We start from the raw sequence: 52,472 nt of genomic DNA, 5'->3' as shown, positions 1-52,472 counted from the left end.
GGAGGCCGAGCAGCCGCCGCCCGAAGCGGCCCCCGACGTCAAACGCGTCGTGCGCGAGCAGATCGAATTCGTCTTCCTCAGCACGGCCTATCCGCGTGAGGTGCATGTCGCCTCACCCCATCGTGAGGTGCGGGGACCGGGCTGGACAGCTTGCGTCCGCGCCCAGCTCACCTCGGCGACCGGATCGCCGCTCGGGCCACAGACCTACATCGTGACCATATCGGGCGGAAAGGTGGTCGATCGCCGCCGCGCCGAAGCGGACGACATCTGCGGGTCGGAAAGCTACGAGCCGATCTAGGAAGCAGATCAAGCCGACATCCGATCCGGTTCCGGGAAAAACCTGTAATTTTGCCGGAACGATCATGGCCTCCCCTTCTTGTTACCGCCGAGGGCAGTTTCGAGGAGGACATGATGAGGACATTCACGATTGCATTGCTGGCTGGTGTCGGAGCCTTGGCAGCGGTGAGCGGCGCGAAGGCCGCCGACGTCTATACGACCAGCGAATACACCAGCCCCGATCTCGTCCAGCAAGTGCGGCTGGTCTGCGACGATTCCGGCAATTGCTATCGCACCCGCGGCGGCTCGCGCGTGATCGTGCGCGACTCCTATGCGACCATGCCGCGCGACCGCTACTATGAGCGCCGCACCTATCGCGACTGGGACGATGGTCCGCGCGGCGGCGTCGGTATCCGCGCGCCCGGCGTCAGTGTTGGCGTCGGTGTCGGCGGGGACCGCTGGTAATCAATGATGACATGACAGGCGGGACCGAACGAGACAACTCGTCCGGTCCCGCCCATGCGATTCGTGTCGCAGACGTCAGGCAGCAACTGTCTGCTGCTGGAACTGCTCGTAGGCCGCGATCGCATCCGCGGCATACATCAGCGACGGCCCGCCGCCCATGTAGACGGCCATGCCGAGCGTCTCCTCGACCTCCTCGCGCGTTGCACCGAGCTTGACCAGGGCTTCGGTATGGAAGCCGATGCAGCCATCGCAATGCGCGGCAACGCCGAGCGCGAGCGCAATCATTTCCTTGGTCTTCTTGTCCAGCGCGCCGTCGCGCGTGGCGGCCTGTGCAAGTGCGGAAAATCCCTTCATGGTGTCGGGAATGTCGCTGCGCAGCTTGCGCATGTTGGCGGAGATTTGGCGGGTGATCTCGGGGTAATTCTTGTCCATGACTTACTCTCTGCGTTTACTCTAGGTGTCGAACGGATCGGCCGGCGTGACGAAGCGCGTCAATGACGGCAGGTGAGCGACGAAGCGGGCGAGCGCCATGCCGGCACTCATCGCAACGACGAAGATGACGGCAGACACGGAGCCAAATCCGAGAGCGGTCAGCGCCGGCCCCGGACAGAAGCCCGCCAGTCCCCAACCCACACCGAAGATCGCGGGGCCTGCGATGATCCTGGGATCGATGTCGTTGCGCCTCGGAAGATAAAATCGTTCGGCGAAGTAGGGCCGCGCGAGCTTCAGGACACGTTTGAAGCCGGTGAAAGTCACGGCCACCGCGCCGGCCATCACGAAGGCAAGGCTCGCATCCCACGTCCCCGCCGGGATGCCGCCGACGTCGAGGAAGTTCAGGACCTTCGCCGGATTCGCCATGCCCGAGACGATCAGGCCCAGGCCGAAAATCACGCCGATCAAGAATTGAACCGGTATAGCCATCGCCATCAGTTCCAGTGCCGCATCACGAGGACCGTCGCCATGCCGGTCGCCATAAAGGTCATGGTCGCGACCAGCGAGCGCGCCGAGAGCCGCGACAGGCCGCAGACGCCGTGGCCGGAGGTGCAGCCACTGCCCCAGACCGAACCGAAGCCCGTAAGCAAGCCGCCGACAATCAAAACGACCGGATTCGCCTCGATTGTCTGCGCCGGCAGGCTTCCGGTGACGAGCAGCACGAGCACGGGCGCGGCGACGAGGCCTGCGATGAAGGCAAGCCGGCCAGGAAATTGGCGGTCCTGGTAAGGGGGAAACAGCCGCGCCGCGATGCCGCTGACGCCGGCGATCCGCCCCGTCGCCCACATCAGCAGAACGGCAGACAAGCCGATCAGCGCACCGCCAACAAGGGAGGCGATTGGCGTAAATGATGTCGAGACCATGCGACCTCCGGATCGAGCACGCCCGGCGCGGGCGGATACCTTTACTTTAGTTCTTTCGTATTTTCGAATATACTAATATATGTCGGCCATGAAACGCAAGCTCCGCAATCAAGAGTTGGTCGCGCTTGAGGAGAAGGCCGAGGAGGCTTCCCGCCTCCTCACGGCCATGGGCAATCCGAAGCGACTGCTGGTCCTCTGCAACATGCTGGACGGCGAGAAGTCGGTCGGCGAACTCGCCGACATCGCGGGCCTGTCGTCGGCCGCACTATCTCAGCATCTCGGCAAGATGCGCGCATTGAGCCTGGTCAAACCCAGAAGGGATGGTCAGACGATATACTACAGTATCGCGAGCCAGGAAGTCCGCGCGTTGCTGGAGACGCTGTACCGCCTCTTCTGCACTCCCGGATAGGCCTCTCGCTTGCGCTAGACGCGAGGAGCGCAGGATGACCGACGACACCATCATCGAGGGACCGCTCTACGAGAAGCGGAAGAAGGTCTACCCGCAATCGGTCCACGGGCCGTTCCGTCGCATCAAATGGGCGATCCTCTGCGTCACGCTCGGGACCTATTATCTGCTGCCCTTCATTCGCTGGAACCGCGGACCCGGCCTGCCGAACCAGGCTGTCCTGGTCGACTTGCCGCATCGCCGGTTCTATTTCTTCTTCATCGAACTGTGGCCGCAGGAGGTCTATTACTTCACGGGCCTGCTCATCATTGCCGCCATGGTGCTGTTCCTGATGAACGCGGTGGCCGGTCGTATCTGGTGCGGCTACATGTGCCCACAGACGTTATGGACCGATTTGTTCTATGCAGTGGAACGCTGGGTCGAGGGCGACCGGCGCGAGCGCATGCTGGGCGACAAGCGCTACTGGACCTTTGGTCACATCCGGAAGGTCGCAACCAAGCACTTTCTCTGGATCATGATCGCCTGGTGGACCGGCGGCGCCTGGGTGCTCTATTTCGCCGACGCGCCGACGCTGGTGAAGGAGCTCGCCACCGTCCAGGCGCCGTTCATCGCCTATCTCTGGATTGGCATCCTGACCGCAACGACCTACGCCTTTGCAGGTCACGCCCGCGAGCAGATGTGCATCTACATGTGTCCCTGGCCGCGCATCCAGGCGGCGCTGACCGACGAATGGGCGCTCAACGTCACGTATCGCCGCGACCGTGGCGAGCCACGCATGTCGGTGAAGAAGGCGCAGGTCGCCCGCACCCATGGCGACATCGCGGGCGACTGCATCGACTGCCACCAGTGCATCAATGTCTGCCCGACCGGCGTCGACATCCGGCACGGCATCCAGCTCGGCTGCATCCAATGCGGCCTGTGCATCGACGCCTGCGACAACGTGATGCGGGAGATCGGCCGGCCCGCCGGCCTGATCGGCTACGATACCGACATCAACATGCAGCGCCGGAGCGAGGGCAAGGCGCCGATTTACCGCATCATCCGCGCGCGCACCCTGATCTATACCGCGGCCATTGCCATCGCTGGCGGCATCATGCTCTACGCGCTCGCCACGCGTGCGACGATGGACGTCAACGTGCTACACGAGCGCAATCCACTCTTCGTTCAGCTCGCCGGTGGCGGCGTCCGCAACGACTACACCCTGCGCATCCTCAACAAGGGCGAGCAGCGGTCGTTTGCGCTCGAGGTCTCCGGCCTGCCGGGCGCGACAATTCGCGTCGCCGGCATCGAGGTTGCAGCTGACGGCAAGCCCGTCGTCGAGGTCGGGCAGGATCAGACCCGCGAGGTCCGGCTGTCGGTGCAGGTCGGCCCGACGCAGCTGCCGCAGACCTCGCGCGACATCGACATCGGGATCACCGACACTGCCGGCGGCGGACGAGCAAGCGCGCGCGACCATTTCGTGCCGGGTGACCGATAGCCAGCTGTCTCCCGCTGCATGCCAGGCCTATCGCAGCTGAAAGATGCGGCGGAAAGCTTGCTTGCGGCCATCCTTCGAGACGCCCGCCTGGGGCGGGCCCTCAGGATGAGGTCGCGGTTTGCGACGAGATTTCAGACCCTCATGGTGAGGAGCCCGCCCAAGCGGGCGTCTCGAACCATGCAGGCCGAGGTCGTCCGGCAGCCTTCTGCCACCCTATGCAATCGCCATGCGGCGGCTCGTGGCCGCATGCTCAACGGGACGTTAATATTACCACTCGAATTGAAGCGGCGTCCCAACGGTATTTTCCAATCTTTGCGCTAAGCATGGCCTCCTGAACGGGGACGACGGGACGTGGTCGATATCGCGCACCAGGCTGCGATCAATCCGGCATCGGCAAAGCATGCCGCGGCGGCGCGCGCGCGTGTCCCGCTTACGGCGATCGAACCCAGCCAGTGGCGCGCACTCGCTCAGCGCGCGATCGAGCCGAACGGATATTACCTGCCGGGCTGGGAGCTCGCTGTCAGCGCAACCGCGCGCGGCCGCACCGATGCCTCGGCGCTTTCCGCATGCGATGGATCGCGGCTGATCGGGCTGATGCCGGTGATCTCGCTCTGGCGGGCATGGAAGATCCCCCTGCCCGCGCTGGTGAGCGCGCATCCCTATGGTACGCTGTGCAGCCCGCTGATCGACCGCGATGCCCGGATCGAGGCAGCGGCGCGCCTGTTGCAGCAGGCCCGCGCGGCCGGAGCGCATGCGCTCGTGCTGAACGATGTCGCGCTCGATGGGGCGGCAATGACCGCCCTCAACCAGGTTCTGAATCGCGACGGCCTGAAGCCGCGCCTCCTCAACTCCTACATCCGCGCCAGCCTCGACGCGACCCAGGACGGTGAGACGCTGCTTCGCGACGCGCTCGGCACCAAAAAGCTCAAGGAGCTACGCCGCCAACGCCATCGTCTCGAAGAACACGGCGCGGCCGTGTTCGACGTCGCGCGCAGCCCCGACGAGATCAGGCCGGCGCTCGAGACATTTTTGCAGCTCGAAGCTAGTGGCTGGAAGGGCAAGCGCGGAACCGCGCTGGTCCAGCATGCCGGCGATGCAACCTTCATCCGCCGCGCCGTTCCCGCGCTGGCAGAAACCGCGCAATGCGAGATCGTCACCCTTCGCGCCGGCGCGATGCCGGTGGCCGCCGGCATCGTACTGCGCCATCAGGACCGCGCCTTCTTCTTCAAGCTCGGCATCGACGAGCGCTTCGCAAGATATTCGCCGGGCGTGCAGCTTACGCTCGAGCTCACCCGCCGCCTCTGCGCCGATCCGGCCATTGCCAGCGCGGATTCCACCGCGAGCGCCGATCACCCCATGATCAACCCGATCTGGCGCGGGCGTTTCGCCGTCGGCGACGTGCTGATACCGTTGCTGCGGAACGACCCCATCGTCGCGCTCGTTCACGGAGCGCTCGCGGCGCACGGCATCGCCTACGCGGCGGCGCGCCGCGCAGTTCGCCTGCTTCGTAAATAGGATAGCTCCTACTCAGCCGCCTGGGCGTTGATCTCCGCCGAGACCTCGCGGATGGCGCGCGCGAGCATGTTGGGATCCTGCGCACCGGAGACGGCGTATTTTTGCGCGAACACGTAGGTCGGCACGCCGGAGATGCCCTTCTCGGCGGCTTCCTGCGCGTCCGCCGATACGCGCGCGACGTCCTCGTCGGTGGCGAGGCGCTTGCGCACGTCGTCGGGATCGAGGCCGACATCGGCAGCCGCCTGCACAAGCACGTTCACATCGGTGAGGTCGCCGCCGTCGCGGAAGTAGAGCTCCATCAGGCGCTGCTTCATCTCGGGCGCCTTGCCGATCGCCTCGGCCCAGAGGATCAGGCGGTGGCAGTCGGTGGTGTTGGGCTGACGCGCGACCAGCTCTGGCCGATAGACGAGCCCCTCTTCGCCCGCGGCCGCAACGACGCGTCCCGCAATGCCCTTATAGGCCTCGACCGAGCCGAACTTCTTGGTGAGATACTCCTCCCGGCTGATGCCCTCGGACGGCACCCAGGGATTGAGGAAGAAGGGACGGAAATTGAGCTTGACCGGAACGTCGGGCACCAGCGCCAGCGCGCTCTCGATCCGGTGCTTGCCGATATAGCACCAGGGGCATACCACGTCGGAGACGACGTCAATCTGGAGCGGCTTTAGGGTGCTCATGAGCGCCTCCTTCGGGCGTTGCGGGTTGTGCCCAAAGATAAGCCGAACCCATTCCGAGGCAAGGCCGCTAGCTCATGGCTGCTGCCATTTGTCGGAGCCGCTCGGCAGTGCGCTCGTCGGCCGGGAAGAAGGTTTCCAGAGCCAGCTCCGATAGCGTGATGTCGACCGGCGTACCGAACACCATGGTGGTGGAGAAGAAACTTAGTATCTCCCCGTCGTGGCGCAGCTTGAAGGGGATCGCGACATTGTCGCTCGACAGCGGCGCCGCACGCGCCGGGATCGGATAGCTCTTCAGGTCGTTGTACAGCTTGATCAGCTCGGGATCGGCGGTCGCCTCGCATTGCCGGTGCAACCGCTCCAGGAGATGCCCGCACCATTCCGCGAGATTGACCGTGCGCGGTGCCAGAGCCTCGGGATGGAAGGCAAGCCTCAGCACGTTGAAGGGCTGACCGAGCAGTCGCTGCGGAATGCCGGCGAGCAGCGGCGCCAGCATGCGGTTGGCGGAGACCAGATTCCAGTGGCGGTCATAAGCCAGCGCCGGATTGGGCTCATGCGCCCTAAGGACGAGGTCGATCGCCTGGCGGGCTGATTTCAAGGCGGGATCCTCCAGCGGGCGCTGCGGAAAGGCCGGGGCATAGCCGGCGGCGACCAGCAGCACGTTGCGTTCGCGCAAGGGCACGTCGAGGCGCTCGGCGAGTCTGAGCACCATGTCGCGAGAGGGTGCGGCACGGCCAGTCTCGACGAAGCTCAAATGCCGCGCCGAGATTTCGGCCTCGCCGGCGAGATCGAGCTGGCTCATGCGGCGGCGCTGCCGCCATTCGCGCAGATGGTCGCCGATATGGACCGGCTGGCTGCGTTCGGCCTGTGCCGTGGATGCATGTGCGGTCATGGTCGAAAACCTAGCACGCAGATTTCGGCCCTTCCATTACGTCGGAGGTAATCGAATTGGGCCTCGGGCCGGCGCATCTTGGGTCGCAACAGGAGACGACCATGATCGCACTGCTGCTCTACCGGACCGTCGCAGACCACCTTGTTCCCTGGGCCATGGCACTCGCAACCCGGATGCTGGCGCGCGGCCTCAACATGCCGGAGCCGCTGGTGCATTCGACCGGCGACTATGTCGTCGCGCAGGTCACAGCCTTCGAGCACGGCGTCGGCAGGAGCCTTTGCCCGTTCCGCCTCGCCCGCCTGCTCCGCGCCTGGTGGCGCGGATTGCACTGACTTTCACCTCGAGCCCAACCCAACCATGGAGACCACGATGATTGACGCATCCACCTTGCTTCGCCGCGCGCTTCTTGCCGACGCGATCTTCAGCGGCGTCGCCGCTCTCGGTTTCACTTTCGGCGCCAGCACGTTCGCGTCGCTGTTCAACCTGCCCGAAGCGCTGCTGCGCGAGACCGGCCTGTTCCTGATCGCCTACACCGCGCTCGTCGGTTGGCTCGCCTCGCGCGGCTCCGTGGCAAAGCCGCTGGTGCTGCTAGTCGTGGTCGGCAACGCGGCCTGGACGGTCGGCAGCATCGCGCTGCTGCTCTCGGGCGCGGTGTCGCCGAATCTTGCCGGCGAGCTCATGGTCGTGGCGCAGGCGATCGCGACCGGCGTGTTTGCCGAGCTGCAATATGTGGGATTGCGCAGGAGCGGGAGTATGCTGGCTGCGTGAGGCCGCATCACTCGCTGTCGTCGCCCGGCTTGACCGGGCGACCCAGTATTCCAGAGGCAGTCGTCGCATACGAAAAGGCCGCGGCGTACTGGATGCCCCGCTTTCGCGGAGCATGACAGTTGTGCCAGAAGCTCGAAATCAGGCTACGCCCGCGCGCGCCCGTTGGCTTTGCCAACAGCGACGCCGTTGAGCTTCTTCTTTCTGACGGGCTTCGCCCCCGCCTTCTGCGCTTTACGCTCCGCGCGCGCCTTCACCTTGGCGCGTTCGGCCCGCGCTTCCGCGCGCAGCTTCTTGCGCTTCTTCTCGCAAGATTCGCACTTGCAGCCGATCGGCTTCAGGTAGGCTTTGAAATAATCGGTGCCGTAGTCGTAATTGATCTCGTCGCCCGGCTCGATGTTCTTGATGGCGCGGATGAAGACCTTGCGCTCGCGCGGCCGGACGTCGGATTCGGCGTTGGGCCGGCACGAATGGTTGATGTAGCGCGCGAGGTTCTTGCGCACCGAGCCGTCAATGGTCCAGCGGCCGTTGAGCTCGAACAAATATTTGTTCTCGATGTCGTCGTGCTCGGGAATCCGGGAGTCCAGGATCGGTCCGTAATAACGGATGATCCGGGTGCCCTTCTTGATCGGCTTGGTGGCGAAGAGGCCGAGCCCGGTCTTCGAGCGGCCGACGCGATAAGGTTTGTTGGACGAGGTGGCTGGCATGATCACGAAAAACGAGGACGCGAACAAGGCTGAAAGAGCCCAAGCGAAGCCGCTCTTCTAGAACGATTCCGCGCCCCTGTCAGGTGTCTGTCGACACTGTTTGAACCTTGCCCACAATCAAGACGTCTGATGGTACGGAGTTCCCGCTCGACTAAAGGCGTCGTCATGTTCCGCATCACCACCGCAACCTTGGCCATATTGCTCCTGGCCATGTTGCTGATGTGCAGCGGTCTCGGCCGCGCCGACGCCCAATCCGTGGGCAGCCAATATAGCTCGACGGCCTCGAAGGATTGCCGCCAGATCGGCAAGCCCAGCGAGCTCGACGGCAGCACCACGCGGGTCTGCAAGGGCAAGGATGGCCTCGTGGTCCTGATCGCCGAGGACGATCTTCGCGAAATCGTCTCGGTCGGCCGCAATCGCAAGGCCGCGGCCGAGGAACCGGCGGCAAAAGTCTGGTTCGCTCCGTTCAACTCGTCCGAGACCACGGTCGAATGGCGCACCGCGGGGGCCAAGCCGTTTGCGATGATCCAGCGCTGGCACATCGCCGATGGCACAGATCCCGACAAGCAGGGGCGGCCGAACACCAAGGCCATGCTGATCGTGACCCGGCTGCCACCCGGCCCCGTCTGCCACGTCGCCTATGTCGACGCGATCGCCAACCCGAACGCCAATGAGCTCGCGCGCAAGGCCGCGGACGAGTTCGCCCGCAGTTTTACCTGCGGCAAGGACGAGGTGAAGATCGTCGGCGCGCGCGGCCGAGCCGTCGAGCTCGCGACGATGCGCTAGGCGCTCGCGGCAAGCCATCAAGGGCCCGGCGGCTTCCCCGTCACGGGCGACATCAGCATCGCCTCGAGCAGTCGTTCGGGAGTCGTGCCCTCGGGCAGGCGCCCCAGAATATCCTCCAGCCGCCCATCGAGCAGCAGCATGGTAAAACCATGTACCATCGACCACGCGCGCGCGATCGCGGCGCCCTGATGGAGCGTCAGCGCGTCGCCGCTGATCTGCTCCTGCCGCATCATGCCGACGGCATTGGCGAGCCCGGCAAAGGACGCCTCGGCGGCCTCGTGCAGCGACGGCCTGGAATAGTCGAGGCGCTCGGTGCGGAACATGATGCCGTACATGCCGGGATGAGCCTGGGCATAGGCAACATAGGCTTTCGGCCGCGCCAGCGCGCGCTCGAGCGGGGTGGTGGCGGAGTCGGAGGACGACGCCATCGCCGCATTGAACTGGCGGAAGCCAACCGCCGCGAGCTCACTGAGAAGTCCGGTGAGGTCGCCGAAATGATGGGTGGGCGCGGCATGCGAGACGCCCGCCTCGCGCGCCACGGCGCGCAATGTCAGGCCGGCGAGCCCGTCACGCTCCAGCACCCGTTCGGCGGCCTGGAGCAGCGCCTCGCGCAGCGCGCCGTGGTGATAGGGCGCCTCGGCCTTGACGCTCGCCGTCCGTCGCGCGAGGCGCGCCGGGGCGCTCGCCTTCTTTGGGGTGCGCGCACCGCGCGCGGTTGCTGTCCTGATTTCGCTCTTGCCCATAGGCCAGCTATAAGACGCAATATTTACAGTGTAAAGATTTCACTTGACCAGAACTCCTCGTACGACTATTTGATCTTTACGATGTAAAGATGAGGGAGGATACGCCGTGCAGCAGGACGCCGTTGCCGAACGCCGCCACAATCTCGGTCCGATTCCGTTCGAGGCCGACGCGCCCTTCCTGAAAATCATCGGTGAATTGCCGCGCGAGCTGAACGGCACGCTCTATCGCAACGGCCCCGATCCGCAGTTCGAGTCGCCCGGCGCGCACTGGTTCGTCGGCGACGGCATGCTGCACGCCTTTCATCTCGAGAACGGGCGCGCCAGCCATCGCAACCGCTGGATCCGCACGTCGAAATGGCTGGCCGAGCACGATGCCGGCCGCGCGTTGTTCGGCGGCTTTGGCCGCAAGCTGCCGGATGCCCCGGCGAACCTGACCGACGGCGGCGTTGCGAATACCAACATCATCTTCCATGCCGGCAAGCTGCTTGCGCTGGAGGAGTTGCATCTGCCGACTGAGATCGAGCCCGGTACGCTCGCGACGCGCGGCTATCACAATTATCAAGGCCGCATCGCCGGCACCTTCACCGCGCACCCGAAGATCGATCCCGTCACCGGCGAGCTGGTGTTCTTCGGCTACAATGCGGCGGGACCGCTGACGCCTGCCCTCTCCTACGGGTCGATCGATGCGTCCGGTAAGGCGACGCGCTTCGAACGTTTCGAGGCGCCCTATGCCAGCATGGTGCACGACTTCATCGTCACGGAAAACCACCTGCTGTTTCCGATCCTGCCCCTCACCGGCAGCATGGAGCGCGCGATGAGCGGGCGGCCGCCCTATGCCTGGGAGCCGGACAAGGGCGCCTATGTCGGCGTGATCAAGCGCAAGGGCAGCGCGAAGGACATCGTCTGGTTTCGCGCTGAGGCCTGCTACGTCTTCCACGTCATGAATGCATGGGAGGAAGGTGACCGCATCATCGCCGACGTCATGCAGTTCGAGGAAGCACCACTGTTCACGCATCCCGACGGCACGCCCACCAATCCCGAGAAATCCTTCGCCCGCCATTGCCGCTGGACGTTTGATCTTGCCGGGAATACCGACCGCTTCCAGCAGACCTATCTCGACGATCTCACCGGCGAATTCCCGCGCATCGACGACCGCCGCGCCGGATTGAAGAGCGGTCACGGCTGGTACGCCTGCGCCAATCCGACGCTGCCGATGTTCGGCGCGTTGTCCGGCGTCGTCCATGTCGATGGCAAGGGCAAGCGCCTCGGCCATTATCTGCTGCCGGCCGGCGACACCATTTCTGAACCGGTCTTCGTCGAGCGGTCGAAAGATGCGGCAGAAGGCGATGGCTGGCTGCTGGCGGTGGTCTGGCGCGCGCGGGAGAACCGGAGCGACCTCGCCGTGTTCAACGCCAGGGATGTCGAGGCCGGCCCGGTCGCGTTGGTGCAGCTCGGCCACCGCGTGCCCGACGGTTTTCACGGCAATTGGGTCGGCGCGCAGTAGCTGTTCCTCGTCATCGCGGATGCCACCAAAGAGGTCTCTGATGCACATGCCATCGATCACTGCGGACTATCTCGTCGTCCTGGTCCTGATCTGCGCCGCCCTCACACTTCAGATGATCCAGCCGCGGCGGAGCGGCCAAACCGTCTTCAACGGCGGTATCTTGCTCGCCCTCGTCCTCTTGGTCACCTGTGCGTTACCTGCGCTGTCCTACCTGCCCTGGGCCGGATTCATCGACGAAATGGCCGACCAAGCCGTTGCAGCAATTCAATTTTTGGAAGTCGCTTACGTCATTTTGACACTGTAAAGATTTTGCTTGACCCCGCTCCGCCCGTGACTTATTGATCTTTACATCGTAAAGATAAGGCCTGACCGAGGCGGACCATGGCGATTTTCCTGATCCTCGCGCCCTACGGCGCCTTCACCTTCCTGATGCTGATGACATCGGCCACGATCAGCGTATTCGTGGCCTCGGCAATCTGTCTCGCCACCGTCGCGATCGATGTCGTGCGCGGTCGATCGGTGAAGATCCTGGCGATGAGCTCGGCGCTGCTATTCGCCGCAATCGGCATCCACCTCGCGCTGTTCGATCCGGCGCTCGGCACACTCGGTGTCAAGCTGTCGGTCGACATCGGCATCTTCGTCATCTCGCTCGGCTCGATGCTGGTCCGCCGTCCATTCACGCTGCAATACGCGCTGGAGGCCGTGCCGGCCGAGACCGCGGCAATGCCCGGCTTTCTCTATGCCAATTACGTCATCACCGGCGCATGGACTGCGGCTGCGCTGCTGATGGCGGCCGCCAATCTCGTGCTGCTCTATGTCCCCGGCCTGCCGCTCTGGTCGAGCCTTGCGGTCGCCTTCGCCGCCCGCAACAGCGCGATGTACTTCACAAAATGGTATCCCGAATATCGGCAGATCACGTACGGTGCGCCGGCCAGCGCACTGCCCCACACTCGCTGAACAGGATCGACGATGAAGGACGTATTCGCCCGCCTCGCCTCCGACCTCTTCTCCGCCATCGTCTTCCTGGTCATCTACCTCGTGACCGACAACGTCGTCCTGGCAACGTCGGTGGCGATTGCCGGAGCGATCGCGCAGGTGATCTACGCGCGCGTCAAGGGGCAGCAGGTCAATTACATGACCTATGCGAGCGTCGCGCTCGTCGTCGTGCTCGGCACGATCACGCTGCTGACCAACGATCCCCGCTTCATGCTCGCAAAGCCCTCGATCGCGCATTTCGCGATCGGCGCCATCATGCTCAAGCGCGGCTGGATGCTGCGCTACATGCCGGCGATCGTCGTAGAGACCGTTCCGGAATATGTGACGGCTGCAGGTTATGCCTGGGCTGCGCTGATGTTCGTGATCGGCGCCGGCATGATCGCCGTCGCCTCCACAGGCGATCTGAAGCTGTGGGCGTTCTACATCACGGTGGTCGCGGGCGGCGCCAAGATCCTCGCCTTCGCCGTGCAATATGTCGTGCTCCGTCTCATCGTCACCAGCCGACGGCGCGCCGCCGCCCGCGCCTAAATGCCTCCGACGGAGCGTTAGGCGCGGGCGACGAGTTGCGCTATACGCTCGGCCGGGACTGGCCCGCGGATCGTCGCGGTCCGCCGGGATCTTGGGAGACGCGAATGGCCGTCGACGGCAACTGGACTCTGACCCTGACAACCCCCATGGGCGAGCGCAAGGCGACGCTGAGCCTGACGGCTGCCGGCGGCACGCTCACAGGGACGCAGGGTGCGGAAGGCGATACAGCCGAGATATTCGACGGCACCGTCAGCGGCGATGCCGTCAACTGGAAGGTCTCGATCACCAATCCGATGCCGTTGACGCTCGAATTCATCGGAACCGTCTCGGGCGACAGCATGAGCGGTGAGATGGGCATCGGCCCGATGGGCAGCTTCCCGTTCACCGGCACGCGCGCCTAAGCCGCGCGGCAACCGTGCGCGCGCTCGGTCTCATCGCGGCGACGATCCTGTGTGTCGCGACACAAGCGGCGCGCGCGGACGACGCCGAACCGGCGTGGCGGGCAAGCGCGCTCGCCATGCTACCGGCAGGCTATGTTGCCGGCACGGCCTATCGAACCGAAGGTTCGACGGGCTACCTCGCCGTCTATCCGATCTCGTCGAACGATCCGAAGTCGCCTGCAAGCGTTTTCGGCGCGCGCCAGGCTCTTGTGGTCGCGCTGACGTCGGATGCGACGCGCGCAGTCTCGGCCGCATTGAAGCCGCGTAGCGGGCCGGATCCTGACAACGACGACACCGAATTCGCAAAGCTGCACGCCGATCTCGCCGCCAAGCGCTCGACGCTTCCCGACGGCACCGAGCCGTGCGATCTCGGCGCCTGGTCCGTCGACAAGGATCCTGATGGCCTCAACGTGCGTGCCGAACCATCGACCAAGGCGCGTGTGCTCGGCACGCTTCCGCCGCCCTACCTGCTCAAGCTCGGCGGCAGCGAGAACACGCCCGATGGCGGCTGGCTCACCGAATTCCGCATCATCGGCTTCAAGAACGGCTGGTTTCTGATCGAAGGCGCCAAGCCGCCGGGCAAGGACTACGAGGACGACAAGAAATATCCGCGCAGCGCGCCAAAGCCCTATGCCGGACGCGGCTGGGTCGCCTCCAACAAGGTCGGCGCGGCCTACGCCAATGGCGCGACCCGCATGGGCGGCCTGTTCCAGGCGCCCTTCGTCGATGCGAAATGGATGCCGGCCCAGCGCGAGCTCGGCGGTCCGATCGACACCGATGGCGGGCCGAAGCACATCTTTGCTTGCAGCGGCCTCTGGGGCCTCGTCGAGAGCCAGGACGGCGTCCGCGGCTGGTGGCGCGGGCTGTGCTCCAACCAGGTCACGAATTGCAGTTAGCCTGCGGCCCATCCTTCGAGACGCCCGCCTCCGGCGGGCCCTCAGGATGAGGTCATGTTTCGCGGCGAGATATCAGACCCTCATGGTGAGGAGCCCGCCAAAGCGGGCGTCTCGAACCATGCAGGCCGAGCTCTTCCGGCACTCCGGAGCGAGGCGAAGAGCTAGCCCAGATTCAGCTCCTTGAAGAAGTCGTTGCCCTTATCGTCGATGATGATGAACGCCGGGAAGTCGACGACCTCGATGCGCCAGATCGCTTCCATGCCGAGCTCGGGATATTCGAGCACCTCGACTTTCTTGATGCAGTGCTCGGCAAGATTCGCCGCGGCACCGCCGATAGAGCCGAGATAGAAGCCGCCATATTTCTTGCAGGCCTCGCGCACGGCCGGCGCCCGGTTGCCCTTGGCGACCATCACCATCGAGCCGCCGGCGGCCTGAAACTGATCGACGAAGGAATCCATGCGGCCAGCGGTGGTGGGGCCGAACGCACCGGAGGCGTAGCCCTCGGGCGTCTTGGCGGGGCCGGCGTAATAGACGGGATGGTTCTTGAAATAGTCCGGCAGCGGCTCGCCCTTGTCGAGCCGCTCGCGCAGCTTGGCATGCGCGGAATCGCGCGCGACGATCATGGTGCCGGTCATCGAGACCCGCGTCTTGGTCGGGTACTTCGAGAAGGTGGCCAGGATATCCTTCATCGGCTGGTTGAGATCGATCTTGACGACCTCGCCGCCCAGCGACTGCTCGACCTCAGGCAAATACTGCGCCGGGTTGTGCTCGAGCTCTTCGAGATAGACGCCGTCCTTGGTGATCTTGCCGAGCACCTGGCGATCGGCCGAGCATGACACGCCCAGCCCGATCGGCAGCGAGGCACCGTGACGCGGCATGCGGATCACGCGCACGTCGTGGCAGAAATATTTTCCGCCGAACTGCGCGCCGACGCCGAGCGACTGCGTCATCTTCAGGATTTCCTGCTCCATCTCGAGATCGCGAAACGCGTTGCCGTCGGGCGAGCCGTGGGTCGGCAGCGCGTCGAGATAGCGAGCCGACGCCAGCTTCACCGTCTTCATGCAGAGCTCGGCCGAGGTGCCGCCGATCACGATGGCGAGGTGATAAGGCGGGCACGCCGCAGTGCCCAGCGTCAACACTTTCTCCTTGAGGAAGGCGAGCAGCCGGTCCTTGGTCAGCACCGAGGGCGTGGCCTGGAACAGAAAGCTCTTATTGGCGGAGCCGCCGCCCTTCGCCATGAACATGAACTTGTAGGCGTCATCGCCTTCGGCATAGATCTCGCACTGCGCCGGCATGTTGTTGGCGGTGTTCTTCTCCTCGTACATCGACAAGGGCGCGACCTGCGAGTAGCGCAGATTGCGGCGCAGGTAAGCATCGCGCGCGCCCTCCGACAGTGCCGCCTCGTCGTCACCGTCCGTGATGACGTTGCAGCCCTTCTTGCCCATGATGATCGCGGTGCCGGTGTCCTGGCACATCGGCAGCACGCCGCCGGCGGCGATGTTGGCGTTCTTGAGAAAGTCCAGCGCGACGAACTTGTCGTTCGGGCTCGCCTCGCCATCCTCGAGGATCGCGCGGAGCTGCTTCAGATGACCCGGCCGCAAATAGTGGTTGATGTCGCCAAAGGCGGCTTCCGACAGTGCCCGCAGCGCCTCGCGCGACACCACCAGCATGTCTTTCCCCAGCACCTTCTCGACCCGCACGCCCTCGGCTGTGATCTTCTTGTAGGGCGTCTCGTCCTTGCCCAGCGGAAACAGCGGCGTGTGCCTGTAAGGCGGAACGGGCTTTGCGGGGTCGGGGAAGGCGGTGGGAGCGTTCATGGGCTGGAATCTCGGGGTTTTGGAGCCCTCGCGTGGGCCCCTTTCATAGAAGCGTTCTAAGCTTTTTTGCCGCAAAGGGAAGGCGCTCTGGTGCGGTCGGGGCATCCCGATTCGGCGCATGGCGAGCTATTTTCGGCGGCTGTCGGCGGACACCAGGCCCTCATGACGCCAGTGAAGACCCTGATGCACCCCTTGCGCTACGCGCGGGACGACGGTTGAATGCGCCCGCTAAGGGGCTTTTCATCATGACATTGAACTTGCACGTCCGCGGCGCGATCCTGGTCGCCGCCGCCATCACCGGCCTTGTGACCCTCGCCGCACCCGCGCGCGCGGACCGCTGCGATGACAGCGCCAAGGAGCTGGCGAACCAGGTCGATCGCCTCAAGGTGAATTTCCGCGCCGCGAATGTCGTCTACCTGACGCATCCCGCGGCCAAGGAATTGTCCGTGGCTTGCCGTGGCGACAAATATTCGATCGAGCTCTATGCCAAGGGCGATCGCAAGCCGAAACCGGAGTTCTTTGCGCTGGTGGGGTCGATGGCGGCGATCGTCTTCACCGTGACCAAGGACGATACGACGACGGGCGCGACACGCTGCCTGAAGCGGATGGGGCTCTTGCGCGGCGACAAGATCAGCATGCGTTATCGGCGTCTCAACATGGAATGCACCCGCACCAAGACGGATGCGTCCATCGCGATCACGCGCGGCAAAGACGAATAGGCGGCTCCCGCGCGGTGTGCGTCTGACAGCACACCGCCCACTACAGACTCCGTCATTGCGAGCGCAGCGAAGCAATCCAGAATCCCTCCGCGGAGACAGACTGGATTGCTTCGCTGCGCTCGCAATGACGAGGAGAGGTCCGAGAGCACATCCCACCGCACCAGATCCCTCGCATTTTAACGATTGGCTTGAAGGAAATTTCGCTCCTCGCGGCGCAGTGTCAATGTTTCCATGTGCGAGGATTTCTGGATGAGCGTTTCCACCGTTTCGCCGCCGCCGATCGCGATCGTGGTGCCGAGCTACGACTCGACCAAGCAGCAGGACGATCAGATCAAGACCAAGGACAACGACCCGACCTATAAGCCGCCGCCGCCTGCACCGCTGCCGCCGGGTCAGGGTACGCGGATCGATCAGCTCGCCTGATCAACCGCGAAGATGAAATGCCCGATCCGGTCGATCGGGCTTTTCGCGTGTCCGGCCGCATCTTCGCCGGATAGCAGGACCAATATCGTGCGCGGCTACCTGAGACCTGCGCATGATCGCAAGACTGCTGTTACAGAGCACGATCACCACCGCCGCCATGGGCGCGCTGCTGTTCGTGTCCGCCGGAACCCTGCATTGGCCGTCGGCCTGGGTGTTCCTCGCGACCTCCGCCCTGCTCGGCCCGCTCGGCGGCTGGTGGCTTTACCGGGTCGACCCCGCACTGCTCGCCGAACGTCTGCGGCCGGTCCTGCAAAAGGACCAGCCCGCTGCCGACAAGGTGTTCATGACCGTCTTCGTCGTCGCGATGCTGGTCTGGCTGGCGGCGATGGGGCTCGACCGGCGTACGCTGTCCTCCGACATGCCGATGGCGCTGCAGATGCTCGGCCTCGCCCTGTTCCTGCTTTCGACGCTGTTCATCCTCTGGGTCTTCCGCGAGAACTCGTTCGCGGCGCCCGTGGTGAAGCTGCAAGCCGAGCGCGCGCAGCGCGTGATCTCGACGGGGCCTTATGCCCATGTGCGTCATCCCATGTACAGCGGCATGATCCTGTTCTTCGCCGGCGTGCCGCTGCTTCTGGGTTCATGGTGGGGACTTCTGATGGCGCCGCTGTTCATCGCATTATTTGCGGTCCGCATTCGCATCGAGGAGCGCACGCTACGCGAGGGCCTGCCGGGGTATGCCGACTATGTGACGCGCGTGCGCTATCGGCTGCTGCCTGGCGTGTGGTGAGCGCGCGCGTCACTCCGCTGTGCTTTAACCATCCAATTCGCGGTAGCGGCGGAAGATGCCCTGCTCGTTGAAGGGAATGCGGCGCTCGCTATCGAGATAAGCCTTGATGTTCGGCCGCGCGGCGACGCGGTCGTGCAGGCCGACGAGGGCCGGTATCTCTGTCTCGAACGCCTCCATCCGCTTCGGAAACGCATAGCGCAGCCCCGCGACGAGCTGGAACAGCGAGAGATCGACATAGGTCAGCTTGCGGCCGGTGACATAGGCGGCGCCATTGTCCTCGAGGAGCTGCTCGAAATAGCCGAGATATTTCGGCACGCGCTCGCCCCAGAAGTCGGCGGTGCGCTTCTTTGCCGGCGGTTTCTGATCTTCGTAGTAGAGCGAGGGCCCGAGCGGGTGATGGGTGTCGTGAATCTCGACCACGAAATCGGTGATCGTCAGCTGGAGCTGATGCACCCAGAGTTGCCCCGCCTCCGACTTCGGGGCGAGCGCGTGGCGGGCGCCGATATAGAGCAGGATGTTCGCGGTCTGGCCGATGACGAGCTTGCCGGCTTTGAGGAACGGCGGCGCAAAGGGCGGCGTGCCCTTGTGCGCCTCCATCATCTTCATCATCGCAGCTGTGCCGCGTGGGCCACGCGCCGCGTCGACGTATGCCGCGCCCGCCTCCTCCAGCGCCAGCCGCACATATTCACCGCGGCCCTGGATCTCGGGCCAATAATAGAGCTCGTATTTCATGGAAGGGGTCCGTGAGCGTGGAAGCGACAGGACCAATTTATCACGCGCGACAAGGTTCCGTAAGGATGAGGCTGAACGGCGGCACCACACGCTCCGTCATTGCGAGCGCAGCGAAGCAATCCAGACTGTCACCCTGGAGCGACTCTGGATTGCTTCGTCGCTGCGCTCCTCGCAATGACGGCAGCCTCAATTCGATGCGAAGCAATACAGCAGCCCGTCGCCGCCGGTGCTCTTCAGATCGGCCTGCGAGCAGCCGCCGTCGGGACCGCGCGAGGGATGCGAGCTGTTCCACGATTTCGACGGCTCGTCATCGCGCAGGCCTTGACGGTCGGCGTGGCCGACGACCGCCGCGCCTTGCGTGCTCGACGTCCAGTTCTTGCAGGTCTTGTCGTCACCCGCGGGAAATGCGCTGCCGTCGGCTTGCGATCCCGTGAGGATGTCGTGCCGGTTCGGCGTGTCGCCGCGGCCGTTGATGACCTCGCCCTTCTCGCTGAGCGCGGTCTGCTTGGTGAGGTTGTTGGCCGCCCCGTGCAGGTCGGCAACGTCCTTGGCGATTGCAGCGCCCTTGGCGTTCTGCCACGGTCCCTTGCCGATGCGGTCGCGCGCGTTGACGGCCGGCTTGCCGTCGGCGGCCTGCGTGGAGAGATAGGCGCGCCAGGTCTTACTGCCGGCGCCGCCGGCCTGGCCCAGCTTCTGGCACTGCGCATCGGCCCCCTCCAGGCCGCCGAGATCGGCGCCTCTGCCAGGACCATTGGACGTCACGAAGAACGTCATGTCGGCCGACTGCGCTCGCGCCGATGGCGCCGCAAGCAAGGCCGCAGCGAGCGCGAGGCCTGTAATCGTCGCGGATCTCTCGATACGGATCATCCTGTCCTCCCTTTGTGTTTTTGTTGGCCGCCAGATTTCAACCCGACGCCGGCCCGCTTATTCCAATGCCGCGATGCGAGACGCCCTGGTTTTTCATGTCGTCTGCGATCAGTTGGTCAGCGGGATCGCCGACGATTCCCAGCCGCTTCCCGACTGCCATGTCGATTAATTGCTTCCCGGGACAAGGGTGCCGGGCGAGCATACCAAATGGGCCGATCCTCAAGTGATCGTCCAGGGGAGGACGCGGGGGACTGTGGCGGGACCGTTCAGGGCGGTATCCGCGATCACATCGGGGCTGCGCAGGGCGCGGCGCAAGGGGGAGATCGTCATGCACCGGACCACCATCCGCCCAATCACGACAATTGCCGGCCGTGCCACCCTTTGCTGCCTTGCCATCGGTCTTGCCATCGGTCCGAACTGCGCCTTGGCCGCGGAACTGCTCAAAGCCCGACTTGCGCAAAACCTCGGACCGATCTCCGGCATTGCGATCGTCGCCAAATCGAAGGGAATCTTCGAAAAGAACGGACTGGACATCACAGTCTCGAACTTCACGTCCGGCAAGCAGTGCCTGGACACGGTGATCGGGGGCGGCGCCGACATCGCGACGACGGCCGAGGCGCCGGTCACCGCTTCGGCGATGGCAAACCAGCCCATCGCGTTCGTCGCCGGCATGGAATATTCCGATCTCAAGACGCTGGTCGCGGCCAAGGCCGGCATCAAGACCAAGGAAGATCTTCGCGGCAAGCGAATCGCCTTTACTGCCGGCACCGGCAGCGAGGTTTACACGGCGACCTTGCTGAAGTCGGTGGGATTGACGCCCAAGGATGTCACCCTCGTCAATCTGCGGCCGCAGGAGATGCTGCCGGCACTTGCAGCCGGAAGCATCGACGCGTTCGACACCTGGGAGCCCCACGTCGCCAACGCGAAGAAGGCCCTGGGCGAAGCCGTCACTGAGGTCGATACAAAGGGCACCTACTCCGAGACGTTCAATATCGTCGTCATGAAGTCCTATCTGGACGCCAACCCCGTGCTGGTCGAGAAGTTCATCGCCGCACTGATCGATGCCGAGGTCTGGATGAAGGAACACCCGGATGAAGCGATCACGACAGTGGCGGACGCGGTTGGAATGAAGCGGGACGAACTCGCGCCCATCTGGGCCGACTATGTTTACCGGGTGCGTCTCGATGACCGGCTGATCGAGATTCTGAAGACCCATTCCGCATGGCGCCTCGAGAGCGGCAACCATCCTCCGGGAGCGGCGATGCCCGACTTCAGCAAGATCATCGTCACCGAGCCACTGAAAAAGGTCGACCCCGCACGCGTCACCCTGTCGTGGAAATAGGCACCCGCGCGGCCATGCAGGAAGCCACTTCAGCGGGACGCGATATTGCCATCCGCGCTGGCGGTCGCGCTCGGCGGCCGAATTCAGTTCGGCTTCGCCGCCTCAATATTCTGGTCGGGGCGCTTTCGCTTCCCTTGTTCATTGGGCTCTGGGAACTGATCTCCCGTTCGGGGACCGTCAACATGGTGCTGTTTCCACCGCCGACGGTGGTTGCTGCGGCCGTGCTTGAGTGGATACGAAGCGGACAGTTCTTTAGCGATCTGTTGGCCAGCCTCTTTCGCGTCACCACGGGATTCATCATAGGCGGCGCGCTCGGCATCCTGCTCGGTGTTCTCACCGGCCAATTCCCCGTTATCTCGAGCTTGCTGTCCCCGCTATTCCATATCTTGCGGCCTATTCCGCCGATTGCGTTCGTGCCGATCGTCATCCTCTGGTTCGGCCTGTCGGAGGCGGGAAAATTGTTCCTCGTCGTATGGGGCGTATTCTTCACGGTATGGCTTTCGACTCACATCGGCGTGCAGAAGGTCGACCGTGGTCTAATTCGGGCGGCGTTGATGCTCGGCACGCCCCGACGGCAGATGCTGCAGGAGATCGTGCTGCTGGGCGCGCTTCCCTACATTGTGGTCGGGTTGCGCACCGCCGTCAGCATCTCCTTCTATACGCTTGTCGCGGCTGAACTGGCCGGCGCTTTCGCCGGCATCGTCTACAGGATCGAGATTGCGCAGCAGAATTTGCAAACGGGCCAGGTCATGGGCGGGCTCGCAGCGCTCGGGTTGATGTCGTTCATCGCCGACCGGCTGTTTGCGGCTCTTGCCGAACGTATCGTCTGGTGGCGCTGATGTCGGGATCTCGATCGGGCATGAAACTGGCGCTGGCAAGTTCGCCTGCCTCCGTCGAATCGGCCCGAAAACAACCGGCCATTCAAGTCTCGAACCTGAGCATCGTCTTCGACACCAAGCGCGGGCAAATGATTGCGGTCGATCGCGTTTCGTTTGACGTGGCGCCTGGCGAGTTCGTTTGCATCGCCGGGCCCTCCGGCTGCGGCAAGTCGACGGTGCTCAATACGATCGCCGGGCTGGAAGTGCCGTTCGAAGGCGAGATCCTGGTCGAGGGCGCGCCCGTCTACAGTCCGCGTCCCGATGTCGGCATGGTGTTCCAGCAGCCGCATCTCTTTCCCTGGAAGTCCGTCCGCAGCAACATCGCCCACGGCCCCCGGATGCTCGGGAAGTCCAAGACGGAAGCGTATGCCATCGCCGACGATCTGATCGCGATGGTTGGCCTCAAGCGTTTCGCCGACGCTTATCCGAACACGCTGTCCGGCGGCATGCAACAGCGCGTGGCGATCGCGCGAGCGCTGGCCAATCAGCCCCGTGTGCTGCTGATGGACGAGCCCTTCGGGGCGCTCGACGCGCAGACCCGCGCGGTGATGCAGGACAATCTGCTGGCGCTGCGCGACCGGATCAAGGCGACAATCGTATTCGTGACGCATGATATCGATGAAGCCATCGTGCTGGCCGACCGCGTTCTCATCATGAGCGCGGGACCCGGCCGCATCCTGCGCGAAGTCGCGGTCAAGCTGCCGCGCCCACGGTCGAGTTCTGTCATGGTCGAGCCAGCTTATCTGTCGCTCAAGAAGGATTGTCTCGACGTCATCCGCGCAGAAGGGTTGCGGGCGTTCAATCAGTCGGACGCGGACTGATGACGCGGAGCCCGCGGGTCTGAGGCGGACGCAGCGGGCTGGCATGGTTCTTGAATATTCGATGCCGGGTCTCACATGCGGAGCCGGCCATGCACAGGGCGAACAGCGCGATAGCGGCAGGTGTGATGCTCGCGGAGTCGGACGATCTCGTCAGACCGCTGCCCGGCTTGCTGGATGGTCTCAACCGGGCTGATTGCAATCGCTTGCGTGCGATCGGACGCGAAAAGATCCTGGAAGCCGGCCAACTGGTTTGGTCTCAGGGCGACGCACAGGCCGGGATCTACCTGATCAGCGAGGGACGCATACGCAGCTACTATGCTGCACCGTCGGGGCGCGAAGTCACGCTCGCCTATTGGTTTCCCGGCAACTTCGTCGGCGGGCCCGACATATTCGGGACGGGCCCGCACATGTGGACATCGGTTGCAGCCGAGCGCAGCCGGTTGACGTTCATGCCCGGACCGGCGCTGCGGCGGCTTGCGCTGGAATCGCCGACGATTGCCGTCGCCTTGCTGGATGCCCTCGCATTCAAGGCGCGATGCTATTCGGCGATGGCCCAGATGCTTGGGACGCGCTCGGTGACCGAGCGGCTGCACAGCCTGCTGATCTTCCTGTCGCACGTCTACGGCGTGAAGCGCGACAACGAGGTCTTCGTCGGCATGCCGTTCACCCACGGGGATCTCGCCAACCTCATCGGATCCACCCGCCAATGGGTGACCGTGCAACTCGCGCGGCTCCAGGACGAAGGCGTGATCAGATACGAAAGATCCGTGATTTCGATCCTGGATATTTCTACGCTCGGGCAGGCGATGGGATAATGTCCGCCCTTTAGCCGCCAGACTTCAATTCGAACGCCGATCCGTCTGCGCCTGCCTCGAACCGCCGCGCCAGTCCGATCAGCGCGCGATCGTGCCAGGCCGGCGCTAGCAGGGTCACGCCCATGGGCATGCCGTTTGACAATTTCGCATTCGGAACGGCGACGCCGCAGAGATCGAGTAGATTGGCAAAGTACGAGTAGTAGCCCAGACGATTGTTGAGGGTGATCGGATCACGATGCATCTCCTCCAGTGTGAACGGCCGCGGTGCAGTCGGAACCACCAGGGCATCGATGCCGGCAAAGATTGCTTCGGCGTCGCGGCGAAGCCGGTGCAGCCGGTGAATGGCGCCAAACGTGTCGATCGCCGAATAGCCGGCGGCTGAGCCCAGCACGGTCCTCGTGACATCAAGCAAGGAGCCGGATTCGACATCGATGAGAGAAGCGATGGCGGAGCGCCGCTCAGCGACCCAGGGACCGCTGAACATCAACTCCCCCGCTTGGCGGAATGGGGCGAAGTCCACCTCGATCGCCGTTCCTCCGATATGAGCAAGACGTTCGCAGGCGCTCTCGTAGAGTTCGCCGCATTCCGACATGCCGAAGCATTCGAGATCTGCTGGCGCAACGCGGCCGAACCGGAATGATGCCGCCGCCCCGTTGGCGGAGAAAAAGGTTCTGGGCAGGCGGCTGTAGGGATCTTCGAAATCAAACCCTTCGATGATGTCGAGGATTGCTTCGCCGTCGCTGACGGTATTGCAGAATACCGACACGCAATCGATCGTCGGACAATTCGGCACCAGGCCACGTGATGACACCAGCCCAACGGTCGGCTTGATTCCGACGATGTTGTTGAACCCGGCAGGTATGCGCCCCGAGCCGCCGGTATCGGTGCCGAGCGCAAAGGCGACGTGCCCCGCCGCCACGGCGACCGCGGAGCCGGAACTGGAACCGCCCGCAACATAGCGGGCATCGGCAACCGACGCGCAGGGGCCATGGGGCGAGCGCACGCCGGACAGGCCTGTGGCGAACTGATCGAGATTGGTCTTTCCGAGGCAAATTGCGCCGGCTGCGGTGAGGCGTTCGACGCTATGCGCGGAATGCCAGGGCGTGTAGCTGAACGCCGGACATGCGGCAGTGGTCGGCATTCCCGCAACGTCGATATTGTCCTTCACACCAAAGGGAATGCCGAGCAGCGGAAGATTTTCGCCCGTCCGCGCGCGCGCCACCAGCTTATGGCATTCTTCGAGTGCCTCCTGCCGTGGGCGAAGATAGATCCAGCAATTGCGGTCGCGCTCGGCCTCGATCCGGTCATACGCCGTTCCGATCGCCTCCAGCAGCAGGGACGAACTCCTGGCAATGCCTTCGTAGTTTGTCCTGAGGCGCGCGACACACTGGCTCACGGAATATCTCCTCATCCAACCGGCAGGCGCGAAATTGCGGCAGCTCTGCGCGGCCAACAAGCAATTAAGTGCTTCGCCCAAATGGCCGCCTGACCGAAACGCGCAGCTCAAACAAAAAGGGCGCCGTGCCGAAGCACGACGCCCTCGTTTGTCGCTATACGCGCGATCAGTTGGTCTGCTGGATTGCCGACAATTCCCAGGCGCCGCCCGGACGTCGGGCAAAGGTCCAGACTTCGGTGGCCTCGCCCGGCTGCTCGCTGCCGGCGACGATTGCGCCGGTATTGCGGTCGAGCGTCTTGTCGGTGAGCGCGAAGCGCAGCGCCACCGTCGCGTAATCGGTCTCGCCTTCGCGCCAGGATTCCGCGAGGTCGCCCTGCAACAGCTTCACGCCGCTGACCTTGTTGACGACATTGCGCGCGCGGTTCTGGCCGAGGTCCTGCTCGAAATAGGAGACCATTTCCGGCGTCGCCAGCGTGTGCAGCTTGGCCACGTCCTCATTCGACCACGCGGTCTGGACATCGCCGAGCAGGCGCTCGAACGCTTCATAGTCGTCCGGCTTGATCTCGAGCGGGGCGTTGTTGGCGCCGAATCCGAAGCCGCCGCCAAGACCGCCGCCAAGACCACCACGGTTATTCGCCTGCGGTCCCGGACCGGCACCGGCGTCAGCGTTGGCATAGGCCGCCTGCGGGGTGTGCCGGCGCTGCCACCAGGACATCGCCAGCCGAACCACGAGCACCACGAGCACGATCTGGATGATCAGGCCGATGATCGACGACAGGCCGCCGAGGCCGCCGAACAGGCCACCGCCGAACAGCATGCCGAGCAGGCCGGCGCCGAGGAACCCGGCCGCAAGGCCGCCCAGGAAACCGCCACCGCGGCCGAACAGGCCGCCACGCGCGGGTGCGGCGGCAGCCGAATTCATGCCTGCGCCCGGCTGGGTGTAGGTCCGATTGAACTGCGAGGTCGAGCCCGGCGCGGTCGTGGTTGATGGCGGGGCCGAATAGGTGCGCGAACCGCGCGAACCAGACGACATGCCGCCACCGACGCGCGCGTCGGCGGACGAGATCGCCAGCGCAGTCGGCAGCGCAAGCGCCAGCACGACGGCAATCGTCTTGAAGAGGCTGCGGGAGCGTTGCGAGAAATTCATGTTGGTTTCCCAGATCCCCGGCATGGGGACGTGCCCCTAAGATGGGCAGCCTTCCGTAAAAAGGAAGCCACTATCGGAACTTATGGCTGCGGCCCTCAGTCGCGGGGATGTGGCAAAAGCCCATCTTTGGCGGCAGCTTGGCCGGGCGTGCGAAGGAGCCGCGGTCGCGGGTTACCGGTCACTTGTGCGACGGGAGTTCCGGTTTCCCGTCGTCATGGCGTCGAGGCCCTCACCCCGCCTTCGCCATCGTCTCCTTCACGGCCGCCACGAGCTGGCTGAGCGTGAACGGCTTGGGCAGGAAGTCGAACTGCTGGCCTTCGGGCAGGCTCTTCTCGAATGCGTCTTCCGCGTAGCCGGAGACGAAGATGAACTTGATGTCGGGATTCTTCTCGCGCATCGCCTTGAGCAGTGTCGGGCCGTCCATCTCCGGCATCACGACGTCGGACACGACGAGATCGATTCCGCCGCTCTGCTCTTCCAGTACCTCCAGCGCCTCGACACCGTTCTCGGCCTCGACCACTGTGTAGCCGCGCGAGCGCAGACCGCGCGCGTTGAGCGCGCGCAGGCCCTCTTCGTCCTCGACCAGGAGGATGGTGCCCTGTCCGGTGAGATCGGTGCGGGGCTTGGCGTCCGTCACGGACCCGGCTTCCTTCGCGGCACCATTGCTGGCGCCAACGACCGGCGCCGGCTGCTCGACCTGCACCTCCGGCTCGGCATGATGGCGCGGCAGGAAGATCTGGAACGAGGTGCCCTGCCCCGGCTCGGAGTCCACATAAATGAAGCCACCGGTCTGCTTGACGATGCCATAGACGGTGGAGAGCCCGAGGCCGGTGCCCTTGCCGACTTCCTTGGTCGAGAAGAACGGCTCGAAGATCTTGTCGCGGATATCGGCGGGGATGCCGGTACCGGTGTCGGCGACCTCGATCCGCACGTAGTCCGCTGCCGGCATGCCCTTGTAGGCCAGCCTGGCCGCTTCCTCGGTGGTGACGTTGGCGGTGCGGATGATCAGCTTGCCGCCGTCGGGCATGGCATCGCGCGCGTTGACCGCGAGGTTGACGATGACCTGCTCGAACTGGGAGACGTCGACCTTGACCGGCCAGAGATCGCGGCCGTGGATGGTCTCGTGCTTGACCTTCTCGCCGATCAGGCGACGCAGCAGCATGGCGAGATCAGAGAGCGCATCGCCGAGGTCGAGCACCTGCGGCCGCAGTGTCTGCCGCCGCGAGAACGCCAGCAACTGCCGCACCAGCGTGGCGGCCCGCGTCGCGTTCTGCTTGATCTGCATGATATCCTGGAACGACGGGTCGGTCGGCTTGTGCGCGTTCAGCAGGAAGTCGTTCGCCATCATGATGGCGGAGAGCACGTTGTTGAAGTCGTGGGCGATGCCACCGGCGAGCTGGCCGACGGTCTCCATCTTCTGCGACTGATTGATCTGGTTCTCCAGCGCGCGCCGCTCGGTGGTCTCGAGCATGTGCACGATGGCGACTTCGGCGTCGTTCTCGGCCGCGTCCACGGGCGTGACGAAGAACTGGCCCCAGCGCTCTCTGGTTCCTTCGAGCGCCACTTCGACCGGCGCGACGTCGGCCTGGCCCTCCGCGGCCTGGTTGATGGCCGCGATCAAAAGATGCCGGTCGCGCGAATTGACCGCGCGGAAGATCGACTTGCTGGCGCTGTCGAGCCCTAGCGCCTGCCCGAGCTTGGCGTAGCGCGCATTGGCGCGCACGACGTTGCCGCCGCGGTCGACGGTGGCGATCGCCATCGGGGTATGGTCGAAGAAGCGCATGAAGCGCACTTCGGCGGCACGGTCCGGGTCACTGCGCTCGTCGCGGGCACGGCTGATCACCAGCGTGCGCGACGGGCCCGGCGCGCCGTCGGCGCCGAAGGCGAGCTTGTGATACAGCCGCACCGGCATGGTCTTGCCGGTACGCATGCGCAGGTCGATGTCGAAGACCTCGGTCTTCACCTCGCCCGGCACCGCCACGATCGCGGTCAGCAGTGAAGCGCCGTCGCCGGAGACGATGTCGGTGAGCTTCAGCCCGCCCGAGCCGATCTCGGCGAGGTCGTAGTCGAGCCAGTTTGCCAGCGTCGCGTTGACATAAGCGAGCTCGCCGGCCGGATTGACCGAGAAAAAACCGCAGGGCGCGTGATCGAGATATTCGATCGCGTGCTGGAGTTCCTGGAACACGTCCTCCTGGCGCTCGCGGTCGCGGGTGATGTCGGCGATCGACCACACCGCGTATCTCGTCTCGCGCTTGCCGGTGCCGAGGGGCCGCACCCGCATGCGCAGCCAGCGGCCCTGGCTGCCGTCGTGGCCGGAGATGCGCACCTCTTCCTGCTGCCGCTTGCCTTCGCGCGCGGCTTTCAACAGGCGGAACACCGCCTCGGAGACGTCGGGATTGCCGATGAAGACGCGTTCCACGGGGCGCACGTCCTGTGGCCCGGCGGCGCCGGTCAGCGTCAGATAGGCCGCATTGGAATAGACCACATGGCCGCGCGGGTCGGTCACGGCGAGGCCGTCAAAGGCGTGGTCGGCGATGCGCCCCATCACGGGATCGTCGAGATTGCGATCGACGAAGCGGATGATGCCGGCGGCGAAGGCGAACAGGTTGAACAGGCCGACCATCGCCAGCACGGCGAGGATGCCGAGGATATAGGGCTGGGCCTGCGCGCGCCCAAGCGTCATCAACCCGACGGCAACGGCGACGAGGCCGGCGGCCACCAGCAGCACCAGCGCAATGCTGCCCGAGCGCGGCGACGGCTCGTGCGCCGCAACGGGCTCGCGTGTGAGGTCGTGGTCGGTCTCAGCAGTCATCTCAAGCTGGCACAGCCTGTCGGCAGAGAATCAACGCGCTACAGGGCGCGCAGGGTCCTCCCTGCCTGAATCGGACCCGCAGGCGCAAGGGCGGCAGGGGCGAAAGGTACGCTGATTCCCAGATTACGGCCATTTCCAGTACTTTTCAGGGGTATTATTGCCGGCTGGCACCGAATCCGCTCTTCAGACGCATGACGTAGCCGATCACTTCGGCGACCGCATGGTAGTGCTCGGTCGGGATTTCCTCGTCGATCTCGACGGTGGCGTAGAGCGCGCGGGCCAGCGGCACGTTCTCGACGATCGGGATGTCGTGCTCGCGCGCGATCTCCCGGATCTTGAAAGCGAGGTTGTCGACGCCCTTGGCGACGCAGATCGGCGCCGACATGCCGCGCTCGTAGGACAGCGCGATCGAGTAGTGGGTCGGGTTGGTGATGATCACGGAAGCCTTGGGAACCGCCGCCATCATGCGCTTCTTCGAGCGCTGCTGGCGCAGCTGCCTGAGCTTGCCCTTGATGTGCGGGTCGCCTTCGGACTGCTTGAACTCTTCCTTGATCTCCTGGAGCGACATCTTCTGCCGCTGGAACCAGCTGCGATACTGGAAGAAATAGTCGCCGATGGCGATGATCGCGAGCGCCGCGACCACCGCGCCGAGCAGGTGAATGGTCAGGCTGGTGGAGGCGCCGAGCAGGGCGGCCGGATCGAGCCTGACCATCGCTTCCATGCGATGCCGCTCCGGCCACAGGATCATGGTCATGACCGCGCCGAGCACGATCAGCTTGCCGAGACCCTTGAGGAAGTTCGCCGCCGCTTGCTTGCCGAAGATGCGCTTGAGGCCCTCGGCCGGCGACAGCTTGCTGAACTTGGGCTTGAGAGATTCGGCCGACCAGACCAGGCGGTGCTGCAGCACGTTGCCGGCAATTGCAGCCAGCACCAGCATCAGCAGCGGCACGCCCACCGCCGCGAGCACAGCGACTTCGATCTGCTGCATCAGGGCGAGCAGCGCCCTGCCGTCGGTCTTGATCATCCAGGAATTGGCGAGCAGGTTGCGCATCGGCGCCAATAGCCCGCTACCGACCGATCCTGAGAAGCTCGAGACCACCAGCGTGGCGCCCGCAATCATGAACCAGGTGTTGATCTCCTGGCTCTTGGCGACGTCACCGCGTTCGAGCGCCTCTTCGAGACGTTTTTGCGTCGGGTCTTCTGTTTGACTCTCTGGATCGTTGTCTTCCGCCATCGATCACCCGGTCACTTGAGTGGCATCATCTGGTGCATGACACCGATGAAATAGTCGAGATAGGTACCCATCATCGCCGTGAGCACCACGGCGAGCACCAGGAAGCCGGCGAAGATCGAGAGCGGCACGCCGACGAAATAAACTTGCATCTGCGGCATCAGCCGCGCCAGCACGCCGAGCCCGATGTTGAAGACGAGGCCGAACACCAGGAACGGGCCGGAAAGTTGCAAGCCCAGGCGGAACGCGGCGGCAAAGGCGCGCGTCGCCAGCGCGGCGACATCGCCGCTCGACACGGTCTCGCCCGGCGCGAAGATCGTGTAGCTGTCGTTCAGTGCCGCGATCACCAGATGATGACTGTCGGTGGCGAACAGCAGCGTGACCCCCAATATCGTCAGGAAGTTGCCGACCAGCACGCCCTGCTGTCCCTGCGTCGGATCGACCGAGGTGACGAAGCCGAGCCCCATCTGCTGCGCGATCACGGCACCGGCAACCTGCAGCGCCGACAACGTCACCCGCGCGGTCGCCCCCAGCACGATGCCGATCACGATCTCATGCAGCATCAGGACCAGCAGCGGCGCGATCGAACCCATGTCGACCTGATAGGCGTTGCGATGCAGCGGCAGGATGATCAGCGTGAGCAGCAGCGCGATCGACAATTTGATCCGTGTCGGGATATTGGTCTCGCCCAGGCCCGGCAACAGCATCACCATCGCGCCGACCCGGGCAAAGGCGAGCATGAAGGAGGCGGCAAGCGCCGGCAGCAGCGAGACGTCGATGCGCATGATGGGCGCATAGTGCCTCAGCCGCCGATGATTCGCGACGATATCCGCAGCATGTGGGAATGCAGTGCGTCGGCCATGAACGGCAAGGCCAACAGCATTGTGGCAAAGATGGCCAGGATCTTCGGCACGTAGATCAGTGTCTGCTCCTGGATCTGCGTCAGCGCCTGGAACAGCGACACGACGACGCCGACCACGAGGCCGACCAACATCAGGGGCGACGACACGATCACGATGGTCCAGATCGCATCACGCGCGACGTCGAGGGTTTCCGGTCCGGTCATTGCACAATTCCTTTGTCTTATTCCTCGCCTCCCACCGCTCTTGCGAGCGATGCGAAGGCCTATCCCCCCGTCATTGCGAGCGTAGCGAAGCAATCCAGACTGCCGCTTCGGAAAGACTCTGGATTGCTTCGCTGCGCTCGCAATGACGGTTGGGGCGGGCGCGAGCGCCAAAAATCAGATCGGCATCTTCATGATGTCTTCATAGGCCGCGATCACACGGTCGCGGACCGAGACCAGCGTCGACACGGCGACGTCGGTGTCTGCGACCGCCGTCACCACGTCCATCACATTGGCCTTGCCGGCAGCCATCGCCACCGTCTGCGCATCGGATTTTCGACCAGACTCCAGGACGCTGCCGACAGTGTCTTTCAGAAGAGAGGCGAAGGACTGCCCGCTCGGCTCGTTGCCCTTGCCGGCACCGCTGTTCTCCAGCACGCGAGCGAGGTTTGCATAGGCGTTGGCGGCAATTGTCGGTGTTGCCATGGTTCAAATGTCCTGTTCAGCTCTTGAGGATGTCGAGGGTGCGCTGGATCATCCGGCGTGTCGCGCTGATGATGTTGAGATTGGCCTCGTACGACCGCTGCGCGTCGCGCATGTCGGTCATCTCGACCACCGAGTTTACGTTCGGATATTTGACGTTACCGGTCGCATCCGCCGCCGGATTGTTCGGCTCGTATTTGGTGCGGAAATTGGACTGGTCGGGCTTGATCCTGCCGAGGGTGACGACCTGCGCGTCGAGTGTACGGTCGAGCGCCGAGGAGAAGGTCGGCACCTTGCGCCGGTAAGGATCGCCGCCGGCGGTCTGCGACGTCGAATCCGCATTTGCGATGTTCTCCGAGATCACCCGCATGCGCCCGGCCTGCGCCCGCAGACCGGAGGTCGCGATCGCCATCGAGCGGGCAAAGTCGCTGCTGTCATTCGCCATGATGCGCTTCCTCTAGCTCTAGCCTTTGCCGATCGCGGTCTTGAGCAGATGCAGGCTCTTCGAATAGAGCGAGGTCACCGCCGCATAATCCATCTGGTTGCTGGCGGCCTTCATCATCTCCTCTTCGAGATTGACGGCGTTGCCCGCGGGGCGGGTCTCAAAACCCGCATTCTTGTTCTGGTCGAATCCGGAGGCCGCGCCTGACGGCGCCATGTGGGAACCGCTGGTGCGGGTGAGCGCCAAGGGGCCCATCGAACCCGTGACGGCACCGCTCTTGTCCAGCTTCGGCTCGACCAGGTCGCGCGGCCGGAATTTGGGGGTGTCGGAATTGGAGACGTTCTCGGAAAGGACGCGCTGGCGCTCCTGGTGCCATTGCATCTTGGTGCGAAGCGCCGATAGCACCGGAAGATCGTTGATGGACATCGTTGCGGCTCCTTCCGCCTCGCAGGACCCATGGGTCCGAAGCTAGGCAGAATTTGCCGCCTGTATGGTTAACAGCTGGTTAAGGAGGTCGCAGGCAGTTGTCCCCCGCCGGGACACGAATGCGCACGCCCCGTGATTCTACCCCTCCAAAAGCGGCATTAACCCAACCGCTTGGCGGCGCATGCACAGGCCAAGAAGTCGTTTTGGATCGAGCGATTCATGGGTTATTAAGAGTTGGGGACGGCAAAACTTGCCGTGGGACGTTAAGAAATCGCAGTTTGGGGCAACGTAAGCCAGTGGTTGGCGCATCTGACCACGGGCCCGAGACAAGCGCCATTTGTCGGGGACAAGTATGCAAGGCAGTCCTATCACCTTCATCGTCGCGTTCATCGTCGTTCTGGCGTTGATCGGCGTCGCTGCATGGCTGGTTCGCCGATTCGCCACCAGCCGGCTCGGCGCCAACACCCAGCGCGGCCGGATGCCCCGGCTCGCCGTGATCGATGCCGCCGCAGTCGACGGCCGCCGCCGTCTGGTGCTGGTCCGGCGTGACAATGTCGAGCATCTTCTGATGATCGGCGGCCCCACGGACATCGTCGTCGAACCCAACATCGTGCGCGCAGCGCCCGGCCGCGACCAGCTCCCGCAGCGCTCCAATGCTGCCGAGCCGCCGCGTCTCGCGCCGATGCCTGATAGCAGCAGCTGGGCCGACGAAGTACCGCGGCCCGAGCTGCTCGATCATCCCGAGCCGCAAATGCCCGAGCCGCCACCGCGGCCCGCGCGCCCCTCCTTTGCCGACGAAGTGCGCCGGCCCGCTCCTGCGCTGGCCGAACGCCGCAACGAGCCGCCACTGGCCGGCTTCACCTCCGAGCCGATCGCGCCGCGCCCCGAGCGCGAGCTTCGTCCCGAACCTGTTCCGCCGCGCGTTGCGCGCAACGAACCCCCTCTGATGCCGCGTCCGCCGCGCCAGAGCGAGCCGGTGAAGGCGCCGCCAGTGCGCGCCGAGCGCGTCGCCGCACCACCTCCGCCCGTGCCGCAGGCTCCGCCCGTTCCGCCGCCGGCGCCCGCTCCTGCGGCGCCATCGAGCGCCGAGCAAAATCTCGCGGAGATGGCGCAGCGACTCGAAGCAGCACTCCGCCGCCCCGCCGGCGAGACGCTTGCCCCTCCGGTCGCCCCGGAGCCCCCGGCCGCTCCTCCGCGTGTGGCCCGCAGCGAGCCGCCGGCTCCCCCGGCCCCTCCCGCAAAGCCGGCTCCGGAAAAGACCAGCTTTGAAAATCTCGAAGACGAGATGGCCTCGTTGCTCGGCCGTCCGAAGCCGTCTTCGTGAGGCTGCCGGCCCTCCCGCGTAGAGTTTTTCTTCTTTCTGTCCTGATCGGCGCGGCTTCGCTCGCGATGCCGGCGCATGCGCAGGATATCAGCATCAATCTCGGCGGAGGAGGCGCTGGCGGTGGCGGCGTCACCGAGCGCGCGATCCAGCTGATCGCGCTGCTGACGGTGCTTTCGATCGCACCGTCGATCCTGATCATGATGACGTCGTTCACGCGTATCGTAGTCGTGCTGTCGCTGCTGCGCACAGCGATGGGCACCGCGACCGCCCCGCCGAACTCGGTGATCATCGCGCTGGCGATGTTCCTCACCTTCTTCGTGATGGGACCCGTCCTGCAAAAATCCTACGACGAAGGCATCCGTCCGCTGGTCGCCAATCAGCTCGGCGTCGAAGACGCGCTTCAGCGCGCCTCCGTCCCCCTGCGCGGCTTCATGCAGAAGAACGTGCGCGAGAAGGACCTCAAGCTCTTCCTGGATCTCTCCGGCGAGCCGCCGCCGGCAACACCCGACGAGCTCGGCTTACGCATCCTCGTCCCCGCCTTCATGATCTCGGAGCTGAAACGTGCCTTCGAGATCGGCTTTCTGCTGTTCCTTCCCTTCCTGATCATCGACCTCGTCGTCGCGTCCGTGCTGATGTCGATGGGCATGATGATGCTGCCGCCCGCAACCATCTCGCTGCCGTTCAAGCTGATCTTCTTCGTGCTCGTCGACGGCTGGTCGCTGGTGGCAGGGAGTCTGGTACAGAGTTACGGAGGTTAGCGGGCGCGTGCCCAGGGGCGAACTGCGGAGCCCGCCTTGCATCCCTCCCGCACTCGACTTGGCCCCGCTATCTCCCCGTCATTGCGAGGAGCTCTTGCGACGAAGCAATCCAGGCTGCCGCCGCGGACAGACGCTGGATTGCTTCGCTGCGCTCGCGATGACGGAGAATGGGGCGACCAGCAGCGCTTCGCGCGATACGGCAGCGCCCGCCCTCCCCCTACACGTCGTGCTGCTTGCTGAACTGATCGCCAATCAGCACCAGCATGCGGTGAGGTCGCATTGACCTGCATCACGCTGCCGAAAGCCTCACATGCATCTTGCTGCCTGTCGCCTCCGCGAAGCGCAGAAGCGTTTTGGTGCTGGGCAGGGTCTGGCCATTTTCGAGCCGGGCAATCGTAGATTGACTGGTGCCCATCCGAGCCGCGAGTTCCGCTTGCGAAAGACCAGCACGCAAGCGGGCCCTGAGCAGTTCGGCAGCGATCTCGAACTCGGGCGCCAGCGCGTCATACTCCGCCTTCACCTTCGGGTTGGCGAGCAGACGCGCCTTCAGCTTCTCAAAAGCGATCGACATGAGACGTCCTTTGCTCTTCGCAGCTCGATCTCGGAACGCGGCGTCTTCTGTGTCTTTTTCACAAACGCGCGCACAACGATCACTCTGCGTCCGATCGCAGTAACGTATAATGCGCGGGCAATTCCATAGCGACCGGCCAAGCGCAGTTCCCAGAGCTTCCCCTCTAGATGTTTCACGTGTGGCTCGCTAAGGCTCTCCAGCCTGCTGAAGCGATGCGCTCTGCGAGCCGCAGAAAACGTGCCTGCATATCGGCCGGCAGAGCCGCAATCTCTGCGGCGGCGGCCTCATCGAGAATTTCAACCCGCCAGGACACGGATCGACATTATCTCATTTTTGAGATTTTGAAAAGCGCAAAGAACCGACGCCGTGGCGGATCCGCTGTGCTGCTGGCTAACGATCTTGCAAACTACCGCGTCATCTTGATCTGCCGCACGACGGGAATCGTGGGCAACGAGCCGGTGTGGTCGGACTCGTCCTTGGCCTGCGGAGAGGCCGGCGCGCGGGCGGTGGCGTCGGGGAAGCGCTGCTTCATCTCGCGCAGGAAGCCGTCGAGCGTGTCGACACTGGCAGCCAGCTTCGCGATATCGGCAAACTCTGCGCTGGAGGCGCCGGTCGGTTTGCTCGCGATGTCGAAGGCGAGCCGATCGGCGCTCTCGCTCATCAGCGGCGCATATTTCTCGCGGAAGCGCGACATGCCGATCGAGTCGTCGGCGAGCGCATAACCGACAGCCGCGCGGATGATGTCGCTTTTCTCCACACTGTTGAGCGGCTTGAAGTCACGGAAGCGCTCGCCGTAATAAAGCTCGATCTGCTCGGCGGATTCACGCCAGCGCCGCGCCGCCCAGAAGATGTCCGAGCGCAGCCGCAGCACCTCGCGTCCTGTAACGTTGGAGACGATGTCGAGCGCGAGATCGTGGCGGCCGACGTCGCTCTGCGCACGCGCCTCCAGCAGCAGCCGTTGCTGCCTGAGCTCGCCCGAGAGGTCGCTGATACGGCTCGCGCGCAACGCCGTGATCGCCATGTCGGGTCTGCGGTTGGCGAGATAGATCATGGAAAGGCGCGCGGCGACTTGCGCACGCGCCGCGCCTTCGAGGCGGTGGTCGACCTGGTATTGCAGGAGCTCGGCGGCCTGGTCGAGCAGATCGATCGAGGCGAGCCGGTCCGAGAGGCGCCGGATCAGTTCGTCGCCGCGACGGCCGATCGGCGTCAGCTCGCGGAACTCGTAGAACATCCCCAGCGCTTCGATCGGCGGCAGCTCGTCGCCCTTGGGTCCCAGGAAGATCTGCGTGAACAGGTCGGAGGCGAGGTCCTGCGCCTGGCGCGAGGCTTCCGCGTTCGGCTGCAGCTTTGTCGCGGTACGCGCCGCGGTGAGCGCATCCCGGTAGCGCCCGTTCTCGGCAAACATCTGGGACAACATCTGGAGCGTCTTGACCTCGATCGAGTCGCCGCGCCAGGTCATCGCGAGCGTTTCGAGCTCGCGCAGCGCGTCTTCCTTGCCGATCTCGTCGCGCTTCTGCCGCAGCGCGACTTCGAGCTGCTTGGCCTCGGCCGCGGCCGGCCGGTCGGACGAGCCGACCGCGAATTTGTAGTCGTCGAGCGCGTCCTTGTCGTGGCCGAGCGCTTCGGCGAGCCGGCCGCGCAGCACCGCGAAGCCGGGCGCTGCCTCGGGCGAGACGCCGACCACCTCGAGCTCGCTGCGGCGCTTGGAGGCACCGGCATAATCCTTCACCTCGAGCGAAGCGCGCATCGCCTCCATCGTTACGATGCGCTGGATGTCGAGCGGCAGCGAGGCGATGGCGAATTCGACGTTCTTGAACTTCTCGCGCGCGTCCGCCCATTTGCCCTGGCGCGCATAGGCGAGCGCCTTCCAAAGCTGAGAATCGTGACTGTTGCCGATCACGGGGTTGGCGAGGTCCTTCAGGCCCTGTGCCGGCCGGCCGATCAGGATGCTCGCGATCGCATGCATGATCAGCGCACCGCTCTCCTCCTTGTTGAGGGGATCGGCCAGCATCAATTCGGTGACGGCCTTGGCTTCGTGATACATCGCGCGCGACATGTAGAATTGCGCGAGGTCGAGCCGCGGCAGCGAACGCATCGCCGGCTCGACGTTGGAGATCGCCGTGATCAGCTCGTTCTGGCGCGCTATGAAGTTCTCCGACTGGCCCTTGCGCCAGGCTTCGGGGCTGAAGACCGGCCGCACTGCGGTCGGCGCGCGCTCGGCCGAGATGTCGACCGGCGACAGCGTCAGCCCGCCCTTCTTGCCGAGGATGACCTTGTCGGCTCCCACCTCGACGCCGACCTCGTCGGAATTCGGCCGGATCGCGATGCCATGTGCGGACTCCAGCAGCGCGAGGTCAACGAGGTCCTGTCGCTTGATGAAGCCGCGCACCGGCCGCTGCGCGGTGACGACATAGAGCGTGTCGCCGGCATCGGGATCGGTAAGCTTGTGCAGGAGGCCCGGATTGGCAAAAGGAATCGCGATGTTGGCGAGCGCCGGATCGGTAATGTTGCGCGAGATCATTAGCGGCAGCGGCGTCGCCTGGATTTTGTCGGCGAGGGTCAAGAGCCAGTTGGTCTGCTTGCCGACCTCCTCGCTCGTCAGCGAATAGACCAGGGGCCGGGTGAGACGGATGCGCACCGCCTGTCCCTTCTCGAGCGGGACGCGGCCGACCTCGCCGATCATCGCACCGCCCTTGGTGCGGATCGCCTCGACGTCGATCGGCTTCGCCGTATCGAACACCAGCCAGACGGTGTCGCCGCGGCGAAACGCTGCCGCAGGCGTTGCGACCTGAAGCGGGAAGGTCACCCGCAGGCCGTCGCTGTCGCGGCGCACATCGACGCTGGCACCAGTCGGCTGCGGCGCGGCGGGCGCTTCTGCCGACGCAGCCTTGGCGGCTTCCTTGACCGGCTCCTTGACGGGCTCCTTGACGGGCTCCCTGGCAGCTTCCTTCACGACCTCTTGAGGCGCTTCGGCCATGACCGGCTTGGCAGGGGCGACCGCAGTTTCCGCAGCAGGGGGCGCAGGCTTCGACATTTCTTTGGGCGCTTGTGCAACTTCGGCCGCAGGAGCCGGCACCGATTTCGGCGCTTCAGCGGGCGACATGGCGGCGGGCGCTTCCGCCTTCACCTCGGGCTTGACGTCGATCCTGGCTTCGCGCGCGATCGCCTCGGAGGTCGGCGGCGCGATCTCGCGCTGCGCGTCCTTCGGCTTCTCGGCCGCCGGTTTTTCGGGCCCAGGCGCCGGTCCATGAGCGGCGGGCTTGGCCTGCGCGATCGCAGCCTCGGCCGAATTGGCCATCTTGCTCTTGTCAGGCTGGAAGGAGATGTCGACGACGTAGTTCTTCTCGTCGCGGAACGAATGCACGTCGGAATCGCCGATCAGCGCGATCTCGACACTGGTCTGGTCGATGTCGGCCTTCTGCTTGATCGAGGCGACGTTCGGCGGCGCCGCGACGACCGCGTCCGCGAGATCGATATTCAGGTTGGCGTTGAAGGCGAGCGTGAGCTTCTGCTCGTTGAGCACGGAGGATACGCCGACGCCGTCCGGCATCTCGAACACGAAGCGGACGAAGGTCGGCTGCACCGAGGCGCGCACGCGGATCTGCGGACGCTTCTTGCTCTCCGCCGCGGCGCGTTGGGCGCGCAGCGCCCGTTCGGCAACGCGCGCGCGTTCGGCGAGCTCCTTGACCACGTCCATCGGCAGGCTCGGCGGTGGCCCCTTCCACCCCTCCGGCAAGAGGTCGATGAAGGTTCGTTCGCCGGCATTCATGGTGTTGACGGTAACGCGCCGCGCCAGCGACAGGCGGATGGCGCCGCCATCGGGATCGCGGCGGGCGGAGTTGACGTAGTCGGGCGCGCCTTCCGGGATGCGGTCGACGGGCACGTCGACCGCCCGGTCGAAGCGGATGACGAGAATGGAGCCGGCCGTCGTCACCTCGGAGGGGACGTCCTCCCCGAGCTTGATCACGAGACGGGCAAAGCCGCCGCTGGCCGAGAAAGTCGCCTCGCCCCTGACAGCATCGGCCGCCCGGACAGGCGCCGTGAAGCCGATCAGCAGGCTGGCTGCCAGCAGCGGCGCCGCGCGGACATGACGCGACAGCCTCCGCGCCAGGGCGCGGGCTCGCGACACAAATCCAGCGGCAGCCTCTCGCGCCATTGGCGGCATTTCTTCCGGTTCGACGGTCCACGCCGGCATTGGTGCCGGCCCCTGCCCCAGACTGTAGATTTTGGCAATTAAGGACTTCTTAAGTATGAGCCCTCAATTCGGCTTTTGCGTCGGCTTGCCGTCGATCTTGGGCAGCTCGCCGGCCGAAGCGGACTGATCGCCGCCGCCATTGGCCCGGCGGGCCATCTCGACCGTCAGCCGCTCGGCGGCCTCCGGGGACATCAATCCCATGATGTCCGACATTTTTCGCGGCGCGATCTGCGAGGCGATCTCGATCAGCACGCCCATCTCGAGCCGGTCAAAGACCCGCGCGGCGTCCTTGGGCTTCATGCCCTCATACATGGTCACGAGGCCCTTCATGCGCTGGGCTTCGGCGGCCTTCTGCTCGGCCTGTGTCGCGGAGATACGGGTTTCTACCGCCTTCATCTCCTCGACCTTGTTTTCGATGCGCTTCTCGGCGGATTTCAACAGGCTCTCGCGGATGTCGATCTCGCGCTGGCGGGCCTCGATCTCCTGGCGGCGCGACTGCAAGCGTTCCAGGATCGCGCGCTCCGAGGCGGAGATCTGCGACTGGGCTTCCTCCTTGACGGCGGCGCCTTCGGACTTGGTGTCGGGTGCGGCCGGCTTCGGCGCCTCCTTCGGCGCGCCATGGGTCGAGCCGGTGATATCGGGATCCTCGCGGCTGGCCGGGAAGTTCAGATTCTCCTGCGCCCAGGATTTTTTGACCTGGTTCGGCTTGTAGTCGAAGACATAGCCGCCATTGATCACAAGACCCGTGACCTTCAGCGTGGCGAGGCCAGCAACGGCAACCAGCACGATCGGAATGACGCGGATGTTGCGAAAAGACTTCATACCCTGACTTTATGCGGCAAGACCGTTGGATCGTCGGCGCTCGGAGAAGGCTTCGGCCGCAGCCGCCACCGCCTTCGCCGACGAGGGCTTGGCTGCGGGCGCGGCGACCATTTCCGCGTTCGTCACGGGGCGCGCGGCGATTGCGATCTTGGACAGGCGCCGCACCACGTTGTCGGCTTCGCCGAGCTGCTTGTAGAGCTGCTCGGACATCTGGGTCGCCGCAGCGAGCTGGCTGCCGAGGTTCTCGTTGACGTCGCGCACGGCGAGCTTCAGCCCGCCGATCGCGCGCTCGGCGATCTCGGTTGCGGTGATCAGCTCCCCGATGACCGCCTTCAGCGAATGCTCGTCCGCCTTCAGCCGCGTCAGCCGCTTGTTGAGCGTGACGCAGTAGACGATGGTCAGCATCAGCAGGATAGCCACCAGCGTCTCGATCGCCATTCCTAGGGAGTGGTTCATGGGGCCTCCATCATCTTGTTCTGCTCGTCGACCTTTTCGAACATCGCAAGTGTCGTACTTGGCTTGCGCAAGGGTTTCGTCACCCGTATCGCGACGCGATCGCCGACCCGGCCCATGCGTCCTTCGGTGATGGTGACGTCGCCGCAGCGAACGGTGACGTTGGCATCCGCGCGCATGTCCAGCGGCAGCGTGTCGCCGACCTTCAGCCGCATCAACTGCTTGAGCGGAATGTCGGCTTCGTAGAGCACGGCGTCGACGGAGATCTCAGCCTGGACGATCTCGGTGGCGAAATGGCCTTCCCAGATCTGGTCGCGGCCGAACTTTTCGCCCATGAACATCTGGAGCAGGACGCCCCGGATCGGCTCGATGGTCGCGTAAGGCAGCAACAGCTCGATGTTGCCGCCGCGATCTTCCATGTCGATGCGCAGGCGCACCAGGATCGCGGCGTTGGCAGGACGGCTGATCGCGGCGAAACGCGGGTTGGTCTCGAGCCGGTCGATGGTGAAGGTCACCGGCGACAGCGGCCGGAACGCCTGTTCGGCATCGGTCATGACGACTTCGACCAGCCGCTTGACCAACTCCGTCTCGATCGTGGTGTAGGGCCGGCCCTCGATGCGCAGCTGGCTCGAGCCGCGGCGGCCGCCGAGCAGCACGTCGATCATCGAGTAGATCAGGCTGGAATCGACCACGGCCATGCCGAAATTGTCCCACTCTTCGGCCTTGAAGACGGTGAGGACGGCGGGCAGCGGAATCGAATTCATGTAGTCGCCGAAGCGCACCGAGGTGATGCGGTCGAGCGAGACTTCGACGTTGTCGGAGGTGAAATTGCGTAACGAGGTCGTCAGCAACCGCACCAGGCGGTCGAAGACGATTTCGAGCATCGGCAGACGCTCGTAGGAGACCATCGCCGAATCGATGATGGCGCGAATGCCGGAATGGTCGTCGAGCGTGACGTCGCCGACCGCGAAGCCGAGGAGGTTGTCGATCTCCTCCTGCGACAGCACCCGTTCGCCGGAATTCTTGCCGGCGCCGAGATCGCGGCTGCCATCCTCGACCATGGCCGCCCATTGCAGGGCCATGGTCTCGGACAGTTCGTTTTCGGCAGCAGCCTTCGCGGCCTCGGCGGGATCCTCGGAATCGAGCGAGGCCTCCCATTGGGCGGCAATTGCATCCTGGTCTGGTTGGTCGGTGCCTGCCATGATCCCTAGCCCGTCATGCTCACTGGATCACGACTTCCTTGAACAGCACCGCGCTGACCTGGACCGGAGCGACCGCCGCGTTGACGCGCTTGGTCAACTCTTCCTTGAGGCGGAAGATGCCGGCGGAACCGTTGAGGTCAGAGGAGCGCAGCTCGCGCGCATAGGTCTGGAAGATGTCGGTGATGCGCGGCATCGTCGGCTTGATCGCCTCGACCTGCTTCTCTTCCTTCAGCTCCAGCACGATCTTGAGCTTCAGATATTGCACGCGCTCGCCCGGTGCGCCGGCGAGGTTGACCATGATGTCGGGAACCTCAACAAAAGCCGGCGGCTTCGGCGGAGGCGCCGCCTCGGCGTGATGCTCGTCGTCGCCGTGACGGAAAAAGAAGAACCAGGTCGCGGCGCCGCCGCCGAGAACGGCGAGCAGGCCCACCACCATGATCATCAGCTTGAACTTGTTCTTGGGCGGAGCGGCTTCCGCGCCCTCAGCGGCTCCGCCGCCTTCCGCTTCATTCTCTGCCATGATCGCCGCGCTCGCTCATCTCTCAAATGGGTCGAAAGAGCGAAGCTCCTGGCAGACAGTGACGCGATACAAATGCCCCAGCGCAGTGCTCCTCTTACGCGCAAACGCTACGGTAATAATGGTTAACGGAACCTTTCGATTGGGCCTTCACTAGGAAAAATCTGCCGGGCAAACATGGCTAACAGACCCTTTCTGCCGCCTCCCCGCGCCCTCGAAAAACAGACAAGAGACTGAAACAACACAATTTTCCAGCTTGGCACGAGTTTCGCTGAGAAAGGATCGAGACCCAGGGTTTGGGAGAACCCGAGGTCTCGTTCACGGGATCGGCCAAGACGCTTGGGAGAGCGAGCTGGCAGATCTCACTCAGGGGAGATTTCCGATGCAGAACGCGCTTCTGATCGGCTTGTCGCGACAGATGACGTTGGAACGGCAGATGGATGTCATCGCCAACAACGTCGCCAACGCCAACACCAACGGCTTCAAGGCCGACCATTCGCTGTTCGAGGAGTACCTCAACTCGAACGCGCGTGAGGACAATTTCGTCGCCTCCGACCGCCGGGTCTCCTATGTGCAGGACCGCGGCACCTTCCGCGACGTCGGCCAGGGGCCGATGGAGCCGACCAAGAATCCGCTCGACATGGCGATCAGCGGCAACGCCTATTTCGCGGTTCAGGCCAATGGCGCCGAGCGCTACACCCGCGACGGCAAATTCTCGCTCAACAACACCGGCCAGCTCGTCACCTCCGACGGCAACCTCGTGCTGGGCACCAGCGGCCCGATCACCTTCCAGCCGACCGACCACGACATCAACGTCGCGCCGGACGGCACCGTCACGGTGCTCGAGGGCACGGCCAAGAACGACTCGATCCGCGGCAAGATCCGCATGGCCTCGTTCGACGATCCGGCCAAGCTGACCAAGCTCGGCGCCAACCTTTACAACATCGGCTCCGCGGCTCCGCAGGCCGACACCAAGTCGACCGTGCAGCAGGGCTACGTCGAGAAGTCGAACGTGAACTCGGTCGGTGAGATGAGCCGCATGGTCGAAGTCATGCGCAGCTACACCGCCATCGCCAACCTGCTCCAGCAGCAGAGTGACATGCACAAGTCGGCGATCGAGAAGCTCGCCGACGTTCCGGCCTGATTGAGGGAGAACTGACATGCAGGCGCTTCACACCGCAGCAACCGGAATGGCGGCACAGGAACTCAACGTTCAGGTGATCTCCAACAACATCGCGAACCTGCGCACCACCGGCTTCAAGAAGCAGACCGCGGCGTTCCAGGACCTGATCTACGAACACGTCCGCCGCGTCGGCGCCCAATCGTCCGACCAGGGCACCATCCTGCCGGTCGGCGTCGACATCGGCGGCGGCGTCAAGACCGTCGGCACGCCGCGCAGCATGACCCAGGGCACGCTGTCGCAGACCGGCAACGACCTCGACATGGCCATCACGGGCGAAGGCTTCTTCAAGATCCTGATGCCCGACGGCAGCTACCAGTACACCCGCGACGGCACCTTCCAGATGGACAATCAGGGGCGCATCGTCACCGCGCAGGGCAACCCGGTACAACCGACGATCACGATCCCGAACAACGCTTCGGGCCTCACCATCAACGTGCAGGGCCAGGTCTCCGTGACGCTGCCAGGTTCCTCGACCTCGGCCGTCCAGGGCCAGATCGGCCTGACCCGATTCATCAACAAGGCGGGCCTCCAGCCGGTCGGCAACAATCAGTTCACCGAGACGCCCTCCTCCGGCCCGCCGCAGGACGGTACCGCGAGCTCCGAAGGTTTCGGCAACATCACGCAGAGCAGCCTCGAGCAAGCCAATGTCGACGTCGTCTCGGAGATGAGCGACCTGATCGCCGCCCAGCGCGCCTACGAGATGAACGCCAAGGTGATCAGCGCCGCCGACCAGATGATGCAGTCGACCACGGCGTTGTTCCGCTGAGGTGATGACGATGATCCGCACCACCCTCGCCACGATCTCCGCTCTCCTCGTGCTGGCGCTGCCCGCACGGGCCGCCGACGATTTCATCGCGACGCCGACGCTGCGCGCGAGCATCACCGTGACCTCGGACGTGGTGCGGGTCGGCGATCTCATCGACAATGCCGGCTCGGCCGCGCTGATCCCGGTCTACCGCTCGCCCGATCTCGGCACCACTGGTGCGCTGCCGGTCGCCCAGGTGCTGGCGGTGTTGCGCGCAAAGCAGGTGATCGGCGTGATGACCGGCGACATCAAGGAGGTCCAGGTCACCCGTCTCGCCCGCACGCTCGTGAACAAGGACCTCGAAACCGCGGTCGCCTCAGCGCTCGAGCGCCGCTTTGGACTTGGCGATGCTGCCAACATCACCGTCACGTTCGACCGCGGCATTGCCGACATGCGGTTGGATGCCTCCAATACCGGCGTGCTGCAGCCGGTGGCAACCCGCTACGACGCCCGCAGCGGGCGTTTCGACATCGCCTTCGAGATCAACAACGACAACAATCCGGCACCGACCAAGCTGCGTTTCACCGGCACCGCGATCGAGACGGTGGAAGTGGCCGTGCTGACGCGCGATATCGATCGCGTCGATCTCCTGAAGGCGTCCGACGTCGCCATGGAGCGCCGGCCGAAGGCCGAGGTCACCGGTGAGGCCGCCTCGCGCGATCGCACGCTCGGCATGCAACTCCGCCGGCCGATGCGGGCGGGCACTCCCATCCGCGTCGCCGACATCGTCAAGCCCGACTTCGTGCAGCGCGACCAGAACGTCACCGTCATCTACCAGGTCCCCGGAATCTACCTCACCACGCGCGGCAAGGCGATCGAGAGCGGCGCCGAGGGCGACACCATCAGCGTGCTCAATCTGCAGACCAAGCGCACGCTGAGCGGCGTCGTCACCGGCCGCGGCCAGGTGACAGTCCAGGGCGCCAGCCAGGCCGCGCCAATGCCGGCCGCGGTCGAGCAGACCTCCTCGCTCAAGCGCGACGAGGCGCCCGCCCCCGTCGATACCGCAGCCCTCGTCCGGAACCTGGTCCAGACCCCGGCATCCCCGGCCCAGATCGCACAAGCCCAGATCCCGCAAGTTCGCGTCTCGCAAGCTCCAGCCAAGTCAGAGTAAGTCATGTCCACGTTCAGTTCGGCTTTTCCTCTTCGTCGCATCGCGATCTCCGCCCTGCTGCTGGCGACTTGCGCGTTGGCGAGCGGCTGCTCCTCGATCGACCGTTTGTCGCAGATCGGCGAGCAGCCGAAATTGTCGGCGATCGACAATCCGACGACGCAGCCCGGCTACAAGCCGGTGCAGATGCCGATGCCGAAGCCGGAAGTCGCCTCCTACAATCCGAACTCGCTGTGGCGCAACGGCAGCCGTGCCTTCTTCAAGGACCAGCGCGCCCATCAGGTCGGCGATCTCCTGACGGTGGCCGTGAACATCACCGACAAGGCAAATATCGAAAACGACACCCAGCGCAGCCGCACCAACAAGGAAGATTCCGGAATCACCGACTTCATCGGCGCCAAGACATTGGGCGCCCAAGCGCAGAAGGTGTTGCCCGGCCGCATCCTCACCGCCGACTCGACCGCGTCCAGCGAGGGCAAAGGAAGCGTGGACCGCAAGGAAGCGTTGCAGACCAACGTCGCGGCCGTCGTCACCCAGGTCCTGCCCAACGGCAACCTCGTGGTCGAAGGCAAGCAGGAGATCCGCGTCAACTACGAAATCCGCGAGCTCATCGTCGCCGGCATCGTCCGTCCCGAAGACATCCAGAGCGACAACACGATCGATTCCACCAAGATCGCGCAGGCCCGCATCGCCTACGGCGGCCGCGGCCAGATCATGGACGTGCAGCAACCGCGCTACGGCCAGCAAGTCATGGACGTGCTGCTACCCTTCTAGCTTCTCCCGAGCTCCCACATCGTGTTCGCGAACCTAGGCGCGGACGACGATGTACGACGCGGCCCTCGCTAGCTCCCCTGGCGAGGGCCGCATGTATTTTGGCGATGGTGCGGCTGCGTACAGCGCGTCGGGCACGCGCGATTGCAGCGACGCCGCTCCCCCTGTCCGCCCTCTCAACTGTCATCGCCCGCGAAGGCGGGCGATCCAGTATTTCGAGACGTCGGTGATGAACCGAGAAGCCGCGGCGTACTGGATTCCCCGCCTTCGCGGGGAATGACGACGCAGTGCCCGCGGCGCCCTCACGTAAACTCCGCCTCCACCACACCCAGCCCGTCCAGTTCCATCCGCACCTTGTCGCCGGCTTTCAGCCACAGCGTCTTGACCAGGCTCCCCGTCAGCACGAGCTGTCCCGCGTGCAGACCCTTGCCCTCGGCGGCGAGATGGTTGGCGAGCCAGGCGAGTGCGTTGTGGGGATGGCCGAGCACGTCGGCGCCGGTGCCGTGGCTGACCTCTTCGCCGTTGACGATGGCGCGGCCTTTGACGGCCTTCAGGTCCGGCACCGACGAGCGCGGCACGACCTCACCCAGCACGCAGCCGGCGGCGAAGAAATCGTCGGCGATCAGCGTCGGCGCCCCCATCGTTTCCCACTTCACGTAGCGGTCGTCGACGATCTCGATCGCGGGATGATAGGCCTCGACGGCTTCGCCGACCCATTCGGCCGTGAACGGCGCCTCGCCGGCGGCGAGATTGCGCTTCAGCCGCACCGCGATCTCGCATTCGACGCCGACGCGGACATAGTCGGCAGCCGCGAGCTGCACGCCGCTGTCGTGCACGCCCTTCTGGAACACGCCGCCGCCGCATGGGTGTGGAATGCCGATGTAATCCTGCATCACCTGGCTGGTGCAGCCGATCTTGTAGCCGACCAGCGGGCCGACATGCGGCAGCAGCAGATCGTGCAGCGCGCGCTGGACCTGATAGCCCTCGGCTTCATCGGCGGGAGGAACTTCGAGCACTGCGAGGGGTGCATGGTTGCGGCGCGCCAGCGCGATCGCCTTTGCGGCTGCGAGAATTGTGTCCATCGGCGCCGGCTCCTACACACCACAATCGAGGGCGGTACTTCAGCATCCCCGCCGGGGCGTGACAAGCGCAGGGGGCCGTGCGGCCGCACGTCACTGCCAGCCCGAGCTGGAATAAGCTGCGGACGCTGATCGGCCACATCATGGCAAGCCGCACGGGCTGCGCCGGCGTTTAAGGAAATATTGAGCTGGTCCGGGCTTTATGGGGATGCACGCCTTGCAGCGTCGCATCAGGCCTGATTGCAGCAATGCGTGAAGCTGCTGGATCAGTGCCTCAGCATTCGGGTCGATATCCTTGATGCGACTCGCAAAACCTCCCGCACCTGAAGTGAAGGCTGTTTCTCATCCGAACTCACGTGAGCTCGGAGGAGTTGAGTCTAGCCCATTGATCGCGATTCACTTTTCGCGATTGCGCTCGCGCGCCGAAGGGCGCGGTTGCAAGCGACAGGCAAAATGCTGATCACGGCGCGAAAAGGCGCGCCTTGCGTTCAAAAACAAAGAGCCGCATCGCTGCGGCTCGGACTCTATTCGTCGCGATAGACCTTCTCGCGTTTCTCGTGGCGCTCCTGCGCCTCCACCGAGAGCGTCGCGATGGGACGGGCCTCGAGCCGCTTCAACGAGATCGGCTCGCCGGTGTCCTCGCAATAGCCGTAGGTGTTGTCCTCGATACGCTGGAGCGCGGCGTCGATCTTGGCGATCAACTTGCGCTGGCGGTCGCGGGCACGGAGTTCGATGGCGCGGTCGGTTTCGGACGATGCCCGATCGGCGAGATCGGGGTGGTTCACGTTCTCCTCCTGCAGGGCCTGCAGGGTGAGTTTGGACTCTTTGAGGATCTCATCCTTCCAGGCGAGGAGCTTCAGGCGGAAGTACTCCTTCTGCCTGTCGTTCATGAAAGGCTCTTTTTCGGTCGGTCGGTAGTTTTTCAACTTTTCCAAGGGCGGCCTATCTGTCTAAGCAACGACTCGTACGCGGACGGGGTCCGCTGAGCGGGGCGTTATATAGCGGCCTCCTGTGACAGACAATGTTTCCCTGATCGCCCGACCGGCGCCCCCAAGCCCTTGCACAGGAAAGGTTTATCCTGGAGGACCCGGGGGCGGCCGATGGCCTAGTAGCCGACCGTGAAACGCTGCCTCTCATGGGCCGGCCGCTCGATCTCGTCGGCGAGCGCGATGGCGTAATCCGCGAAACTGATCCAGCTCTTTCCGTTCGCATCTGCGAGAAGCTGATCGGTCCCAAGCCGGAACTTGCCGGTGCGCTCTCCCTCGACGAACAGGGCGGACGGCGAGATGAAGGTCCAGTTCAGCTCCTTTTCCTGCCGCAGCAGGTCGAGAAAGGCCGAACCCGCCTCCGCCTCAGCCTTGTACTGAGCCGGAAAGCCGGGAGTTATCACCAGTTTGACGCCCGGAGCGACCTCCAGGCTGCCGGCACCGCCGACGACGAGGTAACGACCGACCTTCGAATCCTTGGCCGCGCCGATCAGCTTGAGCGCGTCGCTGGCCAGGAAGTGCACGGAACTCACGGCGACGTCGTGCCCGGCCCACAGCTTGGCAAGGCCTGACTGGTCGAGCACGTCCCCCTTGGTGGGGGTGACGTTCGGCAGGGCCGCGATCTTCTCGGGGTTGCGGGCGATGGCCGTAACCGCGTGCCCGCGGCGGGACAATTCCTTGGTGATCTCCGACCCGGCCCGGCCCGAGGCGCCGGCAACTGCGATTTTCATGGAAGGCTCCTTTGCTTCTGTAGTAACCAATGGTGACTAGATATCGCAAAGAGCGCTGGTGTTAAGAGAGCACTTTGTGCTTACCTGATTACACAGGAGTAACCGGCGGCGGCCGGCAAATGAGCGGAATGGATCGTGAGGACCCGACGATGAAGCCAGACGTCTATGCAGCGAACTGCCCCACGCGACAGATCCTCGACCGCGTCGGTGACAAATGGGCGGTGCTGATCCTGCTGCTGCTGCGCGAGAAGCCGATGCGCTTCAATCAGTTGCGCCGCACGATCGAAGGCATTTCGCAGAAGATGCTGAGCCAGGTTCTCAAGTCGCTCGAGCGCGACGGATTGATCAAGCGTCACGCCATCGCAACCGTGCCGGTGACCGTGGAATATTCGATCACGCAGCTCGGCGTGACGCTCGCCGCCGCCGTCGATCCGCTGCGCGATTGGGCCGAACAGAATCTGAAAGACGTGCTCGCCGCTCAGCGCCGTTATGACGTGCAGTTGAAGGATGAAGCGGCGTAAGACGCTAGGCCTGCCCGGCCTTGGCGAGCTCGACCTCGACGCGCAGCTCGATCTCGGACAGCACCGAATCCAGGCCGGCGTCGCCGGAGGACGATTTCAGGTTCGCCGCAGCGTCACGCAGCCGCATCACGGTCGAGGCGTCGAGCTTGCCGGAGAGAAGTCCCATCTTGAGATCGTCGAGCACGTCGAGCGCGGTCTTTCCGCGCACGACCGAGCGCTTGCGACGCTCGACGGGATCCTCCTCGATGCCTTGCAGCGCGAGCAGCCCGTCGATGTTGGCGGCGGCCTTCGGTGCGGCGGCGCCCCGCGTCTCCGGCGCCGACGAGGTGTCGGGTAGCACGAAGGTGCCGGAGCTCGTCCGCCTGGCCTGGCTGGCCGGCGTTCCAAGCGTGGTGCCGTTCGGTCCGTAGATGCGCATCGGAAGCAATCCGGGTGATCGATGCGCCACATTCGCCGTTTTATGGTTAACGGCCCGTAAACAGCCCGGCAAAATCTGCCGACAGGCGGCAGTTTCGCTCCTCAGGGACAACACAGGCTGAGGTCGCTCGAAACAGATTTATTCAACCTATTCAGCTACCTACCCCCGCTGCCCCGAGTTGGCACAGCGCTCGCAAGGACAGCGTCGGACCAGCTCGTCATGGGAGTGTCGTGATGGTTCTTTGATTTGAGGAGCCTCGGGGAGCAGAAGATGCCAAGCGTTCGTTGGGTGAGACTTGTGGGGGTGGCCTGCGCCGCGCTGTCAGCGCTGGTGCTCTCGGCCAATTCTGCAAGCGCGACATCGCGCATCAAGGATCTCGCCAATATCGAAGGCGTGCGGCAGAACCAGCTCATCGGCTATGGCCTCGTCGTCGGCCTCAACGGCACCGGTGACACCCTCAACAACATCCCCTTCACCAAGCAGTCGCTGCAAGCGATGCTCGAGCGCATGGGCGTCAACATCCGCGGCGCCACCATCCGCACCGGCAACGTCGCCGCCGTGATGGTGACAGGCAATCTGCCGGCCTTCGCCACCCAGGGCACGCGCATGGACGTCACCGTCTCCGCGCTCGGCGACGCCAAGAATCTCCAGGGCGGCACCCTGCTCGTCACCCCACTCCTCGGTGCCGACGGCAACGTCTATTCGGTCGCACAGGGCTCGCTCGCGATATCCGGCTTCCAGGCCGAGGGTGAGGCGGCGAAAATCGTGCGTGGCGTGCCGACCGTCGGACGCATCGTCAACGGTGCCATCATCGAGCGGGAGATCGAGTTCGCGCTCAATCGCCTGCCGAACGTCCGTCTTGCGCTGCGCAATGCCGACTTCACCACGGCCAAGCGGATCGCCGCCGCGATCAACGACTATCTCGGCGTCAAGACCGCCGAGCCGATCGACCCATCGACCGTGCAGCTTGCGATCCCACCGGAGTTCAAGGGCAACGTCGTCGCCTTTCTCACCGAGATCGAGCAGCTCCAGGTCGATCCGGATCTCGCCGCCAAGATCATCATCGACGAACGCAGCGGCATCATCGTGATGGGCCGCGACGTCCGCGTCGCCACCGTTGCGGTCGCACAGGGCAACCTCACCGTCACGATCTCCGAGAGCCCGCAGGTCAGCCAGCCCAACCCGCTGTCGCGGGGGCGGACCGTGGTCGCGCCGCGCAGCAGCGTCAGCGTCACCGAGGACGGCAAGAAGTTCGCCGTCGTCAAGGACGGCGTCTCGCTTCAGCAGCTCGTCGACGGCCTCAACGGCCTCGGCATCGGCCCGCGCGATCTCATCAGCATCCTGCAGGCGATCAAGGCCGCCGGTGCGATCGAAGCCGACATCGAGGTGATGTGATGCAGGCCGGCATGGTCAACACCGCACGCGTCGCCAGCTCCGCCTTCTCGGTGGAGAGCCGCAACGGCCGCCCGGACTTCGATCTCGCCGCGGCACTGCAGAAGGTCTCGCCGAAGCAGCAGGTCAAGGCGCAGAAGATCGCCACCGACTTCGAGGCGATGTTCCTCAACAGCATGTTCTCGCAGATGACCTCGGGTCTGAAGGGCGAAGGCCCGTTCGGCGACACCCCTGGCACCGGCGTGTGGCGCTCAATGCTGACCGAGCAATATTCCAAGAACTTCGCCAACGCCGGCGGCGTCGGCATCGCCACCGACGTCTATCGCACCCTGATCATGCAGCAGGCAAAAACGATCCGCACGGCATAAGGTCAAACGAGATGAACCACTTCAACGCCTCGCGTCAGCCGGTGCAAGCGCAGCGCCCGAACACCGCATCCGGCAGCGCCGAGGCGCGCAAGATCGCCGAGCAGTTGATGGATGCGATGAGTGCCCTGCTCGGCCTGATCGAGCGCGAGACCGAGCTGGTACGTGCCGGCCAAGTCCGCGAGGCGATGACCCTCGAGAGCAAGAAGCAGGAACTGTCGCGAAACTATGTCGGCGCCGTCACCCAGTTGAAGGCGAACCAGGCCCAGCTCGCCAAATCCGCGCCCGAGCTGCTCTCGACGCTGCATCGGCACCATGATGCATTCCGCGCGATGCTCCAGGTCAACCTCACCGTGCTCGCAACCGCTCACGCGGTGTCGGAGAGCGTCGTGCGCGGCGTCAACGCCGAGATCCAGAAGCGCAACGTGCCGAACACCTACACGGCCGCGGGACGCCGCGCCACGCCGGGCCCGCGCCACATCACGCCGCTCGCGGTCAGCCGCTCGCTCTGAGCGCGCGCAATAACAAATGACAATTTTACGAAAAACCGCGGGGCAACATCGTCGCGCGGTTAGGCACGTTTCCTTACCGGATGTTCAATCCCGGTGTTCCATGGTTGCGTATTGAGAGGGGTTGGGATTTGACTCA

General features: G+C 64.5%; 61 protein-coding genes (1 of these 61 cut by a window edge). 31 read left to right on the top strand and 30 right to left on the bottom strand.

The features are described from left to right. Positions 1-298: the 3' portion of a hypothetical protein gene (locus tag ABIB80_RS17345; protein ID WP_007602199.1), read on the top strand. 107 nt of this gene lie to the left of the window's left edge; the window shows 298 of its 405 coding nt (coding positions 108-405); the start codon falls outside the window, past its left edge; it ends in the stop codon at positions 296-298. Positions 299-408: 110 nt separating this feature from the next. Continuing rightward, entirely contained in the window at positions 409-741 is a 333-nt protein-coding gene (locus ABIB80_RS17340) for a hypothetical protein (protein WP_035994586.1), read from the top strand. Between the two features lie 75 nt (positions 742-816). On the opposite strand, the gene ABIB80_RS17335 is transcribed toward ABIB80_RS17340, so the two are convergent. From ABIB80_RS17335 to ABIB80_RS17325, 3 genes are read right to left on the bottom strand one after another with little or no spacing between them, the layout of a single operon-like run. After that, positions 817-1,173: a carboxymuconolactone decarboxylase family protein gene (locus tag ABIB80_RS17335; RefSeq protein WP_007602197.1), complete on the bottom strand. Its 357-nt coding sequence runs from the start codon at positions 1,171-1,173 to the stop codon at positions 817-819. A gap of 21 nt (positions 1,174-1,194) precedes the next feature. Next, the gene (locus ABIB80_RS17330) at positions 1,195-1,662 is read right to left on the bottom strand and encodes a DUF6691 family protein (protein ID WP_354128056.1); all 468 of its coding nucleotides are present in this window, start codon (positions 1,660-1,662) and stop codon (positions 1,195-1,197) included. A 5-nt stretch (positions 1,663-1,667) separates the two neighbouring features. Then, the gene (locus tag ABIB80_RS17325) at positions 1,668-2,096 is read right to left on the bottom strand and encodes a YeeE/YedE family protein (RefSeq protein WP_354128055.1); all 429 of its coding nucleotides are present in this window, start codon (positions 2,094-2,096) and stop codon (positions 1,668-1,670) included. Positions 2,097-2,184: 88 nt separating this feature from the next. Between ABIB80_RS17325 and ABIB80_RS17320 the strand changes: the two genes are divergently transcribed. The 3 genes from ABIB80_RS17320 to ABIB80_RS17310 all read left to right on the top strand — a co-directional run bounded on the left by ABIB80_RS17320 (position 2,185) and on the right by ABIB80_RS17310 (position 5,494). Further along, positions 2,185-2,505: an ArsR/SmtB family transcription factor gene (locus ABIB80_RS17320; RefSeq protein ID WP_007602193.1), complete on the top strand. Its 321-nt coding sequence runs from the start codon at positions 2,185-2,187 to the stop codon at positions 2,503-2,505. Positions 2,506-2,539: 34 nt separating this feature from the next. Next, positions 2,540-3,979, top strand: coding sequence for a cytochrome c oxidase accessory protein CcoG (ccoG, locus tag ABIB80_RS17315; RefSeq protein WP_354128054.1), 1,440 nt, complete (start codon positions 2,540-2,542; stop codon positions 3,977-3,979). A gap of 351 nt (positions 3,980-4,330) precedes the next feature. Further along, positions 4,331-5,494, top strand: a complete 1,164-nt coding sequence (locus ABIB80_RS17310) for a GNAT family N-acetyltransferase (protein ID WP_354128053.1) — start codon at positions 4,331-4,333, stop codon at positions 5,492-5,494. Between the two features lie 8 nt (positions 5,495-5,502). Here the strand turns inward: ABIB80_RS17310 and ABIB80_RS17305 are convergent, their stop codons facing one another. Together ABIB80_RS17305 and ABIB80_RS17300 are read right to left on the bottom strand one after the other, a co-directional pair. Further along, positions 5,503-6,168, bottom strand: a complete 666-nt coding sequence (locus ABIB80_RS17305) for a DsbA family oxidoreductase (protein ID WP_354128052.1) — start codon at positions 6,166-6,168, stop codon at positions 5,503-5,505. Between the two features lie 67 nt (positions 6,169-6,235). Continuing rightward, positions 6,236-7,057 carry a helix-turn-helix domain-containing protein gene (locus tag ABIB80_RS17300; protein WP_219685023.1) on the bottom strand — a complete coding sequence of 274 codons (822 nt, stop codon included), beginning with the start codon at positions 7,055-7,057 and terminating at the stop codon, positions 6,236-6,238. A 101-nt stretch (positions 7,058-7,158) separates the two neighbouring features. Between ABIB80_RS17300 and ABIB80_RS17295 the strand changes: the two genes are divergently transcribed. Continuing rightward, complete coding sequence (locus ABIB80_RS17295; protein WP_198288280.1) at positions 7,159-7,389, top strand: hypothetical protein; 231 nt, start codon at positions 7,159-7,161, stop codon at positions 7,387-7,389. A 37-nt stretch (positions 7,390-7,426) separates the two neighbouring features. Next, entirely contained in the window at positions 7,427-7,825 is a 399-nt protein-coding gene (locus tag ABIB80_RS17290; RefSeq protein WP_354128051.1) for a hypothetical protein, read from the top strand. A 143-nt stretch (positions 7,826-7,968) separates the two neighbouring features. Here the strand turns inward: ABIB80_RS17290 and ABIB80_RS17285 are convergent, their stop codons facing one another. Next, positions 7,969-8,529 carry an SET domain-containing protein gene (locus ABIB80_RS17285; protein WP_354128050.1) on the bottom strand — a complete coding sequence of 187 codons (561 nt, stop codon included), beginning with the start codon at positions 8,527-8,529 and terminating at the stop codon, positions 7,969-7,971. A gap of 165 nt (positions 8,530-8,694) precedes the next feature. Between ABIB80_RS17285 and ABIB80_RS17280 the strand changes: the two genes are divergently transcribed. Further along, entirely contained in the window at positions 8,695-9,315 is a 621-nt protein-coding gene (locus tag ABIB80_RS17280) for a hypothetical protein (protein ID WP_354128115.1), read from the top strand. A gap of 17 nt (positions 9,316-9,332) precedes the next feature. Here ABIB80_RS17280 and ABIB80_RS17275 read toward each other — a convergent pair whose 3' ends face one another. Further along, a complete protein-coding gene (locus ABIB80_RS17275) occupies positions 9,333-10,058 on the bottom strand; it encodes a TetR/AcrR family transcriptional regulator (protein WP_354128049.1) in 726 nt (241 codons plus the stop codon). 106 nt (positions 10,059-10,164) lie between these two features. On the opposite strand from ABIB80_RS17275, the gene ABIB80_RS17270 reads away from it, so the two are divergent. The 6 genes from ABIB80_RS17270 to ABIB80_RS17245 all read left to right on the top strand — a co-directional run bounded on the left by ABIB80_RS17270 (position 10,165) and on the right by ABIB80_RS17245 (position 14,422). Further along, entirely contained in the window at positions 10,165-11,562 is a 1,398-nt protein-coding gene (locus ABIB80_RS17270; RefSeq protein ID WP_354128048.1) for a carotenoid oxygenase family protein, read from the top strand. A 40-nt stretch (positions 11,563-11,602) separates the two neighbouring features. Continuing rightward, the gene (locus ABIB80_RS17265) at positions 11,603-11,866 is read left to right on the top strand and encodes a hypothetical protein (protein WP_354128047.1); all 264 of its coding nucleotides are present in this window, start codon (positions 11,603-11,605) and stop codon (positions 11,864-11,866) included. A 77-nt stretch (positions 11,867-11,943) separates the two neighbouring features. Further along, on the top strand, positions 11,944-12,519 hold the full coding sequence (locus tag ABIB80_RS17260; RefSeq protein ID WP_354128046.1) for a hypothetical protein: 576 nt from the start codon (positions 11,944-11,946) through the stop codon (positions 12,517-12,519). A gap of 12 nt (positions 12,520-12,531) precedes the next feature. After that, positions 12,532-13,086 (top strand): inner membrane-spanning protein YciB, encoded by a 555-nt coding sequence (locus ABIB80_RS17255; protein ID WP_007602177.1) that lies wholly within the window; start codon positions 12,532-12,534, stop codon positions 13,084-13,086. Positions 13,087-13,190: 104 nt separating this feature from the next. Then, positions 13,191-13,487, top strand: a complete 297-nt coding sequence (locus tag ABIB80_RS17250; RefSeq protein WP_007602176.1) for a hypothetical protein — start codon at positions 13,191-13,193, stop codon at positions 13,485-13,487. A 14-nt stretch (positions 13,488-13,501) separates the two neighbouring features. Continuing rightward, on the top strand, positions 13,502-14,422 hold the full coding sequence (locus ABIB80_RS17245; RefSeq protein WP_354128045.1) for an SH3 domain-containing protein: 921 nt from the start codon (positions 13,502-13,504) through the stop codon (positions 14,420-14,422). A gap of 161 nt (positions 14,423-14,583) precedes the next feature. On the opposite strand, the gene ABIB80_RS17240 is transcribed toward ABIB80_RS17245, so the two are convergent. Then, complete coding sequence (locus ABIB80_RS17240) at positions 14,584-16,239, bottom strand: fumarate hydratase (protein ID WP_354128044.1); 1,656 nt, start codon at positions 16,237-16,239, stop codon at positions 14,584-14,586. Positions 16,240-16,484: 245 nt separating this feature from the next. Between ABIB80_RS17240 and ABIB80_RS17235 the strand changes: the two genes are divergently transcribed. The 3 genes from ABIB80_RS17235 (at position 16,485) to ABIB80_RS17225 (ending at position 18,168) form a co-directional block, all read left to right on the top strand. Beyond that, positions 16,485-16,958, top strand: a complete 474-nt coding sequence (locus ABIB80_RS17235; RefSeq protein WP_007602170.1) for a hypothetical protein — start codon at positions 16,485-16,487, stop codon at positions 16,956-16,958. A 249-nt stretch (positions 16,959-17,207) separates the two neighbouring features. Continuing rightward, positions 17,208-17,381 carry a hypothetical protein gene (locus ABIB80_RS17230; RefSeq protein ID WP_007602169.1) on the top strand — a complete coding sequence of 58 codons (174 nt, stop codon included), beginning with the start codon at positions 17,208-17,210 and terminating at the stop codon, positions 17,379-17,381. 112 nt (positions 17,382-17,493) lie between these two features. Beyond that, a complete protein-coding gene (locus tag ABIB80_RS17225) occupies positions 17,494-18,168 on the top strand; it encodes a methyltransferase family protein (protein WP_007602168.1) in 675 nt (224 codons plus the stop codon). A 24-nt stretch (positions 18,169-18,192) separates the two neighbouring features. On the opposite strand, the gene ABIB80_RS17220 is transcribed toward ABIB80_RS17225, so the two are convergent. Next, positions 18,193-18,900: a glutathione S-transferase gene (locus ABIB80_RS17220; RefSeq protein ID WP_007602166.1), complete on the bottom strand. Its 708-nt coding sequence runs from the start codon at positions 18,898-18,900 to the stop codon at positions 18,193-18,195. Between the two features lie 186 nt (positions 18,901-19,086). Further along, positions 19,087-19,767 (bottom strand): lectin, encoded by a 681-nt coding sequence (locus ABIB80_RS17215; RefSeq protein WP_354128043.1) that lies wholly within the window; start codon positions 19,765-19,767, stop codon positions 19,087-19,089. 328 nt (positions 19,768-20,095) lie between these two features. Here ABIB80_RS17215 and ABIB80_RS17210 point away from each other — a divergent pair, with 328 nt between their 5' ends. From ABIB80_RS17210 to ABIB80_RS17195, 4 genes are all read left to right on the top strand, one after another. Next, a complete protein-coding gene (locus tag ABIB80_RS17210) occupies positions 20,096-21,109 on the top strand; it encodes an NrtA/SsuA/CpmA family ABC transporter substrate-binding protein (RefSeq protein WP_354128042.1) in 1,014 nt (337 codons plus the stop codon). Between the two features lie 14 nt (positions 21,110-21,123). Continuing rightward, positions 21,124-21,948, top strand: a complete 825-nt coding sequence (locus tag ABIB80_RS17205; RefSeq protein ID WP_007602162.1) for an ABC transporter permease — start codon at positions 21,124-21,126, stop codon at positions 21,946-21,948. Positions 21,949-21,968: 20 nt separating this feature from the next. Next, positions 21,969-22,808: an ABC transporter ATP-binding protein gene (locus ABIB80_RS17200; RefSeq protein WP_007602161.1), complete on the top strand. Its 840-nt coding sequence runs from the start codon at positions 21,969-21,971 to the stop codon at positions 22,806-22,808. Positions 22,809-22,897: 89 nt separating this feature from the next. Further along, positions 22,898-23,623, top strand: coding sequence for a Crp/Fnr family transcriptional regulator (locus tag ABIB80_RS17195; protein WP_007602160.1), 726 nt, complete (start codon positions 22,898-22,900; stop codon positions 23,621-23,623). Between the two features lie 10 nt (positions 23,624-23,633). On the opposite strand, the gene atzF is transcribed toward ABIB80_RS17195, so the two are convergent. The 9 genes from atzF to flgB form a co-directional block, all read right to left on the bottom strand. Continuing rightward, positions 23,634-25,241, bottom strand: a complete 1,608-nt coding sequence (gene atzF / locus ABIB80_RS17190; RefSeq protein WP_354128041.1) for an allophanate hydrolase — start codon at positions 25,239-25,241, stop codon at positions 23,634-23,636. Further along, positions 25,186-26,190 carry a Tim44 domain-containing protein gene (locus tag ABIB80_RS17185; RefSeq protein ID WP_007602158.1) on the bottom strand — a complete coding sequence of 335 codons (1,005 nt, stop codon included), beginning with the start codon at positions 26,188-26,190 and terminating at the stop codon, positions 25,186-25,188. The genes atzF and ABIB80_RS17185 overlap by 56 nt, the downstream gene beginning before the upstream one ends. A 205-nt stretch (positions 26,191-26,395) precedes the next feature. Further along, positions 26,396-28,978 (bottom strand): cell cycle histidine kinase CckA, encoded by a 2,583-nt coding sequence (cckA, locus tag ABIB80_RS17180; protein ID WP_354128040.1) that lies wholly within the window; start codon positions 28,976-28,978, stop codon positions 26,396-26,398. Positions 28,979-29,132: 154 nt separating this feature from the next. Further along, positions 29,133-30,212: a flagellar biosynthesis protein FlhB gene (gene flhB, locus ABIB80_RS17175; RefSeq protein ID WP_007602156.1), complete on the bottom strand. Its 1,080-nt coding sequence runs from the start codon at positions 30,210-30,212 to the stop codon at positions 29,133-29,135. Between the two features lie 11 nt (positions 30,213-30,223). After that, positions 30,224-30,994 carry a flagellar biosynthetic protein FliR gene (gene fliR, locus ABIB80_RS17170; protein WP_007602155.1) on the bottom strand — a complete coding sequence of 257 codons (771 nt, stop codon included), beginning with the start codon at positions 30,992-30,994 and terminating at the stop codon, positions 30,224-30,226. 17 nt (positions 30,995-31,011) lie between these two features. Next, positions 31,012-31,275, bottom strand: a complete 264-nt coding sequence (fliQ, locus tag ABIB80_RS17165; RefSeq protein WP_007602153.1) for a flagellar biosynthesis protein FliQ — start codon at positions 31,273-31,275, stop codon at positions 31,012-31,014. A gap of 174 nt (positions 31,276-31,449) precedes the next feature. Further along, positions 31,450-31,758 (bottom strand): flagellar hook-basal body complex protein FliE, encoded by a 309-nt coding sequence (fliE, locus tag ABIB80_RS17160; protein ID WP_007602151.1) that lies wholly within the window; start codon positions 31,756-31,758, stop codon positions 31,450-31,452. Positions 31,759-31,774: 16 nt separating this feature from the next. Then, positions 31,775-32,200: a flagellar basal body rod protein FlgC gene (gene flgC / locus ABIB80_RS17155; protein ID WP_007602149.1), complete on the bottom strand. Its 426-nt coding sequence runs from the start codon at positions 32,198-32,200 to the stop codon at positions 31,775-31,777. Positions 32,201-32,218: 18 nt separating this feature from the next. Then, positions 32,219-32,623, bottom strand: a complete 405-nt coding sequence (gene flgB / locus ABIB80_RS17150) for a flagellar basal body rod protein FlgB (RefSeq protein ID WP_007602147.1) — start codon at positions 32,621-32,623, stop codon at positions 32,219-32,221. Positions 32,624-32,975: 352 nt separating this feature from the next. On the opposite strand from flgB, the gene ABIB80_RS17145 reads away from it, so the two are divergent. Next, the gene (locus tag ABIB80_RS17145) at positions 32,976-33,947 is read left to right on the top strand and encodes a flagellar biosynthetic protein FliO (protein WP_007602146.1); all 972 of its coding nucleotides are present in this window, start codon (positions 32,976-32,978) and stop codon (positions 33,945-33,947) included. Continuing rightward, positions 33,944-34,705 (top strand): flagellar type III secretion system pore protein FliP, encoded by a 762-nt coding sequence (fliP, locus tag ABIB80_RS17140; RefSeq protein WP_035994574.1) that lies wholly within the window; start codon positions 33,944-33,946, stop codon positions 34,703-34,705. The genes ABIB80_RS17145 and fliP overlap by 4 nt, the downstream gene beginning before the upstream one ends. A 289-nt stretch (positions 34,706-34,994) precedes the next feature. Here the strand turns inward: fliP and ABIB80_RS17135 are convergent, their stop codons facing one another. From ABIB80_RS17135 to fliL, 7 genes are all read right to left on the bottom strand, one after another. Next, on the bottom strand, positions 34,995-35,276 hold the full coding sequence (locus tag ABIB80_RS17135) for a helix-turn-helix domain-containing protein (protein WP_007602141.1): 282 nt from the start codon (positions 35,274-35,276) through the stop codon (positions 34,995-34,997). Then, on the bottom strand, positions 35,252-35,452 hold the full coding sequence (locus ABIB80_RS17130; protein WP_311985937.1) for a type II toxin-antitoxin system RelE/ParE family toxin: 201 nt from the start codon (positions 35,450-35,452) through the stop codon (positions 35,252-35,254). Before ABIB80_RS17130 ends, ABIB80_RS17135 begins: the two co-directional genes overlap by 25 nt. A 230-nt stretch (positions 35,453-35,682) precedes the next feature. Then, positions 35,683-39,471 (bottom strand): tetratricopeptide repeat protein, encoded by a 3,789-nt coding sequence (locus ABIB80_RS17125; RefSeq protein ID WP_354128039.1) that lies wholly within the window; start codon positions 39,469-39,471, stop codon positions 35,683-35,685. A gap of 63 nt (positions 39,472-39,534) precedes the next feature. Continuing rightward, positions 39,535-40,293, bottom strand: coding sequence for a MotE family protein (locus tag ABIB80_RS17120; protein ID WP_007602139.1), 759 nt, complete (start codon positions 40,291-40,293; stop codon positions 39,535-39,537). Between the two features lie 9 nt (positions 40,294-40,302). After that, complete coding sequence (locus tag ABIB80_RS17115) at positions 40,303-40,749, bottom strand: DUF6468 domain-containing protein (RefSeq protein WP_007602137.1); 447 nt, start codon at positions 40,747-40,749, stop codon at positions 40,303-40,305. Next, positions 40,746-41,948, bottom strand: a complete 1,203-nt coding sequence (gene fliM / locus ABIB80_RS17110; RefSeq protein ID WP_007602134.1) for a flagellar motor switch protein FliM — start codon at positions 41,946-41,948, stop codon at positions 40,746-40,748. Before fliM ends, ABIB80_RS17115 begins: the two co-directional genes overlap by 4 nt. A 19-nt stretch (positions 41,949-41,967) precedes the next feature. Beyond that, on the bottom strand, positions 41,968-42,468 hold the full coding sequence (gene fliL / locus ABIB80_RS17105; protein ID WP_007602133.1) for a flagellar basal body-associated protein FliL: 501 nt from the start codon (positions 42,466-42,468) through the stop codon (positions 41,968-41,970). Positions 42,469-42,847: 379 nt separating this feature from the next. Here fliL and flgF point away from each other — a divergent pair, with 379 nt between their 5' ends. The 4 genes from flgF to flgH are packed head-to-tail and all read left to right on the top strand — an operon-like array spanning position 42,848 to position 46,335. Next, the gene (flgF, locus tag ABIB80_RS17100; RefSeq protein ID WP_007602132.1) at positions 42,848-43,609 is read left to right on the top strand and encodes a flagellar basal-body rod protein FlgF; all 762 of its coding nucleotides are present in this window, start codon (positions 42,848-42,850) and stop codon (positions 43,607-43,609) included. Between the two features lie 16 nt (positions 43,610-43,625). Further along, complete coding sequence (gene flgG / locus ABIB80_RS17095; RefSeq protein WP_007602131.1) at positions 43,626-44,414, top strand: flagellar basal-body rod protein FlgG; 789 nt, start codon at positions 43,626-43,628, stop codon at positions 44,412-44,414. A gap of 10 nt (positions 44,415-44,424) precedes the next feature. Next, on the top strand, positions 44,425-45,564 hold the full coding sequence (gene flgA / locus ABIB80_RS17090) for a flagellar basal body P-ring formation chaperone FlgA (protein WP_007602130.1): 1,140 nt from the start codon (positions 44,425-44,427) through the stop codon (positions 45,562-45,564). A gap of 3 nt (positions 45,565-45,567) precedes the next feature. Further along, entirely contained in the window at positions 45,568-46,335 is a 768-nt protein-coding gene (gene flgH, locus ABIB80_RS17085) for a flagellar basal body L-ring protein FlgH (protein WP_007602129.1), read from the top strand. A 299-nt stretch (positions 46,336-46,634) separates the two neighbouring features. Here the strand turns inward: flgH and ABIB80_RS17080 are convergent, their stop codons facing one another. From ABIB80_RS17080 to ABIB80_RS17070, 3 genes are all read right to left on the bottom strand, one after another. Then, complete coding sequence (locus ABIB80_RS17080) at positions 46,635-47,414, bottom strand: 2-keto-4-pentenoate hydratase (protein ID WP_007602125.1); 780 nt, start codon at positions 47,412-47,414, stop codon at positions 46,635-46,637. 521 nt (positions 47,415-47,935) lie between these two features. After that, positions 47,936-48,301, bottom strand: a complete 366-nt coding sequence (gene dksA, locus ABIB80_RS17075; protein ID WP_008554760.1) for an RNA polymerase-binding protein DksA — start codon at positions 48,299-48,301, stop codon at positions 47,936-47,938. 215 nt (positions 48,302-48,516) lie between these two features. Then, positions 48,517-49,128: an NAD(P)-dependent oxidoreductase gene (locus ABIB80_RS17070; RefSeq protein WP_354128038.1), complete on the bottom strand. Its 612-nt coding sequence runs from the start codon at positions 49,126-49,128 to the stop codon at positions 48,517-48,519. 149 nt (positions 49,129-49,277) lie between these two features. Here ABIB80_RS17070 and ABIB80_RS17065 point away from each other — a divergent pair, with 149 nt between their 5' ends. After that, complete coding sequence (locus ABIB80_RS17065) at positions 49,278-49,649, top strand: winged helix-turn-helix transcriptional regulator (protein WP_354128037.1); 372 nt, start codon at positions 49,278-49,280, stop codon at positions 49,647-49,649. 4 nt (positions 49,650-49,653) lie between these two features. Here ABIB80_RS17065 and ABIB80_RS17060 read toward each other — a convergent pair whose 3' ends face one another. After that, positions 49,654-50,067: a flagellar assembly protein FliX gene (locus tag ABIB80_RS17060; protein WP_354128036.1), complete on the bottom strand. Its 414-nt coding sequence runs from the start codon at positions 50,065-50,067 to the stop codon at positions 49,654-49,656. Between the two features lie 270 nt (positions 50,068-50,337). Between ABIB80_RS17060 and ABIB80_RS17055 the strand changes: the two genes are divergently transcribed. The 3 genes from ABIB80_RS17055 to ABIB80_RS17045 are packed head-to-tail and all read left to right on the top strand — an operon-like array spanning position 50,338 to position 52,336. Beyond that, on the top strand, positions 50,338-51,462 hold the full coding sequence (locus ABIB80_RS17055) for a flagellar basal body P-ring protein FlgI (protein ID WP_219685064.1): 1,125 nt from the start codon (positions 50,338-50,340) through the stop codon (positions 51,460-51,462). Beyond that, complete coding sequence (gene flgJ, locus ABIB80_RS17050; RefSeq protein WP_007602116.1) at positions 51,462-51,827, top strand: flagellar assembly peptidoglycan hydrolase FlgJ; 366 nt, start codon at positions 51,462-51,464, stop codon at positions 51,825-51,827. Before ABIB80_RS17055 ends, flgJ begins: the two co-directional genes overlap by 1 nt. 11 nt (positions 51,828-51,838) lie before the next feature. Continuing rightward, positions 51,839-52,336 carry a hypothetical protein gene (locus tag ABIB80_RS17045; RefSeq protein ID WP_007602115.1) on the top strand — a complete coding sequence of 166 codons (498 nt, stop codon included), beginning with the start codon at positions 51,839-51,841 and terminating at the stop codon, positions 52,334-52,336. The last annotated feature ends 136 nt before the right edge of the window (positions 52,337-52,472 follow it).

Source organism: Bradyrhizobium sp. i1.15.2 (genome assembly GCF_040548425.1).
Taxonomy (GTDB): domain Bacteria; phylum Pseudomonadota; class Alphaproteobacteria; order Rhizobiales; family Xanthobacteraceae; genus Bradyrhizobium; species Bradyrhizobium canariense.
The sequence above is the reverse complement of the archived record's forward strand: the minus strand, read 5'-3'. Positions and strand labels throughout refer to the sequence as shown.

What these genes read in the sequence shown, in the direction of transcription:
- ABIB80_RS17340 (WP_035994586.1), top strand. Translation starts at nt 409, where the DNA reads ATGATGAGGACATTCACGATTGCATTGCTGGCTGGTGTCGGAGCCTTG.
- ABIB80_RS17335 (WP_007602197.1), bottom strand. Translation starts at nt 1,173, where the DNA reads ATGGACAAGAATTACCCCGAGATCACCCGCCAAATCTCCGCCAACATG.
- ABIB80_RS17330 (WP_354128056.1), bottom strand. Translation starts at nt 1,662, where the DNA reads ATGGCTATACCGGTTCAATTCTTGATCGGCGTGATTTTCGGCCTGGGC.
- ABIB80_RS17325 (WP_354128055.1), bottom strand. Translation starts at nt 2,096, where the DNA reads ATGGTCTCGACATCATTTACGCCAATCGCCTCCCTTGTTGGCGGTGCG.
- ABIB80_RS17320 (WP_007602193.1), top strand. Translation starts at nt 2,185, where the DNA reads ATGAAACGCAAGCTCCGCAATCAAGAGTTGGTCGCGCTTGAGGAGAAG.
- ccoG (WP_354128054.1), top strand. Translation starts at nt 2,540, where the DNA reads ATGACCGACGACACCATCATCGAGGGACCGCTCTACGAGAAGCGGAAG.
- ABIB80_RS17305 (WP_354128052.1), bottom strand. Translation starts at nt 6,168, where the DNA reads ATGAGCACCCTAAAGCCGCTCCAGATTGACGTCGTCTCCGACGTGGTA.
- ABIB80_RS17300 (WP_219685023.1), bottom strand. Translation starts at nt 7,057, where the DNA reads ATGACCGCACATGCATCCACGGCACAGGCCGAACGCAGCCAGCCGGTC.
- ABIB80_RS17295 (WP_198288280.1), top strand. Translation starts at nt 7,159, where the DNA reads ATGATCGCACTGCTGCTCTACCGGACCGTCGCAGACCACCTTGTTCCC.
- ABIB80_RS17290 (WP_354128051.1), top strand. Translation starts at nt 7,427, where the DNA reads ATGATTGACGCATCCACCTTGCTTCGCCGCGCGCTTCTTGCCGACGCG.
- ABIB80_RS17285 (WP_354128050.1), bottom strand. Translation starts at nt 8,529, where the DNA reads ATGCCAGCCACCTCGTCCAACAAACCTTATCGCGTCGGCCGCTCGAAG.
- ABIB80_RS17280 (WP_354128115.1), top strand. Translation starts at nt 8,695, where the DNA reads ATGTTCCGCATCACCACCGCAACCTTGGCCATATTGCTCCTGGCCATG.
- ABIB80_RS17275 (WP_354128049.1), bottom strand. Translation starts at nt 10,058, where the DNA reads ATGGGCAAGAGCGAAATCAGGACAGCAACCGCGCGCGGTGCGCGCACC.
- ABIB80_RS17265 (WP_354128047.1), top strand. Translation starts at nt 11,603, where the DNA reads ATGCACATGCCATCGATCACTGCGGACTATCTCGTCGTCCTGGTCCTG.
- ABIB80_RS17260 (WP_354128046.1), top strand. Translation starts at nt 11,944, where the DNA reads ATGGCGATTTTCCTGATCCTCGCGCCCTACGGCGCCTTCACCTTCCTG.
- ABIB80_RS17255 (WP_007602177.1), top strand. Translation starts at nt 12,532, where the DNA reads ATGAAGGACGTATTCGCCCGCCTCGCCTCCGACCTCTTCTCCGCCATC.
- ABIB80_RS17250 (WP_007602176.1), top strand. Translation starts at nt 13,191, where the DNA reads ATGGCCGTCGACGGCAACTGGACTCTGACCCTGACAACCCCCATGGGC.
- ABIB80_RS17240 (WP_354128044.1), bottom strand. Translation starts at nt 16,239, where the DNA reads ATGAACGCTCCCACCGCCTTCCCCGACCCCGCAAAGCCCGTTCCGCCT.
- ABIB80_RS17235 (WP_007602170.1), top strand. Translation starts at nt 16,485, where the DNA reads ATGACATTGAACTTGCACGTCCGCGGCGCGATCCTGGTCGCCGCCGCC.
- ABIB80_RS17230 (WP_007602169.1), top strand. Translation starts at nt 17,208, where the DNA reads ATGAGCGTTTCCACCGTTTCGCCGCCGCCGATCGCGATCGTGGTGCCG.
- ABIB80_RS17225 (WP_007602168.1), top strand. Translation starts at nt 17,494, where the DNA reads ATGATCGCAAGACTGCTGTTACAGAGCACGATCACCACCGCCGCCATG.
- ABIB80_RS17220 (WP_007602166.1), bottom strand. Translation starts at nt 18,900, where the DNA reads ATGAAATACGAGCTCTATTATTGGCCCGAGATCCAGGGCCGCGGTGAA.
- ABIB80_RS17215 (WP_354128043.1), bottom strand. Translation starts at nt 19,767, where the DNA reads ATGATCCGTATCGAGAGATCCGCGACGATTACAGGCCTCGCGCTCGCT.
- ABIB80_RS17210 (WP_354128042.1), top strand. Translation starts at nt 20,096, where the DNA reads ATGCACCGGACCACCATCCGCCCAATCACGACAATTGCCGGCCGTGCC.
- ABIB80_RS17205 (WP_007602162.1), top strand. Translation starts at nt 21,124, where the DNA reads ATGCAGGAAGCCACTTCAGCGGGACGCGATATTGCCATCCGCGCTGGC.
- ABIB80_RS17200 (WP_007602161.1), top strand. Translation starts at nt 21,969, where the DNA reads ATGAAACTGGCGCTGGCAAGTTCGCCTGCCTCCGTCGAATCGGCCCGA.
- ABIB80_RS17195 (WP_007602160.1), top strand. Translation starts at nt 22,898, where the DNA reads ATGCACAGGGCGAACAGCGCGATAGCGGCAGGTGTGATGCTCGCGGAG.
- ABIB80_RS17185 (WP_007602158.1), bottom strand. Translation starts at nt 26,190, where the DNA reads ATGCCGGGGATCTGGGAAACCAACATGAATTTCTCGCAACGCTCCCGC.
- cckA (WP_354128040.1), bottom strand. Translation starts at nt 28,978, where the DNA reads ATGACTGCTGAGACCGACCACGACCTCACACGCGAGCCCGTTGCGGCG.
- flhB (WP_007602156.1), bottom strand. Translation starts at nt 30,212, where the DNA reads ATGGCGGAAGACAACGATCCAGAGAGTCAAACAGAAGACCCGACGCAA.
- fliR (WP_007602155.1), bottom strand. Translation starts at nt 30,994, where the DNA reads ATGCGCATCGACGTCTCGCTGCTGCCGGCGCTTGCCGCCTCCTTCATG.
- fliQ (WP_007602153.1), bottom strand. Translation starts at nt 31,275, where the DNA reads ATGACCGGACCGGAAACCCTCGACGTCGCGCGTGATGCGATCTGGACC.
- fliE (WP_007602151.1), bottom strand. Translation starts at nt 31,758, where the DNA reads ATGGCAACACCGACAATTGCCGCCAACGCCTATGCAAACCTCGCTCGC.
- flgC (WP_007602149.1), bottom strand. Translation starts at nt 32,200, where the DNA reads ATGGCGAATGACAGCAGCGACTTTGCCCGCTCGATGGCGATCGCGACC.
- flgB (WP_007602147.1), bottom strand. Translation starts at nt 32,623, where the DNA reads ATGTCCATCAACGATCTTCCGGTGCTATCGGCGCTTCGCACCAAGATG.
- ABIB80_RS17145 (WP_007602146.1), top strand. Translation starts at nt 32,976, where the DNA reads ATGCAAGGCAGTCCTATCACCTTCATCGTCGCGTTCATCGTCGTTCTG.
- ABIB80_RS17135 (WP_007602141.1), bottom strand. Translation starts at nt 35,276, where the DNA reads ATGTCGATCGCTTTTGAGAAGCTGAAGGCGCGTCTGCTCGCCAACCCG.
- ABIB80_RS17125 (WP_354128039.1), bottom strand. Translation starts at nt 39,471, where the DNA reads ATGCCGGCGTGGACCGTCGAACCGGAAGAAATGCCGCCAATGGCGCGA.
- ABIB80_RS17120 (WP_007602139.1), bottom strand. Translation starts at nt 40,293, where the DNA reads ATGAAGTCTTTTCGCAACATCCGCGTCATTCCGATCGTGCTGGTTGCC.
- ABIB80_RS17115 (WP_007602137.1), bottom strand. Translation starts at nt 40,749, where the DNA reads ATGAACCACTCCCTAGGAATGGCGATCGAGACGCTGGTGGCTATCCTG.
- fliM (WP_007602134.1), bottom strand. Translation starts at nt 41,948, where the DNA reads ATGGCAGGCACCGACCAACCAGACCAGGATGCAATTGCCGCCCAATGG.
- fliL (WP_007602133.1), bottom strand. Translation starts at nt 42,468, where the DNA reads ATGGCAGAGAATGAAGCGGAAGGCGGCGGAGCCGCTGAGGGCGCGGAA.
- flgF (WP_007602132.1), top strand. Translation starts at nt 42,848, where the DNA reads ATGCAGAACGCGCTTCTGATCGGCTTGTCGCGACAGATGACGTTGGAA.
- flgG (WP_007602131.1), top strand. Translation starts at nt 43,626, where the DNA reads ATGCAGGCGCTTCACACCGCAGCAACCGGAATGGCGGCACAGGAACTC.
- flgA (WP_007602130.1), top strand. Translation starts at nt 44,425, where the DNA reads ATGATCCGCACCACCCTCGCCACGATCTCCGCTCTCCTCGTGCTGGCG.
- flgH (WP_007602129.1), top strand. Translation starts at nt 45,568, where the DNA reads ATGTCCACGTTCAGTTCGGCTTTTCCTCTTCGTCGCATCGCGATCTCC.
- ABIB80_RS17080 (WP_007602125.1), bottom strand. Translation starts at nt 47,414, where the DNA reads ATGGACACAATTCTCGCAGCCGCAAAGGCGATCGCGCTGGCGCGCCGC.
- dksA (WP_008554760.1), bottom strand. Translation starts at nt 48,301, where the DNA reads ATGAACGACAGGCAGAAGGAGTACTTCCGCCTGAAGCTCCTCGCCTGG.
- ABIB80_RS17070 (WP_354128038.1), bottom strand. Translation starts at nt 49,128, where the DNA reads ATGAAAATCGCAGTTGCCGGCGCCTCGGGCCGGGCCGGGTCGGAGATC.
- ABIB80_RS17065 (WP_354128037.1), top strand. Translation starts at nt 49,278, where the DNA reads ATGAAGCCAGACGTCTATGCAGCGAACTGCCCCACGCGACAGATCCTC.
- ABIB80_RS17060 (WP_354128036.1), bottom strand. Translation starts at nt 50,067, where the DNA reads ATGCGCATCTACGGACCGAACGGCACCACGCTTGGAACGCCGGCCAGC.
- ABIB80_RS17055 (WP_219685064.1), top strand. Translation starts at nt 50,338, where the DNA reads ATGCCAAGCGTTCGTTGGGTGAGACTTGTGGGGGTGGCCTGCGCCGCG.
- flgJ (WP_007602116.1), top strand. Translation starts at nt 51,462, where the DNA reads ATGCAGGCCGGCATGGTCAACACCGCACGCGTCGCCAGCTCCGCCTTC.
- ABIB80_RS17045 (WP_007602115.1), top strand. Translation starts at nt 51,839, where the DNA reads ATGAACCACTTCAACGCCTCGCGTCAGCCGGTGCAAGCGCAGCGCCCG.